Annotated in this window: 61 protein-coding genes and 1 riboswitch (1 of these 62 running past the window's edge); of the genes, 25 read left to right on the forward strand and 36 right to left on the reverse strand. The window is 39.6% G+C overall.

The window, feature by feature from the left end; genetic code table 11:
- From Q0X72_RS04540 to Q0X72_RS04550, 3 genes are all read left to right on the forward strand, one after another.
- Positions 1–1,060: NADH-quinone oxidoreductase subunit N (locus tag Q0X72_RS04540; RefSeq protein WP_297762454.1), on the forward strand; the 1,060-nt coding region annotated here is incomplete at its 5' end.
- Positions 1,061–1,066: 6 nt separating this feature from the next.
- Entirely contained in the window at positions 1,067–1,405 is a 339-nt protein-coding gene (locus Q0X72_RS04545; protein ID WP_297762456.1) for a hypothetical protein, read from the forward strand.
- A 108-nt stretch (positions 1,406–1,513) separates the two neighbouring features.
- On the forward strand, positions 1,514–2,161 hold the full coding sequence (locus Q0X72_RS04550) for a hypothetical protein (RefSeq protein WP_297762458.1): 648 nt from the start codon (positions 1,514–1,516) through the stop codon (positions 2,159–2,161).
- Positions 2,162–2,165: 4 nt separating this feature from the next.
- Here Q0X72_RS04550 and Q0X72_RS04555 read toward each other — a convergent pair whose 3' ends face one another.
- Positions 2,166–4,343 carry an acylase gene (locus Q0X72_RS04555; protein ID WP_297762460.1) on the reverse strand — a complete coding sequence of 726 codons (2,178 nt, stop codon included), beginning with the start codon at positions 4,341–4,343 and terminating at the stop codon, positions 2,166–2,168.
- Positions 4,344–4,345: 2 nt separating this feature from the next.
- Positions 4,346–4,555, reverse strand: coding sequence for an alkylphosphonate utilization protein (locus Q0X72_RS04560; RefSeq protein WP_297762462.1), 210 nt, complete (start codon positions 4,553–4,555; stop codon positions 4,346–4,348).
- Positions 4,556–4,701: 146 nt separating this feature from the next.
- Between Q0X72_RS04560 and Q0X72_RS04565 the strand changes: the two genes are divergently transcribed.
- Entirely contained in the window at positions 4,702–6,438 is a 1,737-nt protein-coding gene (locus tag Q0X72_RS04565; RefSeq protein ID WP_297762464.1) for an ABC transporter ATP-binding protein, read from the forward strand.
- A 68-nt stretch (positions 6,439–6,506) separates the two neighbouring features.
- On the opposite strand, the gene Q0X72_RS04570 is transcribed toward Q0X72_RS04565, so the two are convergent.
- From Q0X72_RS04570 to Q0X72_RS04600, 7 genes are all read right to left on the reverse strand, one after another.
- On the reverse strand, positions 6,507–6,746 hold the full coding sequence (locus Q0X72_RS04570; protein WP_297762465.1) for a NifU family protein: 240 nt from the start codon (positions 6,744–6,746) through the stop codon (positions 6,507–6,509).
- Complete coding sequence (locus tag Q0X72_RS04575; RefSeq protein ID WP_297762466.1) at positions 6,746–7,888, reverse strand: Mrp/NBP35 family ATP-binding protein; 1,143 nt, start codon at positions 7,886–7,888, stop codon at positions 6,746–6,748. The genes Q0X72_RS04570 and Q0X72_RS04575 overlap by 1 nt, the downstream gene beginning before the upstream one ends.
- 146 nt (positions 7,889–8,034) lie before the next feature.
- The gene (locus Q0X72_RS04580) at positions 8,035–8,379 is read right to left on the reverse strand and encodes an MGMT family protein (RefSeq protein WP_297762467.1); all 345 of its coding nucleotides are present in this window, start codon (positions 8,377–8,379) and stop codon (positions 8,035–8,037) included.
- Complete coding sequence (locus Q0X72_RS04585; RefSeq protein WP_297762468.1) at positions 8,372–9,010, reverse strand: LysE family transporter; 639 nt, start codon at positions 9,008–9,010, stop codon at positions 8,372–8,374. The genes Q0X72_RS04580 and Q0X72_RS04585 overlap by 8 nt, the downstream gene beginning before the upstream one ends.
- The gene (trmB, locus tag Q0X72_RS04590) at positions 9,007–9,684 is read right to left on the reverse strand and encodes a tRNA (guanosine(46)-N7)-methyltransferase TrmB (RefSeq protein ID WP_297762469.1); all 678 of its coding nucleotides are present in this window, start codon (positions 9,682–9,684) and stop codon (positions 9,007–9,009) included. Before trmB ends, Q0X72_RS04585 begins: the two co-directional genes overlap by 4 nt.
- A gap of 57 nt (positions 9,685–9,741) precedes the next feature.
- Positions 9,742–10,800 carry an ATP-binding protein gene (locus tag Q0X72_RS04595; protein WP_297762470.1) on the reverse strand — a complete coding sequence of 353 codons (1,059 nt, stop codon included), beginning with the start codon at positions 10,798–10,800 and terminating at the stop codon, positions 9,742–9,744.
- Positions 10,800–11,486 carry a response regulator transcription factor gene (locus tag Q0X72_RS04600; protein ID WP_297762471.1) on the reverse strand — a complete coding sequence of 229 codons (687 nt, stop codon included), beginning with the start codon at positions 11,484–11,486 and terminating at the stop codon, positions 10,800–10,802. The genes Q0X72_RS04595 and Q0X72_RS04600 overlap by 1 nt, the downstream gene beginning before the upstream one ends.
- 298 nt (positions 11,487–11,784) lie before the next feature.
- On the opposite strand from Q0X72_RS04600, the gene Q0X72_RS04605 reads away from it, so the two are divergent.
- From Q0X72_RS04605 to Q0X72_RS04615, 3 genes are all read left to right on the forward strand, one after another.
- Entirely contained in the window at positions 11,785–12,096 is a 312-nt protein-coding gene (locus Q0X72_RS04605) for a T9SS type A sorting domain-containing protein (protein WP_297762472.1), read from the forward strand.
- A gap of 191 nt (positions 12,097–12,287) precedes the next feature.
- A complete protein-coding gene (locus Q0X72_RS04610) occupies positions 12,288–12,611 on the forward strand; it encodes a T9SS type A sorting domain-containing protein (protein ID WP_297762473.1) in 324 nt (107 codons plus the stop codon).
- Positions 12,612–12,695: 84 nt separating this feature from the next.
- Positions 12,696–13,673 (forward strand): acyl transferase, encoded by a 978-nt coding sequence (locus Q0X72_RS04615; RefSeq protein WP_297762474.1) that lies wholly within the window; start codon positions 12,696–12,698, stop codon positions 13,671–13,673.
- 15 nt (positions 13,674–13,688) lie between these two features.
- Here Q0X72_RS04615 and tyrS read toward each other — a convergent pair whose 3' ends face one another.
- Entirely contained in the window at positions 13,689–14,984 is a 1,296-nt protein-coding gene (gene tyrS / locus Q0X72_RS04620; RefSeq protein ID WP_297762475.1) for a tyrosine--tRNA ligase, read from the reverse strand.
- Between the two features lie 101 nt (positions 14,985–15,085).
- Here tyrS and Q0X72_RS04625 point away from each other — a divergent pair, with 101 nt between their 5' ends.
- Entirely contained in the window at positions 15,086–16,102 is a 1,017-nt protein-coding gene (locus Q0X72_RS04625) for an NAD-dependent epimerase/dehydratase family protein (RefSeq protein ID WP_297762476.1), read from the forward strand.
- Positions 16,103–16,109: 7 nt separating this feature from the next.
- On the opposite strand, the gene Q0X72_RS04630 is transcribed toward Q0X72_RS04625, so the two are convergent.
- Genes Q0X72_RS04630 through Q0X72_RS04640 form a run of 3 tightly spaced genes read right to left on the reverse strand, consistent with a single transcriptional unit; the run spans position 16,110 to position 18,419 of the window.
- Positions 16,110–16,355: a DUF4296 domain-containing protein gene (locus Q0X72_RS04630; RefSeq protein ID WP_297762477.1), complete on the reverse strand. Its 246-nt coding sequence runs from the start codon at positions 16,353–16,355 to the stop codon at positions 16,110–16,112.
- A complete protein-coding gene (locus Q0X72_RS04635) occupies positions 16,352–17,689 on the reverse strand; it encodes a dihydroorotase (RefSeq protein WP_297762478.1) in 1,338 nt (445 codons plus the stop codon). Before Q0X72_RS04635 ends, Q0X72_RS04630 begins: the two co-directional genes overlap by 4 nt.
- A gap of 1 nt (position 17,690) precedes the next feature.
- Positions 17,691–18,419, reverse strand: coding sequence for a polyprenol monophosphomannose synthase (locus Q0X72_RS04640; protein ID WP_297762479.1), 729 nt, complete (start codon positions 18,417–18,419; stop codon positions 17,691–17,693).
- 131 nt (positions 18,420–18,550) lie between these two features.
- Between Q0X72_RS04640 and Q0X72_RS04645 the strand changes: the two genes are divergently transcribed.
- The 3 genes from Q0X72_RS04645 to Q0X72_RS04655 are packed head-to-tail and all read left to right on the forward strand — an operon-like array spanning position 18,551 to position 21,623.
- Entirely contained in the window at positions 18,551–20,215 is a 1,665-nt protein-coding gene (locus Q0X72_RS04645) for a glycosyltransferase family 39 protein (RefSeq protein ID WP_297762480.1), read from the forward strand.
- A complete protein-coding gene (locus Q0X72_RS04650; protein WP_297762481.1) occupies positions 20,215–20,871 on the forward strand; it encodes a DUF4271 domain-containing protein in 657 nt (218 codons plus the stop codon). Before Q0X72_RS04645 ends, Q0X72_RS04650 begins: the two co-directional genes overlap by 1 nt.
- A 5-nt stretch (positions 20,872–20,876) precedes the next feature.
- The gene (locus Q0X72_RS04655) at positions 20,877–21,623 is read left to right on the forward strand and encodes a uroporphyrinogen-III synthase (protein WP_297762482.1); all 747 of its coding nucleotides are present in this window, start codon (positions 20,877–20,879) and stop codon (positions 21,621–21,623) included.
- A 50-nt stretch (positions 21,624–21,673) separates the two neighbouring features.
- Here the strand turns inward: Q0X72_RS04655 and pckA are convergent, their stop codons facing one another.
- Positions 21,674–23,290 carry a phosphoenolpyruvate carboxykinase (ATP) gene (gene pckA, locus Q0X72_RS04660; RefSeq protein ID WP_297762483.1) on the reverse strand — a complete coding sequence of 539 codons (1,617 nt, stop codon included), beginning with the start codon at positions 23,288–23,290 and terminating at the stop codon, positions 21,674–21,676.
- A gap of 67 nt (positions 23,291–23,357) precedes the next feature.
- Positions 23,358–23,744: a DUF423 domain-containing protein gene (locus Q0X72_RS04665; RefSeq protein WP_297762484.1), complete on the reverse strand. Its 387-nt coding sequence runs from the start codon at positions 23,742–23,744 to the stop codon at positions 23,358–23,360.
- A gap of 79 nt (positions 23,745–23,823) precedes the next feature.
- Here Q0X72_RS04665 and Q0X72_RS04670 point away from each other — a divergent pair, with 79 nt between their 5' ends.
- Together Q0X72_RS04670 and Q0X72_RS04675 are read left to right on the forward strand one after the other, a co-directional pair.
- Positions 23,824–25,197, forward strand: a complete 1,374-nt coding sequence (locus Q0X72_RS04670) for a saccharopine dehydrogenase family protein (protein WP_297762485.1) — start codon at positions 23,824–23,826, stop codon at positions 25,195–25,197.
- Positions 25,198–25,244: 47 nt separating this feature from the next.
- Entirely contained in the window at positions 25,245–25,715 is a 471-nt protein-coding gene (locus tag Q0X72_RS04675; protein ID WP_297762486.1) for an Lrp/AsnC ligand binding domain-containing protein, read from the forward strand.
- A 54-nt stretch (positions 25,716–25,769) separates the two neighbouring features.
- Here Q0X72_RS04675 and Q0X72_RS04680 read toward each other — a convergent pair whose 3' ends face one another.
- From Q0X72_RS04680 to leuS, 3 genes are all read right to left on the reverse strand, one after another.
- Complete coding sequence (locus Q0X72_RS04680; protein WP_297762487.1) at positions 25,770–26,465, reverse strand: zinc metallopeptidase; 696 nt, start codon at positions 26,463–26,465, stop codon at positions 25,770–25,772.
- Between the two features lie 95 nt (positions 26,466–26,560).
- A complete protein-coding gene (gene ald / locus Q0X72_RS04685; RefSeq protein ID WP_297762488.1) occupies positions 26,561–27,661 on the reverse strand; it encodes an alanine dehydrogenase in 1,101 nt (366 codons plus the stop codon).
- 199 nt (positions 27,662–27,860) lie between these two features.
- Positions 27,861–30,695 carry a leucine--tRNA ligase gene (gene leuS, locus Q0X72_RS04690; protein WP_297762489.1) on the reverse strand — a complete coding sequence of 945 codons (2,835 nt, stop codon included), beginning with the start codon at positions 30,693–30,695 and terminating at the stop codon, positions 27,861–27,863.
- 116 nt (positions 30,696–30,811) lie between these two features.
- Between leuS and Q0X72_RS04695 the strand changes: the two genes are divergently transcribed.
- The 6 genes from Q0X72_RS04695 (at position 30,812) to Q0X72_RS04720 (ending at position 36,297) form a co-directional block, all read left to right on the forward strand.
- Entirely contained in the window at positions 30,812–32,722 is a 1,911-nt protein-coding gene (locus tag Q0X72_RS04695; protein WP_297762490.1) for a T9SS type B sorting domain-containing protein, read from the forward strand.
- Between the two features lie 99 nt (positions 32,723–32,821).
- Complete coding sequence (locus tag Q0X72_RS04700) at positions 32,822–33,700, forward strand: permease-like cell division protein FtsX (RefSeq protein ID WP_297762491.1); 879 nt, start codon at positions 32,822–32,824, stop codon at positions 33,698–33,700.
- Positions 33,701–33,710: 10 nt separating this feature from the next.
- Positions 33,711–33,974, forward strand: coding sequence for a DUF3098 domain-containing protein (locus Q0X72_RS04705; protein WP_297762492.1), 264 nt, complete (start codon positions 33,711–33,713; stop codon positions 33,972–33,974).
- Positions 33,975–34,769, forward strand: a complete 795-nt coding sequence (locus Q0X72_RS04710) for an undecaprenyl-diphosphate phosphatase (RefSeq protein WP_297762493.1) — start codon at positions 33,975–33,977, stop codon at positions 34,767–34,769. It begins immediately after the preceding gene.
- Positions 34,770–34,778: 9 nt separating this feature from the next.
- On the forward strand, positions 34,779–35,492 hold the full coding sequence (truB, locus tag Q0X72_RS04715; RefSeq protein ID WP_297762494.1) for a tRNA pseudouridine(55) synthase TruB: 714 nt from the start codon (positions 34,779–34,781) through the stop codon (positions 35,490–35,492).
- A gap of 43 nt (positions 35,493–35,535) precedes the next feature.
- Positions 35,536–36,297: a hypothetical protein gene (locus Q0X72_RS04720; RefSeq protein ID WP_297762495.1), complete on the forward strand. Its 762-nt coding sequence runs from the start codon at positions 35,536–35,538 to the stop codon at positions 36,295–36,297.
- Here the strand turns inward: Q0X72_RS04720 and Q0X72_RS04725 are convergent.
- The 5 genes from Q0X72_RS04725 to Q0X72_RS04745 form a co-directional block, all read right to left on the reverse strand.
- Positions 36,280–36,906, reverse strand: coding sequence for a thioredoxin family protein (locus tag Q0X72_RS04725; protein WP_297762496.1), 627 nt, complete (start codon positions 36,904–36,906; stop codon positions 36,280–36,282). The genes Q0X72_RS04720 and Q0X72_RS04725 overlap by 18 nt on opposite strands.
- Before the next feature lie 107 nt (positions 36,907–37,013).
- Positions 37,014–38,417, reverse strand: a complete 1,404-nt coding sequence (locus Q0X72_RS04730; protein WP_297762497.1) for a TolC family protein — start codon at positions 38,415–38,417, stop codon at positions 37,014–37,016.
- A gap of 2 nt (positions 38,418–38,419) precedes the next feature.
- The gene (locus tag Q0X72_RS04735; RefSeq protein WP_297762498.1) at positions 38,420–39,772 is read right to left on the reverse strand and encodes an HlyD family secretion protein; all 1,353 of its coding nucleotides are present in this window, start codon (positions 39,770–39,772) and stop codon (positions 38,420–38,422) included.
- 5 nt (positions 39,773–39,777) lie between these two features.
- The gene (locus Q0X72_RS04740) at positions 39,778–41,445 is read right to left on the reverse strand and encodes a peptidase domain-containing ABC transporter (RefSeq protein WP_297762499.1); all 1,668 of its coding nucleotides are present in this window, start codon (positions 41,443–41,445) and stop codon (positions 39,778–39,780) included.
- The gene (locus Q0X72_RS04745; RefSeq protein ID WP_297762500.1) at positions 41,438–42,124 is read right to left on the reverse strand and encodes a TetR/AcrR family transcriptional regulator; all 687 of its coding nucleotides are present in this window, start codon (positions 42,122–42,124) and stop codon (positions 41,438–41,440) included. Before Q0X72_RS04745 ends, Q0X72_RS04740 begins: the two co-directional genes overlap by 8 nt.
- Positions 42,125–42,453: 329 nt before the next feature.
- On the opposite strand from Q0X72_RS04745, the gene Q0X72_RS04750 reads away from it, so the two are divergent.
- The 3 genes from Q0X72_RS04750 to Q0X72_RS04760 all read left to right on the forward strand — a co-directional run bounded on the left by Q0X72_RS04750 (position 42,454) and on the right by Q0X72_RS04760 (position 43,923).
- Positions 42,454–42,624, forward strand: a complete 171-nt coding sequence (locus tag Q0X72_RS04750) for a hypothetical protein (RefSeq protein WP_297762501.1) — start codon at positions 42,454–42,456, stop codon at positions 42,622–42,624.
- 161 nt (positions 42,625–42,785) lie between these two features.
- Entirely contained in the window at positions 42,786–43,349 is a 564-nt protein-coding gene (locus Q0X72_RS04755; protein WP_297762502.1) for a DNA-3-methyladenine glycosylase I, read from the forward strand.
- The gene (locus Q0X72_RS04760; protein ID WP_297762503.1) at positions 43,339–43,923 is read left to right on the forward strand and encodes a hypothetical protein; all 585 of its coding nucleotides are present in this window, start codon (positions 43,339–43,341) and stop codon (positions 43,921–43,923) included. Before Q0X72_RS04755 ends, Q0X72_RS04760 begins: the two co-directional genes overlap by 11 nt.
- A gap of 17 nt (positions 43,924–43,940) precedes the next feature.
- Here Q0X72_RS04760 and aat read toward each other — a convergent pair whose 3' ends face one another.
- The 3 genes from aat to Q0X72_RS04775 are packed head-to-tail and all read right to left on the reverse strand — an operon-like array spanning position 43,941 to position 45,904.
- Positions 43,941–44,606 carry a leucyl/phenylalanyl-tRNA--protein transferase gene (gene aat, locus Q0X72_RS04765; RefSeq protein ID WP_297762504.1) on the reverse strand — a complete coding sequence of 222 codons (666 nt, stop codon included), beginning with the start codon at positions 44,604–44,606 and terminating at the stop codon, positions 43,941–43,943.
- 54 nt (positions 44,607–44,660) lie between these two features.
- The gene (locus Q0X72_RS04770; RefSeq protein ID WP_297762505.1) at positions 44,661–45,035 is read right to left on the reverse strand and encodes a DUF3127 domain-containing protein; all 375 of its coding nucleotides are present in this window, start codon (positions 45,033–45,035) and stop codon (positions 44,661–44,663) included.
- Positions 45,036–45,037: 2 nt separating this feature from the next.
- Positions 45,038–45,904 (reverse strand): flavin reductase family protein, encoded by an 867-nt coding sequence (locus Q0X72_RS04775; protein ID WP_297762543.1) that lies wholly within the window; start codon positions 45,902–45,904, stop codon positions 45,038–45,040.
- A gap of 116 nt (positions 45,905–46,020) precedes the next feature.
- On the opposite strand from Q0X72_RS04775, the gene Q0X72_RS04780 reads away from it, so the two are divergent.
- Together Q0X72_RS04780 and Q0X72_RS04785 are read left to right on the forward strand one after the other, a co-directional pair.
- The gene (locus Q0X72_RS04780; protein ID WP_297762506.1) at positions 46,021–47,169 is read left to right on the forward strand and encodes a HAMP domain-containing sensor histidine kinase; all 1,149 of its coding nucleotides are present in this window, start codon (positions 46,021–46,023) and stop codon (positions 47,167–47,169) included.
- A 2-nt stretch (positions 47,170–47,171) separates the two neighbouring features.
- Positions 47,172–47,534 (forward strand): hypothetical protein, encoded by a 363-nt coding sequence (locus Q0X72_RS04785; protein WP_297762507.1) that lies wholly within the window; start codon positions 47,172–47,174, stop codon positions 47,532–47,534.
- Here the strand turns inward: Q0X72_RS04785 and Q0X72_RS04790 are convergent.
- From Q0X72_RS04790 to Q0X72_RS04820, 8 genes are all read right to left on the reverse strand, one after another.
- Positions 47,518–47,907, reverse strand: a complete 390-nt coding sequence (locus Q0X72_RS04790) for an HIT family protein (RefSeq protein ID WP_297762508.1) — start codon at positions 47,905–47,907, stop codon at positions 47,518–47,520. The genes Q0X72_RS04785 and Q0X72_RS04790 overlap by 17 nt on opposite strands.
- Positions 47,908–47,976: 69 nt before the next feature.
- A complete protein-coding gene (gene greA / locus Q0X72_RS04795; RefSeq protein WP_297762509.1) occupies positions 47,977–48,453 on the reverse strand; it encodes a transcription elongation factor GreA in 477 nt (158 codons plus the stop codon).
- 503 nt (positions 48,454–48,956) lie between these two features.
- The gene (locus tag Q0X72_RS13910) at positions 48,957–49,754 is read right to left on the reverse strand and encodes a TonB-dependent receptor (protein ID WP_367180416.1); all 798 of its coding nucleotides are present in this window, start codon (positions 49,752–49,754) and stop codon (positions 48,957–48,959) included.
- On the reverse strand, positions 49,751–50,983 hold the full coding sequence (locus Q0X72_RS13915; protein ID WP_367180417.1) for a TonB-dependent receptor plug domain-containing protein: 1,233 nt from the start codon (positions 50,981–50,983) through the stop codon (positions 49,751–49,753). Before Q0X72_RS13915 ends, Q0X72_RS13910 begins: the two co-directional genes overlap by 4 nt.
- A 117-nt stretch (positions 50,984–51,100) precedes the next feature.
- A riboswitch (TPP riboswitch) is annotated at positions 51,101–51,220 on the reverse strand.
- 66 nt (positions 51,221–51,286) lie between these two features.
- Positions 51,287–52,825 (reverse strand): DUF4301 family protein, encoded by a 1,539-nt coding sequence (locus tag Q0X72_RS04805; protein WP_297762510.1) that lies wholly within the window; start codon positions 52,823–52,825, stop codon positions 51,287–51,289.
- Positions 52,818–53,384, reverse strand: coding sequence for an ATP-binding protein (locus Q0X72_RS04810; protein WP_297762511.1), 567 nt, complete (start codon positions 53,382–53,384; stop codon positions 52,818–52,820). Before Q0X72_RS04810 ends, Q0X72_RS04805 begins: the two co-directional genes overlap by 8 nt.
- Entirely contained in the window at positions 53,339–53,977 is a 639-nt protein-coding gene (pnuC, locus tag Q0X72_RS04815; protein WP_297762512.1) for a nicotinamide riboside transporter PnuC, read from the reverse strand. The genes Q0X72_RS04810 and pnuC overlap by 46 nt, the downstream gene beginning before the upstream one ends.
- 5 nt (positions 53,978–53,982) lie before the next feature.
- Positions 53,983–54,636, reverse strand: a complete 654-nt coding sequence (locus tag Q0X72_RS04820; protein ID WP_297762513.1) for a 4'-phosphopantetheinyl transferase superfamily protein — start codon at positions 54,634–54,636, stop codon at positions 53,983–53,985.
- Between the two features lie 84 nt (positions 54,637–54,720).
- Between Q0X72_RS04820 and ahcY the strand changes: the two genes are divergently transcribed.
- Complete coding sequence (gene ahcY / locus Q0X72_RS04825; protein WP_297762514.1) at positions 54,721–56,037, forward strand: adenosylhomocysteinase; 1,317 nt, start codon at positions 54,721–54,723, stop codon at positions 56,035–56,037.
- 75 nt (positions 56,038–56,112) lie between these two features.
- On the opposite strand, the gene rpmA is transcribed toward ahcY, so the two are convergent.
- Positions 56,113–56,373, reverse strand: a complete 261-nt coding sequence (gene rpmA / locus Q0X72_RS04830) for a 50S ribosomal protein L27 (protein ID WP_297762515.1) — start codon at positions 56,371–56,373, stop codon at positions 56,113–56,115.
- Positions 56,374–56,405: 32 nt separating this feature from the next.
- A protein-coding gene (gene rplU, locus Q0X72_RS04835; protein WP_297762516.1) for a 50S ribosomal protein L21 crosses the window boundary here: on the reverse strand, positions 56,406–56,903 show its 3' portion. The gene runs 99 nt beyond the window's last position; the window shows 498 of its 597 coding nt (coding positions 100–597); the start codon falls outside the window, past its right edge — the gene reads right to left on this strand; it ends in the stop codon at positions 56,406–56,408.

Genomic DNA, 56,903 nt, shown 5'->3' on the forward strand with positions numbered 1-56,903 from the left:
ATCCGGTGATTTTTTAATGTTCTATTTAGGATTGGAATTGTCCACACTTCCTCTGGCTTCCCTGGCAGCTTTTGAAATATTTAAAATGAAATCGAGTGAAGCGGGGATAAAGCTCATTTTGTCATCGGCCCTGGCTTCCGGAATATCTTTGTTTGGTATTACACTATTATACGCCACAACAGGTTCAATCTATTTTGCTGATATTATTGGCTCAATTACCGGGAGTGATCTAACTATTTTGGGTATGGTCCTCTTTTTTGCCGGTTTGGGATTCAAAATTTCCCTGGTTCCATTTCATTTATGGACAGCTGATGTTTATGAAGGTGCCCCTATTCCAATTGCCTCATACTTATCGGTTATTTCCAAAGGGGCTGCGGTATTTATTCTGATGATCTTGCTGTTTACAGTTTTAAAACCGCTAATGCAGTATTGGGAAGACATGATATATGTGCTGGCTGTTCTTACTATGTTTATCGGTAATTTATTCGCATTACGACAACAGAATATGAAGCGTTTTCTGGCATTTTCTTCCATTGCCCAGGCCGGATTTATCCTTTTGGGATTAATTACAGGAGATCAATTAGGAACTGCTACTGTTGTCTATTTTGTATTAATCTATATTTTCTCAAATCTCGCTGCCTTTGGGGTTGTTCAGTCTATTTCATTACAGACAGGGAAAGAAAATATGAAAGATTATGAAGGACTCTACCGCACAAACCCGAAATTGAGTCTGGTGATGATGTTAGGACTCTTTTCCCTGGCAGGAATTCCACCCGTAGCAGGTTTTTTTGGTAAATTCTTCCTGTTCACGGCAGCTGCCAGCAAAGGATACTATCTGCTGGTATTTCTTGCTGTAGTGAACGTAACCATTTCCCTTTATTATTATCTGTTGGTAATACGCGCTATGTTCTTACGAACCAGTGAACATGCCATTCCTTTTTTTAAAAATAAGATCTATATGCGATTAGGACTAATAATCACCGTTGTTGGCATATTGTTGCTTGGGATCTATAGTCCTGTTTACGATTATATTTATTCATTAAGTGCTACGTTTAATTAAAAAGATATGGGCTTAGGAGGTAAACATATGTTTGGTAGTATTGAGGAAACCAGGGTGACCTTCGTAGAAAAAGGGGTAGATAAAGACCGCAGGGATTTCTTAAAAAAATTATTGGAGCACAACGGCTTTGAGGTGCTAACAGCGGAAGACAAAAAAAAGAGCGAAGAAGATCCACAACTCTATACAGTTGCCGTTACTGATATGGTTTTTAATCCTACTATTTGGATCTACCAACGCAAACTAAAAACCTTTGATGGTCATAAAGTAACTCCTGCGTATTGGAACCAGGAAACCATTGATACCAGACCTCAATATTGGGAAAGAAGATCCAAAAACAATCCTTGAAATTTTCAATAAATTAGCACAAGTCATAGAGGGCATTTATCGAATTTAACAACGATTTATATCCTCATGGCAGGGTATTTGCTACCTTTAACACGTAAAAGTGTTGCTATGAAAGCCTTTTCTACACTGTTTTTTATTTTGGGTTTTGTTGCGATTGGAATGTCACAAACGGATATTCCTAAAACACAGCCTTTGAAAATAGGGCCAAAACCAACACTGGATATTAAAGCCAGTCCTCAGCAAGGCAACGCACTTAGAATGCCTTCTGTGATAGATATGAGTAAGACTCCCAATCTAAAGGATTCACTCATGGCCAGAAATATCCAAATGCTCCCCGATAAAGAATTAAGACAAGCAGGATACGATCTGAAGATCGATCCAAAAGTTGGAGAGCGCGAAAAAGGGAATAGCAAAGAGCATTATGGAGATATGTATTTGGGGGATATTAAAACTACCTCCAAATTTGTTGGTATCGTCTGCCGCGATCATGAATATGTAGACGGAGACAGGGTAAAGATCTATGCCAATGAACAAGTGATAGATCCTAACATTCTACTAACGGGGAGTTTTAAAGGAGTCAACCTTACCCTTGAAAAAGGATTTAATCGCTTAGATTTTGAGGCCCTAAACCAAGGAACCTCGGGGCCAAATACGGCACAGGTAGACGTCTATGATGATATGGGTAAGCTTATTTACTCTAATAAATGGTTGCTTTCTACCGGTTCTAAAGCCTCCCTGATCATTGTAAAAGAATAGTCCCTTACCGTTTACCAGGCCGATAGGTCTCTTGTGCCCGTTTCATAACATCCTCCTTGTAGAAAGCCACATCTTTAAATTTTATATCGGCATAGGGTTGCGCCTGATCATCAAAATGCGGTGAAGAAGGATCCGCACTTTGTCCCCCTGCTAATATACTTTTTGCTTTCACTTTCTCCCCAAACTCAACTACGGCTACAAAGCTGTTACCTCGGGTACCATAGATCTTTTTGGTATTGTTGGTATAGCGTGCACCATATGCTGCCAGCGCTCCCCAGCGCCCGGAGGCAAAGCCAATAGGAATACTGGGTTTAGTATCATCAAAAGCCTGGCGAATATCACCATTAAGACGTTGATACCTGTTTACCTCACCCCATGGTATTACCCAGCTCCCAAAATCATTTTCGAGTTGCTTTAGGGTCATTTCAAATATTGTAATTCGTTCTTTGTGAGGGGAGTCAGACCCAAAATATGTCATGGCTTCCATATCGTTCATAGCATAAGGGCGAGCACCATCCCTGCCATAATTAGTACCGTAAAACTGCGCTAGGGTCATACCTATGGATTCCTTTGAGGTCTTGTAGTCCCATGCTCTAAGAAGTTCGATGGCCTTGGCCATTTCAGGGTCTTTAGGTTGAAATTTGTCATAGGCTTCCACTAGTCCGGGTATAAGCGCCGAAAATGCCGGCAAATAAGGATCATATGCCAGTTTAATAAGGCTATCTAAGGTATAGCCACTTCTGTTTCGCAATAATTCTATCGCATGAACCCCTCTGAAATTTTCCCGGTCAATAGACATATAGTTTGGATAATTCTCCTTTTTTGGGCTATGCTCAAGAGCCGAAGTAAACGGGGTCGAATTGCAATTTTGTAGCCACCCGTTCTGCGGATTCAAGACCAAAATATTTTCATCTACTGTATGTAATCCTTTCCAATCTGTTCTGGGATCTTTGCCTTCAACCGGTTGCGAATAATCATAGATCGTATCGCGCACCGGAATAAAATTACCATGGAAATAGGCAATATTCCCTTCTGCATCCGCATATACCGTATTGTTAGAAGAATTCGTACGGATATCCATCATCTCCCTGAACCCATCATACCCTTGTTGTTTTGAACGAATATAAGATTGCTCCAGTGCCTTTACCGGTTCCCACATCATGGCAGAGGCTACTACCCGATCTCCTTCCATATGTGTAATAGGTCCGTGGTGGGTCCTGTACGTTGGAAAGGTCTTTTCTTTCAACGCATCTCCCTCCTTATATTTTAGGGTCACTTCTGAGATTGTCACCGGCCGCAGTTCTTCTCCATATTGATAGAGCAGATCTCCCTCCTGGTCCACCACGGTTTCTACAAATTCATCCATGACATCGGTATAGGTTGAAGTGTGCATCCAGCCTGTTTTTTCATTAAACCCCTGATATATAAAAAACTGACCCCATGTTACTGCTCCATACGCATTTAGACCTTCTTCACTGACCGCATGAACCTCGCCCCTAAAATAGAATGAGGTATGGGGATTAATTAAAAGCATAGCATTGCCAGACTGTGTAAGCTTTCCTGAGATCGCAATACCATTGGATCCCTGAGGTTCCAGTTCAGCTTCTTTCTTTTCAAATTCAGCTTCCATAGCCTTGGGGAATGCAATTCCTTTTTCGTACATCGCCTGTATTTTTTGAGTACTTATGCGCTCTATATCGCCCCCAATAGACCCTTCACTAAAGTACATCGGCATCCATGGTTCAAATTTTGTCAGAAGTTTGGGTGTAACCTCCGGATGGGTATGTAAATAGTAATTTATCCCGGCGGCAAATGCATCGCATAGTTCTTTTAACCATTCCGGGCTTTTTTCATAGTTAGCAATGGCTTCTTCCTTTGTCATAAACAAATGTGCCCGCAGATCGCTATAAAGTTTTTCCTTCCCTTCTACCTCAGCCAGCCTTCCTGTAGCCCAGATATAGTTTTGCTCTACCCTGTTAAAATCGTCTTCACATTGAGCATATAACAATCCGAAAACGGCATCGGCATCGGTTTTTCCATATATATGGGGTACGCCAAAATCATCTCTTACAATGGTAGTGTTATCTGCATATGTCTCCCAACGTTCAAGATCGGAAGGCGTGTCTACAGCACTACAAGATGCAAGAAATAAAAAAACAAAAAGGAGTTGTATCTGTTTCATATCTAGGCTTTCTTTAAAAACTGTGTTTTTAATACAATAGTACTTTTCCCGATCCTGCATTCCACGGAATTAGAATCTGAGGTAAGTCTAATATTCTTTATCAGGTTCCCTCGCTTTAAGGTCTTCGACATTCCTTTTATCTTAAGATCCTTTGTGACATGTACATTGTCCCCATCTTCGAGAAGATTCCCATTACTATCCAGAGTTTCCATAGTGTAAATTTGTTGCAGCGTGAATTTACCAGACTTATTGTTGAAATACTAATTTAGAATAATATATCACAAGGGATTTGCTATATAAATTATGCTGATTTTATACGTAACTTGGGGGCCTTCTGGTAATAATCATCATTTCATTTATGGCCGATAAAAAAGTAAGCATTCTCAAAGCATTTAAGACCATTATTTGGCCCCGGCGAAATCTGGTTTTCATAGGTCTCATTTTAATAGTAATAAGCAAGGCTGCCAGTTTTGTGGCGCCAATGTCCCTTAAATATTTAATGGATGATATTATCCCCAATAAGGACCTCCCATTTTTAAAGCTCCTTATAGGAATTGTAATCATTGCTATTTTTGTGCAAGCAGTTACCTCTTTTCTATTGACAAAAATATTGAGCGTACAGGCACAGTACATGATCTCTGAGTTACGCGCCCAGGTACAACACAAGATCCTGACGCTCCCTATCCGATTCTTCGACAATACAAAGTCGGGTGAGTTAGTATCCAGGATCATGACAGATGTTGAGGGAGTAAGAAACCTCATTGGTACTGGTTTGGTGCAATTGGTAGGCGGATCCATCACGGCAATTGCGGCCTTGGTTCTCTTACTAAATATTAGTGTTTCTATGACCGTATTTGCACTAATACCTCTCGCCATATTTGCTGTAGTGGCCCTAAAAGCCTTCAAGATCATTCGTCCAATTTTTCGAAACCGTGGAAAAATCAATGCTGAAGTTACAGGTCGGCTTACAGAAACCCTGGGAGGGATACGGGTAATAAAAGGATTTAATGCGGAGGTACAGGAACACGATGTGTTTAAAGATGGTGTACATCGATTATACCAGAATGTAAAAAAAAGTTTAACTGCAACCGCCGTCATGACCAGCTCTTCCACCTTTCTTTTAGGGGTGGCTACCACAGGGATCATGGGCATTGGAGGTTATAAGATTATGAACGACCAGCTTACCCTGGGTGAGTTTTTAGAATTCACTTTCCTGCTCGGACTCATGGTAGCACCTATTGTACAAATGAGTAATATTGGCAGCCAGTTAAGTGAAGCATTAGCCGGGCTGGACAGGACTGAGGAGTTGATGAACATGACCGAAGAAGAAAATCTGGAAGATCGCACTATTACCATTGAAAAGATTAAAGGAGATATTGAATTCAAGGATGTTTATTTCGCCTATGAAGAGGAAAAAGAAGTGTTGCATTCCATTAGTTTTAAAGTTCCTTCTGGATCTGTTGTTGCACTAGTTGGCAGTTCCGGCTCAGGAAAAAGTACTATTGCCGGTTTGGCGGCCAGTTTTTTGAATCCGGATTCCGGAGTCATCACAGTAGACGGGAAGGATCTTTCAAAAATATCCCTAAATAGCTATAGAAAACATCTAGGCGTTGTGCTGCAGGACGATTTTCTTTTTGAGGGCACTATACGGGAAAATATACTATTCCCAAGGCCAGACGCGTCTGAAGAGAAATTATTGGAAGCCGTTAAAGCGGCATATGTCAATGAATTTACGGATCGTTTTGAAGAGGGTTTAGATACCCTGATTGGTGAAAGAGGAATTAAACTATCAGGAGGACAAAGACAACGTATTGCCATTGCCAGAGCTATTTTAGCAGATCCCAGGGTACTTATTCTGGACGAAGCTACCTCTAACCTCGATACCGAAAGCGAAGGACTCATTCAACAGAGTTTAGCGGCATTGACAAAGGGCAGAACCACCTTTGTTATTGCGCACAGATTAAGTACTATTCGCCGTGCAGATCAAATACTGGTCATTGAGGACGGTCGTATTGTGGAGCAAGGAAAACACGATGATCTAATCGCAAAAGAGGGGCGTTACTACAACCTGTTTACATACCAGGCCAGGATCTAGAACGCGGGAGTTAATTTGAAGGAGATTCTTATGGAAGTGATAGTATTCAATGTCTTAGACAGCATATATTAATCAACATTGATGACTTGTTCAATTTGAGGCACGTGCTTCTTAATGGTCATTTCCACACCACTTTTCAAGGTCATCTGATTAACACTACAGCCTACGCAGTTACCTTCTAAGCGTACTTTAACTGAATTGTTGTTTTCAATGGAAACCAGTGAAATGTCTCCACCGTCACTTTGTAAAAAGGGACGAATTTCATCCAGTGCTTTTTCAACATTTTTTCTAAGTTCCTCTGAAGTCATTACACTTTCTTATTAACTGCTGCACATCCAGCCATGGTAGTAATCTTTATAGCTTCGGTGGGAGGTAAACTCGTATTTCTCCGAACAATTTCCTGTACCACATTTTTCGTCATATCCTGAAAAGCCGTTTCCAAAGAAGTAGAAGTTTGCATTGCCGCAGGCCTACCTGCGTCACCCGCCTCCCGTATACTTTGAACCAGGGGTATTTCACCTAAAAAAGGTACGCCAATATCCTCTGCAAGACGTTGAGCACCTTCTTTTCCAAAAATATAATATTTGTTATCTGGTAATTCCTCTGGTGTAAAATAGGCCATATTTTCAACGATACCCAATACAGGTACATTGATCGCTTCTTGTTGGAACATGGCTACTCCTTTGCGTGCATCTGCTAGTGCAATTTCCTGAGGTGTACTAACTATTACAGCTCCCGTTATCGGTAATGATTGCATGATACTGAGATGTATATCTCCGGTTCCCGGAGGAAGATCTATGAGCATAAAATCTAATTCTCCCCAGTGGGCATCAAAGATCATCTGGTTCAAGGCCTTTGCCGCCATGGGTCCCCTCCAAACTACCGCTTGGTTAGGTTGTGTGAAAAATCCTATGGATAAAATTTTGAGTCCGTAACTCTCAATAGGTTTCATTTTCGATTTACCATCTACCTCAACAGCTAATGGTTTTTCCATAGCTACATCGAACATAATAGGAATTGAAGGCCCATAGATATCGGCATCCAGGATCCCCACTTTAAAACCCATTTTTGATAATGTCACTGCCAGGTTGGCCGTAATGGTAGATTTTCCTACCCCACCTTTGCCGGAAGCAACAGCAATGATATTTTGTATACCGGGAATAGGTTTCCCTTTTATCTCATTTACTTGGGGTTGAGTAGCAGCTTCTACCTTTAAATTTACCGTAATCTTTGCCTTCTCATAGACCTTCCTGTGGATGGTTTGAAGAATAGAAACCTCCGTTTTTTTGCGAGCCTGTAAACTCGGATTCTTGATGACAATATCTACCACTACTTCATCACCAAAGACCTGTATATTTTTAACCGCTCCGCTTTCTACCATATTCTGGCCTTCTCCCGGTACAGAGATGGTTTGCAGTGCTTCTAAAATGTCGTTTTTATTTAATTTCATCAGGATATACCCTTGAGTTAATGTAAAATGATTCTAAACAACAAAGATAGGACTTCATGCTGAGAATTGGAAAGATATGAATGGAAATGACTTATAGGATCATACCCCTTATTTATGGGTAATTAGAACTCTTATAGTACGTCATTCTACAATGGTTCTCCTAGTTCTTTCAGGGGATCCCAGAAGTGTTTTTTAAAATCGAGGATCTGATCATTCCTTACCAATATTCCTTCATTTTCCAGCAATTGCTGCATGAGTAGAGTGCCTTGAAAATGATGTTTCCCTGTAAGCAAGCCATTTCTGTTAACAACACGGTGTGCAGGAACTGTTTCACGGTCCCCAACATTATTCATGGCCCAACCTACCACCCGGGCACTCCTTGCAGAACCAAGATACCTGGCAATTGCTCCATAGGAGGTAACCCGTCCATATGGCACGTGTTTCACTATCTCATACACTCTTTCAAAAAAATGTTCTTTTTCATTATCCATGGTCCCTGTAAAATAAACGTATAATAGTGATGATCAATAAAATAACCATAAGAACACTAATAACATAATTGGAGTTCTTAGAGAAATTTTTAGTCTTCAATTCTAATTTATTAAAGTAGAAGGTATACAAATAGAGGACCGTAAAAGTACCGCTGCCAGCTGCCAGAATAAAGGTAGCAATATCCCAAGCTTGGAATTTGATCCAGCCAGAGGCATTCCACATTACGTTAAGCCCACTGTAATAAGGAATAGTCAATAAATTAAGTGCTGCCAATAACATCCCTTTAAAGAAGCTATTCTTCTTGCTCATTTTTACAATTCGGATCTTATTCGGCTTTATTTTTTTAGCCATTACAAAAAAATAAACAGCTAAGAAGGCAAAGATACCGAGTGCTATTTTCATTAAAAGATCTATGATCTCCGGGTTATTAAAAAGAAATTTTGAAATGAGAACTGCCAGATAGGCCTGCGTCATGATCATTGTAGAAACCCCAAGGCTAAAAATAATGCCATTATTCTTGCCTTTTTCTACGCTTGTTTTAGCTGCATTCATATTTAGAAGACCCGGCGGAACCGTTGCCATAAAGGCTGCCGAAAAAGTCACAAAAAATAGAATGAGCAGATGGGTCATACGGATGCGATCCTGAATTTCAAATAAGTGATTGGTTTTCCTTTCTCAAGATACTGATTTTCATAAAAGGTCTGTATTTCCATGACTTCCTTTGGGCTTCCTTCATTTCTGTAGATATCGTGATTGGCGTAAAGAATGTCTAATCCTAAGCCTTGTAGAAGCCCTAAAGTATAGCCATGCATAAATTCACTATCTGTTTTTAGATGAACTATTCCGTTTTTTTGCAGAACGCTCTTATACTTTTCCAAAAATTCAATATTGGTTAGTCTATGCTTGGTTCGTTTAAATTTAATCTGGGGATCAGGGAAGGTGATCCATATTTCAGACACCTCATTAGCTGCAAAAAGTTGGTCGATCAATGATATCTGTGATCTTAAAAAAGCTACATTCTTCTGGGAATTCTCCAAAGCCGTCTTGGCCCCTCTCCATAAACGGGCACCTTTTATGTCTATTCCTATAAAATTCTTATCCGAATATAATTTTGCCAATCCAACGGTGTATTCCCCTTTTCCACAGCCAAGTTCAAGCACTATGGGATTTGTATTTCCAAAAAATGTTGCCCACTTGCCTTTGAGTGAAAAAGTACCGGAAAGCACTTCATCCCTTTGAGGCTGAATTACATTCTCAAAAGTCTCGTTCTCCTTAAAGCGTTTTAATTTGTTTTTACTCCCCACTTAAATTCAGGAATTGATTCGTAACAAAGCTAAGGAATTAGTCAGATGAGGGGTAAATTAGGCCGACTGTTTCTTCGATTTTTCCAGAGTAAATGAAAATTCAGAACCCACCTCCACCACACTTTCCACATAGATCTTTTCACCATGGGCTTCAATAATGTGTTTTACGATTGATAGACCTAGTCCCGATCCTCCTTCTTTTCTACTTCCGCTCTTATCGATCCTGTAAAAACGTTCAAAGATCCGTGGTATATGCGACTCTGGTATTCCTTCACCATTATCAGTTACTCTAACTATGACCTTATTTTTAATAAGGTTTTCGACACTAACTTCTGTTGTTCCACCCGTATGACCATATTTTATTGAGTTAACGACCAAATTCGTAATGACCTGCTGAATCTTATCGCGATCGGCCCATACATAAACTGGGGTTTTATAATCCATATCGAAGGTGAGGCTAATATTTCTTTTACTAGCTTTCATCTCCAATAGTTCAAAAACATTTTGAATGAGTTCTATGACGTCAAAACTGCTTTCTTCCAAACTAAGATCGCCTACCTCTAATTTGGTGATGAGATCAAGATCTTTTACGATGTAAATGAGGCGCTCTACCCCTTTATTAGCCCGTTGCAGATACTTTTTTCTAACTTTTTTGTCTTCCAATGCCCCATCAAGTAAGGTTAAAATATACCCCTGGACAGTAAATAGTGGTGTCTTGAGTTCATGGGAGACATTCCCCAAAAAATCCTTCCTGTATTCTTCTCTGATCTTCAGTGTATCGATCTCAATTCTTTTGTCTTTTGCAAACTTCTCAATTTCGGAGGTGAGCGTAGCCATGTCTGTAGTAATTGGCCCGGATGCAAAAGAGGTAGACTCTAAAAGAGAAACATCGTCGTATATTTTTTTGATCCTTTTATAAATAAATTTTTCTACCCTGATTTGTATAATGAAAAAAGAAATGCCAAAGATTAAGAGTGCAAATAGAACCATGAATGGCAAATAGTTCCAAAGATCTGCAAGGTAGGTCACTCCCAGAATAAATACGGTGAGGGCAACCGATATATACAAGGAAGATCTGAAAGCAAACTTGTAAGATTTCCTTAGTTTAATGGCCATTACAATACAAACTTATATCCCACCCCCTTTACGGTTTTGAAATGGTGATCGCCGATCTTCTCTCTTAATTTTCGAATATGAACGTCAATTGTGCGCCCTCCAACAATCACTTCCTGCCCCCAAACCTTATCGAGAATAACCTCCCTCTTAAATACCTTATCTGGTTTTGAGGTTAAAAGTGATAATAATTCAAATTCTTTACGGGGTAGGATAATTTCCTTCCCCTTATTTACAACTTTGTATTCTTCCCTATTAATTACAATGTTCCCAACTTTCTTGATGTCTGCTTGCGGCTCTTCGGACTTTTTAAGTCGTCTCAATAATGCTTTCACCTTACTCATAAGAACTTTAGGTTTTACGGGTTTGGTGATATAATCATCTGCTCCTGCATCGAAACCGGCTACCTGAGAATAGTCCTCGCCCCTGGCAGTGAGAAATGTAATGATCGTATCTTCAAGTCCTACCGTATTTCGAATTTTTTCACAGGCTTCTATGCCATCCATCTCGGGCATCATAACATCTAAAATGATAAGGTGGGGCTTTTTTTTCTTCGCTTTCTCTACGCCTTCTAAACCGTTCTTTGCTGTTGAAACCTGATAGCCTTCCGAAATTAGATTGTATTTCAAAATTTCCAAAATATCTGGTTCATCATCAACAAGGAGAATTCGAATGTCTTGCTTCTTCATCGGTTTCATGTTTGGTGATCCTTCCAAAAGTATAAATAAATAGTACACTCCTTGAATACATCTATTTTAATTAACGAACATAACATTTTTATAACATTGGGCACAGTTGCCTATGGTAAGTTTGGAGGTGTTTTTTATACCAGATTTCAGAAAAAATACTCAAAAAAAAGAATGATTGATGCTCTAAATGTTAATAAAGATGCATTTCATCGATTTTCTTAACCAGAATAGACCTTCTGAGGACTTTGAATTATTAAAACAATTATATTTGTTTACAGATCTCTGTAACCCCTTCTGTATGAAGCACTTCTACCTACTGGCTTTTTTATTAATTTTCTCTACCGGACTTGCACAGGATAAGCAGGTAAACCCGGGAGATATTGCTGGTTTTACCTTATATCCTAACCCTGTTGTTAGCGGTAAAGTATATATCGAAACCCAGGCCAATGCCCCAAAAAAAGTACTGATCTTCGATGTTTTAGGCACTTTGGTCATTGAAACAACCATACTGGGTAAAGAACTCAATTTGACGGATCTTGATGCCGGGGTATATGTGCTGCGTGTTTTTGAAAAAAACAAGGTCGCCACACGTAAATTGATCGTAAAATAGTTTTATTCTCCGAAAGTTAGCATCTCAGTACTTCCATTTTTGCGAATTGTCTTTATCGATGAAAAGATTCATTTTATCGACGAATTACCATCTTAAAATTTTTCACCTACATTTTTATTTATTTCACAACAAATTCTATGCATTCCTAAGTCCTTGAACTATTTTTAAGTGTTGATCCCAAATCAATATTGATGAAAATACTCTACTTAACCTCTTTTTTGCTCATTTCTGTATGGGGTTATGGGCAGGATAATGCAACCTTGGTTTCTGCCTCATCACAAGAGATCCCTAATTTTAAATTGTACCCTAATCCCGTATACGGTGATGCGGTGTATATTTCTTCAGATTACAATGACACCAAACTTGTCACCGTCTATGACGTTTTGGGTGAAGTAGTGCTAACAGATAGAATCTCAACAAACACACTTAACATTTCACAATTGGTTCCAGGTGTTTATGTCCTTCAGGTTACAGAAAGACAAAAATCCATGACCCGGAAATTGGTTGTAAAATAAAGTACAAATTCTTCTTCTTTCATTTTGAACAGCCTTCCTTAAAGGGTTCTAATTTTGCCTATTTTTGCAGGAGTACCGTTCCCCATGGACACAACAAGTTTTTTAGGCATCAAAAACAGTCAAGAATTTTCTTCCAACGCACTTGAGGTATTCAATTTTCAGTATCGGAATAATGAGGTCTACCATGAATTCTGTGACTTCCTTGGCATTGTTGCTTCCAAAGTAAAGTGCATTGAAGACATTCCTTTTTTACCCATTGAATTTTTTCGTACAAAAGAGGTACTAAGCACTAGCAAAAAACCCTCCTTAGTTTTTAGCAGTAGTGGCACTACCGGTAGTAACCTCAGTAAGCATTATGTGGCCGAAATATCTCTGTACCAACAAAGTTTTCGAACGGGGTTTAAACTATTTTACGGCGATGTAAGGGAGTATTGTATTTTAGCTTTGCTTCCATCTTATTTAGAAAGGGAAGGATCGTCCCTGGTTTATATGGTAAATGATCTTATCCAACTAAGTGATCATCCTGAGAGCGGTTTTTATTTAGAGGACCAGGATGTCCTGGCACAAAAATTAATGCGTTTGGATTCCCAGGGAGTTAAGGTCTTACTCATTGGTGTTTCCTTTGCCTTGCTCGATATGGCAGAGGCCAATTCCTTTCAATTAATGAATACTATCATTATGGAGACAGGGGGCATGAAAGGCAGGAGGAAGGAATTGATACGCGAAGAACTTCACGATAAGATAAAATTGGGATTCGGGATCAATACTGTTCATTCTGAATATGGTATGACAGAATTACTGTCGCAAGCCTATTCTAAAGGCAATGGTATCTTTTATACCCCGCCATGGATGAAGGTTTTAGTTAGAGACACAGAGGATCCACTAAGTTGGCATCCCGAAGGCAGATCTGGGGGCATCAATATCATTGATTTGGCCAACTTATACTCCTGCTCTTTCCTGGCTACCCAAGATCTGGGTAAAATTAGAGAAGATGGTGGGTTTGAAATTCTAGGTCGTTTTGACCATGCAGACGTCCGCGGTTGTAATTTGATGGTTCTCTAAATCTATAATTATAGCCTACTCAATTACTAAAACGAAGTAATTCTTCTTACCTCGTTGAAGAAGCACATAACGATCTTTAATAAGGTCCGATTCTTTTATCATAAAGTCCTCAGCTACCTTTTCTTTGTTTACTGAGATCGAATTTTGTTTTAGCTCTCTTCTTGCCTCCCCGTTGGAACTTAAAAAACTTGTTTTTGCCGAAAGGGCAGCTATCATGTCTAGTCCATTTTCCAAATCATCTCTGGAAACCGTAGCTTGAGGTACCCCATCAAACACTTCCAGGAATGTATGTTCATTTAATTTTTTAAGATGTTCTGAAGTAGAATTGCCAAATAATATGGTCGTGGCTATTTGGGCATTATCCAGATCATCTTGAGAGTGAACCATCACTGTGATCTCCTCTGCCAGACGTTTCTGCAAAGTCCTTAGATGGGGTGCTTTTGTGTGTTCTTCAACCAGTCTTTCAATTTCTTTCTCTGATAAAAAGGTAAATATCTTGATATATTTTTCAGCATCCGCATCAGAAGTATTTAACCAGTACTGATAAAATTTATACGGAGAAGTTCTATGAGCATCCAGCCAGACATTTCCATCTTCGGTTTTGCCAAATTTAGTGCCGTCTGCCTTCGTAATAAGCGGACAGGTTAGGGCAAATCCCTTCCCACCTTCAATGCGCCGTATCAATTCTGTCCCCGTAGTAATATTACCCCACTGGTCACTGCCACCCATTTGCAGGGTACAATTGTAATGTTGATATAGATAAAGGAAATCATACCCCTGTACGAGTTGATAGGTAAACTCTGTAAAAGACATTCCTTCCTTAGCTTCTGCATCCAGTCTTTTTCTGACCGAATCCTTGGCCATCATATAATTAACGGTAAGGTGTTTGCCCACATCACGGACAAAATCAAGAAAAGAAATATCTTTCATCCAGTCGTAATTATTCACTAATACCGCAGCATTATCGGAGGTAGAACCGAAATCCAGGAAACGAGACAGTTGCTCTTTGATCGCTTCTTGATTTAATCGTAAGGTAGTTTCATCCAGTAAATTCCGTTCTGTTGATTTTCCTGAAGGATCTCCGATCATCCCTGTGGCTCCTCCAATAAGTGCATAGGGTTTATGCCCTGCTAATTGAAAATGCCGGAGCATCATTACTCCAACCAGATGTCCTATATGTAGGGAATCGGCTGTAGGATCTATCCCTACATAGGCAGTTTGCATCCCGGTTAATAGGTGTTCTTCCGTGCCGGGCATGGCATCGTGCAACATACCTCTCCATTTCAATTCTGCAACAAAATTTGAATCCATCTAGTGTAATTTTCTTCCAACCTTGCAAAGATAGAAGAAATCCTATTTAGCCAAAGGTTGGCCGGGTAAATATATCCATTGGATTTGAGTACTTTAGAACCATGATTTTAGTAACAGGAGGTACCGGATTATTAGGATCTCATCTCTTATGGCGATTAGTACAAAAAGAAGTGCCTGTGAAGGCCATTTACAGGTCGGAAGGAACACTGAAAGAGGTGAAGACCATTTTTTCATATTATACAGATAAGGCTTCGAATTATTTTGATAAAATAACTTGGATCAAAGCGGATATTACAGATGTGCCGTCTCTTGAAGAAGCTTTTGTTGGGGTAACCCATGTATATCACACAGCAGCATTACTCTCGTTTAATCCAGCGGCTTGGGAATCCTTAAAAAAAATTAATGTAGAGGGAACTGCCAATATTGTAAACCTCTGTATTGCCCATAATATTGAAAAATTATGCTATGCGAGCTCCATTGCTGCCATAGGAAAATCCCTTGATGAAACTACGGTTACTGAAAAGAATGAATGGTTAGACTCTGAGAAAAGTGTCTATGCACTTTCAAAGCACCGTGCAGAAATGGAAGTTTGGAGAGGTTCTCAGGAGGGATTGAAGGTGGTGATCGTTAATCCCGGTATTATTCTTGGCCCTGGTAATTGGGATCATGGAAGTCTCCGACTATTCAAGAATGCCGCCAAGGGTATGCGTTCATATTTCCCTGGTGGAACCGCTTTTGTATCCGCAAACGATGTTGCTTCTATAATGACACAGTTGATGCATTTGGACATCTATAATGAAAGATATATTGCGATAGCAAAAAATATGAGCTATCAGGAATTGTTTACAATGATTGCTTCATCCTTTGAGGTTCGGATACCTACAAAAAAGATTCCTTTTTGGCTTTTAGAAACAGGGTGGAGAATAGATTGGCTAATTCATCTTTTCCTCAGAACAAGACGAAAACTCATTAAAATTACTGTAAAATCGCTGCGCAAAAGGCAACTTTACAGTTCTCAGAAATTAGAAAAAACCTTGGGTTTTAATTTTGAGACTATGGACAAGTGCATAGATTTTTCCTGTAACATTTTTAAAAAGAGATATCCCGATTTCTTTTAAGTACTTCTTAGTCGCTTTTTACAAATTGTAAACTATCAACACCATATTGCTCAAAGAGAAAATAGGTGGGCGAATCAAAATGCTCTTCAAGTAGAGCAGAATTAGTGCTTTTGGCAGCATTTAATATTGCAAGGTCATATAGCAATTGTGTCATTTTTTCTCGGGGAATGAGATCATCAGGTTTTTCAATGATCCTTTCCACACAAGAAGTAAACATTACAATTCCTAAGATGAGAGAAAGAAGTTTTTTCATGGTCTATTAAATGTTAATCGTTTGGCATTAAGGTCTGTTGAAAATTTTCCATTGTTGAAAGCCAAATGACCATTCACAAATGTGTGGGTGATCTTTGATTTAAAACTTGTCCCTTCAAAAGGAGACCAGCCACACTTGTATAATATATTGCTCTTGTTTACTTCCCAAAGTTCATTTGGATTAACCACCACAAGATCCGCAAAATACCCTTCTCTTAAATATCCACGATCTTTTATCTGAAAAAGAATAGAAGGATTATGGCACATTTTGGTCACCATGGCTTCCATACTGATCTTCCCTTCCAGCGCTTTCTCCATCATTGCGGGCAATGCATGCTGCACTAAAGGACCTCCCGACGGAGCTTTTAAATATTTTTGATCTTTTTCTTCAAGTGTATGAGGAGCATGGTCTGTAGCCAATATATCAATACGGTTGTCTAAAAGCCCCTGCCAAAGCTGTTCCCTGTCACTAGCCTTCTTTATAGCCGGATTCCATTTGATATGCGTTCCATATTGCTTGTAATCTTCCTCTGAGAACCATAAATGATGAAGACAGACCTCGGCTGTTATCTTTTTATCTTCTAACGGGATATCATTTTGGAATAAGGAAAGTTCTTTTCCGGTAGACACATGAAATACATGAAGTCGGGCCCCGGTTTTTCGCGCAAGCGCCACAGCCTTGGAAGAAGACAGGTAACAAGCCTCCTCACTGCGGATCAAGGGATGGCATTTTATCGGAATATCCTCGCCGAACTTTTCTTTATACGAACTTAGGTTTTGTTTAATGGTAGTCTCATCCTCACAATGAGTAGAAATAACCATCTCAGTATTATTAAATATCTGTTCTAACACCACCTCATCATCAACAAGCATATTCCCGGTTGAGGATCCTAAAAAGAGTTTCACTCCAGAGCAGGCATTCTTATCTAATTTTTTTAATTCCTCCAGATTATCATTTGTTCCGCCAAAGAGAAAAGAGTAGTTAGCAAAGGAGGACCGGGCCCCCATTGCAAATTTCTCTTCTAATTTCTTTATCGTCGTAGTTTGAGGAATGGTATTCGGTTGTTCCATAAAAGTAGTGATCCCACCGGCAATTGCCGCCCTGCTTTCAGTGGCTATTGTTCCCTTATGGGTTAATCCCGGTTCCCTGAAATGAACCTGATCATCTATAATGCCAGGCAATAGATAATGTCCCTTGATGTCTATGACGGTAGCAGTATCTGAAGTAATGGTTTTTGCTATTTTAGCAATCCTTTCACCTTCTATAAGAAGGTCTCCTTCCCATTGTTTTCCCTCATTAATAAGAATTGCATTCTTTAAGAGCGTTTTTCTCATTCTAAAACCCATTTATCTTGAACAAACTACGAATTCTCATACTAATCACGCCAAAGATCGCTTCCCAGATAATAGAAGAACTCATCTTGGACTTCCCTTTTTCACGATCTGTAAATATGATAGACACCTCTTCTATTTTAAATTTCATTAAATGGGCCCTGTACTTCATTTCTATCTGAAAGGCATATCCAATAAACTTAACAGCGTCTAAATCCAAGGCCTCCAAAACATGCCTCTTATAACAAACAAAACCAGCAGTGGGGTCATGAACACGCATTCCCGTAATTATCTTAACATAAAACGAAGCCCCATAAGAAAGTAATACTCTGTACAAAGGCCAATTCACCACATTTACCCCTTTTTTGTACCGAGAACCCACAGTAACATCTGCCCCGTTCACACACGCCCTGTATAAACGTGTTAGATCCGATGGTCTGTGAGAGAAGTCGGCATCCATTTCAAAAATATAGAGATATTCCCTTTTCAAAGCCCATTTAAATCCGTGAATATAAGCAGTTCCTAAACCGGCTTTTTCGGTCCTAACTTCCAAAAATAATTTTCCTTCGTATTTGTTCTGTATAGCCCGGACTGCCTCAGCAGTGCCGTCTGGTGAATTGTCATCTACCACTAAAACATGGAATTCCTTTGGAAGGTTGAAAACAGCAACTATAATGTCTTCAATATTCTCAAGTTCATTGTAGGAGGGGATAATAACTAAACTGTCTGTCATCGAAAGGTGGCAATTATGGCAAAAATAGTGCTTTAATGCGACTGAACCGAAATCATACTTTAATTTTCTTCCTCGAATAAACTTAGGGTTACGTGCTATTATTTGTAATTTTGACACGAATTCGATCTAGAATGAAACAAAAGTTTCCTGCAGCATTCCTTTATTTTCTGGCCGCCGTTTTAATATTGAATATTCTTCAGGCGGCAATTACAGAATTGATCTTTGACGAGGCGTACTATTGGTATTACGCCAAGGATCTGGCCTGGGGATACTTTGATCATCCTCCTATGGTGGCCTTTTTGATCTCCCTGGGGAGCACCTTATTTAATGGAGAATTAGGGGTCAGATTATTAAGTTGTTTATTAGGTGTGGGCACTATGATAATATTGTGGTTGCTCATAGATAACCCAAAAAAGAAGGAATACATTCCGCATTTCTTTGTGTTGATCCTATCAATGACCCTGATTCAGGCCTATGGATTCCTAATGTTGCCAGATACCCCACTGTTGTTTTTTACCGCTTTGTTCTTTTTGGTCTATAAGAAATTTATTAATGCTCCGGGAATGCTTATTTCTTTGTTCTTGGGAATTGTGATGGCCGCTTTGATGTACAGTAAATACCATGCCTTTTTGGTGATCTTTTTTGTCCTTCTCTCCAATTTAAAACTCTTAAAAAACCACTTTGCCTGGGTTGCCGTCCTTGTCTCACTACTTTGTTATACCCCGCATTTCCTCTGGCTTTATGAGAACGATTTTGTATCCATTAAATATCATCTATTTGAAAGGCCAAACAGACCCTATGAATTCTTTGATTTTACACTGGGCTATTTTTTGAACTTACTAGCCATTTTTGGGCTAACCTTTCCTTGGATATACAAAGCATTGATCAAATCTAAAGGGAAGGATCAATTTAATCGGGCCTTGTTATTTGTCAGTTATGGAATCTTATTATTTTTCTTGCTTTCAAGTCTGCAGCGCAGGGTACAAACACAATGGATCATTCTAATTTGCATTCCCATGGCCGTAAATGCCTACGAATATATGTTGGAATACCCAGGGGCCAGAAAATGGATAGTACGCCTGGGATTGGCAAATATTGCCATTTTACTTTTTCTTAGAATTGGATTGGTATACGAGCCACTGTTCCCCGTGGTTTATGAGACGCATGGAAATAAAGCCTGGGTTGGAAAGATCACTTCACAAATAGGGAATATTCCTGTTGTTTTTAAAAATTCCTACAGGATGGCGCCTATGTTTTCTTATTATTCCGGCAATTCTTCTTTTTCATTAAATGATGTAAATTATCGAGAAAATCAATATTCTATAGATGAATCTGAAGAAGTGGTACGCGGTCAGAAAGTACTTTTTGTTTCTGGAAAAATGAAGGAAGGTGGTATTTCTTTTACTATGCCAGACAGTACTTTACTTTATGGGATCTATGTAAATCCTTTTGAATCTTTCAGAAAGTTGAAAACCCGGTTAAACTTAACCCTGAATGCCAAAACAGATCGCAATTCTTCTTTTATGGTTTACAATCCATATTCATTCGCAGTTCCAATCAGTAAACTTAAGTTTGGCTTGGTTATAATGGATAGTTATAAACGGGTCTTGGAAATAGTTCCGGTAAAAGCGCTTCCCAAAGGGGAAATCATAGACCTGCTTGCACCTATGGCTGAGCATGAATTTGAATTTACATTGCCAAATTTCTCCTATGAAAAGGCTAGCTATTTGAAAATAGTGATTTCAGAAAATGGACTATCCTGGGGTTTGAACGGCGAAAAATTAAAGTTAGACTAATGGAGCCGGTACTAAGAGAAATTGGAAAAGTAGACTGGATCACACTGATCATTTTTTCGAGTGTAATATTTCTCGTGCTTGCCAAAAGTCTGTTTTATGGCCGTTTTCTAAATTTTATGATTCTTCCTTTTAATAACAAGTACATTTTTCTCTATAACAAGAAGGACCGTTTGATGAATTGGTTTCATATTTTTTTTACTGCTTTTCAATTACTTAATTTATCCTTGTTCCTGTACCTGGCGATCTCCATTTATAAGCCCAATGAAGTAGTGCCGTCACCCTTATTATTTACACTTATCCTTGGCCTTGTTTTTTTATTTCTTTTTATCAAGATCCTAATTCAATTAGGCAATAGTACCATCTTTAATAATCAATATGTAATTACCGAGATCCTCTTTAAAAAGATCTCCTATTTGAATTATAGCAGTCTTGTTATGTTTCTAGCCAATGTGCTATTGACATACGTTTTTATGGGATCTAAGACAGTTGTAATTTTATGTAGTGGTCTTATTTTACTTATTCTTATTCTTGGTTGGGTCACAATAATTAAAACGCATCTTAAGTTCCTTACGAGCCACTTTTTCTATTTTATTTTGTACCTTTGCGCTCTTGAAATTGCCCCGATTATTATTATTGTGAACGCTCTAAAAGTTTGATATCTATGAAAATCAAAACGATTTTGGTTTCCCAGCCAGAACCTAAGATGGAAAACTCTCCATACTTGCGGCTTATTGAAAAACAGCACGTACGAGTAGATTTCAGGCCTTTTATCCACGTGGAAGGAGTAAACGCAAAATCGGTAAGGCAACAAAAAATAGATCTCAATGACTTTACTGCTATTATATTAACGAGTAGAAACTCGGTCGACCATTTTTTCCGTATTGCTGAGGAGATGAGATTTAAGGTGCCTGATTCGATGAAATACTTTTGTCAGTCAGAAGCAGTTGCTTATTATCTTCAGAAATACGTGATATACAGGAAGCGTAAAATCTATGTGGGGAAACGCAATTTTACAGATCTGCAAACCTTGTTCAAAAAATATAAGGAAGAAAAATTCTTACTGCCATCCTCCGATGTATTAAAAAGCGTTGTCCCGGATATCCTCAATGAGATGAACCTAAATTGGACAAGAGGTATTTTCTATAAGACCGTTATAAGTGATCTTTCGGATCTGCGTAATGTGTATTATGACGTCCTGGTATTTTTCAGTCCTTCCGGTATCGAGTCGCTTTTAAAGAATTTCCCCGATTTTGAACAAAATGAGACAAGAATTGCGGTTTTTGGTAATTCTACTATTGCAGCGGCTACAGATGCTGGCTTAAGAATAGACATTCAGGCGCCTACGCCAGAAACTCCTTCTATGACCATGGCCTTACAGAAATATATTACAAGTGTCAACAAGAAATAATTCTTGATCAGATCATATAAAAAAAGCCTCCCAACGGAGGCTTTATTCTTTTAAAAAGCATATCGTTGTGGCCCACCCCTACGAATCTCCTCATTTGCATATGACTCAAATTTTATGAAATTCTCGCGGAAGGCATTAGAAAGTTTAAAGGCAGTTTTATAATAAGCCTCGTCATTGTTCCATGTTGCTCTGGGACTTAAAACGCTGGTAGGAACTCCGGGGCACGATCTTGGTTGAGCTACTCCAAAAACCGAATGGATATGATACGTATCATAGGAATACAATCCTAAATCCCCGTTTAAAGCAGCATGAATCATAGCCCGGGTGTATTTTAATTTCATTCTTGTTCCCACACCGTAAGGCCCACCGGTCCATCCGGTATTCACTAGCCATACATTTACTCCGGATTCTTTCATTTTTCTACTGAGCATTTCTGCATATTTTGTAGGATGTAATGGCATAAATGGTGCACCAAAACAAGCTGAAAAAGATGGTATTGGTTCAACAACCCCTGCTTCTGTTCCTGCCACTTTTGCCGTATATCCCGAAATAAAATGATATGCTGCCTGACTTGGTGTTAATTTACTGATAGGAGGAAGTACCCCAAATGCGTCTGCCGTTAAAAAGAAAATATTCTTAGGGTTTTTTCCAATAGATGGTTGCTGGATATTATCTATATGATAGATGGGATAACTAACACGAGTATTTTGAGTGATAGATGTGTCTTCAAAGTCTACGTTCCCTTCGTCATCCATGATCACATTTTCCAGGATCGCCCCTTTTTTAATGGCATTATAGATCTCAGGCTCATTCTCCTGGGATAAATTGATAACCTTGGCATAGCATCCACCTTCAAAATTAAAAATGGTGTCCTCTTTCGTCCAGCCATGTTCATCATCGCCTATTAGTCTGCGATGTGGATCTGTTGACAATGTGGTCTTACCAGTGCCAGATAATCCAAAAAATATGGCGGTGTCTCCTTTTGGACCCACATTGGCTGAACAGTGCATAGGGAGGATATTGTGGTAGACGGGGAGTAGAAAGTTTAAGGCAGAGAAGATGCCTTTTTTTATCTCTCCTGTATATCCTGTACCACCTATAAGAGCAATTTTCCTGGTGAAGTTTAAAATAGCAAAATTGTGCTGTCTGGTCCCGGAAGTAGCTGCATCAGCCAAATATCCAGGCGCATTTAGAACGATCCAATCTACAGAAAATGATTCCAATTCCTTATCAGTAGGTCTAATGAACATGTTCGATGCAAACATACTAGACCATGGATATTCTGTAATAACTCTGATTCCCAGCTGATATTCCTTGTCTGCACAGGCAAAACAATCTCGTACATAGACTTCTTTGTCTGAAAGATAGGATGCTACTTTTTCGTAAAGCACATCGAATTGATCCGGATCGAAAGGCTTATTAATTGGCCCCCACCATACCTTATCCTCGGTAATTTCATCTTTCACAATAAATCGATCCTGAGGTGCCCTACCTGTGAACTCCCCTGTATTAACAGCCAGAGCACCAGATGAGGCTTCAGTACCCATCCCTCGTTCAATGGTCATATCATGCAGCATATCCGGGGCTAATTGATAATGAATATGTTTGCTTTCAATACCATATGCATGTAACGAAATCGATTTCGTAGATGGGTTAGAATAAGTCATAGATGAGATATTTTCTTGTACAAAACTAGATAAAAATAGAGCAGTGCCCTATAAAATAGGACAATGTTTAGCCTAAATACTTAAAAACACGATGTCCAATTAACACCCAACCGCTTATAAGGAATCCGCCCCCCAAAGGAGTAATAAAAGCGAGGGATTTGAAATTAATAGAAGTTAGCTCATTGGTGGCCAATAAATAAATGGAGAATGAAAAAAACACAACCCCAATAGTGAAACAGTAATAGATCCATTTTTTTTGCGTAGCTGTCCATTGTACCGTAGAACCTAACCACAAAAGTACTAATGCGTGATACATTTGATAAGTGACCCCTGTTTGGAAACTATCAAGGGAAGACTCACTTAGCATGCTCTTCAATCCATGAGCCCCAAATGCCCCTAAAATCACAGAAAGCACTCCAAAGAAAACAGCTGTAAGTAAAATTGTTCTGTTCATAACTTAATGGCCTTGTTTTTTTATAAATGTAACAAATTGATACCTTAGTATTTCTTGAATTCAAAAGTAACTCATAAGAATGACGCGTAAAATTTTGATCTTAGGAGCTGGGAAATCTACCTCCTATATGTTAGATTATTTTCTGGAGAAATCCTTGAGTGAAAACCTGCAGATAACCATTGCCGATCTTAATACCGATGCTATTCCGGCTCATATTAAAGAACATAGTGCCTGTACTCTTTTAACCCTTGATATCTCAAATTCTGAGAAAAGACAAGATACTGTCTCACAGGCAGATATTGTTGTATCCATGTTACCTGCACGATTCCATGCTACTATTGCTTCGGACTGCCTGTTGCTTAAAAAAAATCTCGTCACAGCATCCTATGTAAATGATGAAATGAGATCAATGAATGAGAGAGTCAAAAAGGCCGGACTAATCTTTATGAATGAAATAGGTCTAGATCCGGGGATAGATCATATGAGTGCCATGCAGGTCATTGATCGTATTCGAGATAAAGGAGGAAAAATGCTCTTATTCGAATCCTTCACCGGAGGTTTGGTTGCTCCTGAAAGTGATTCTAACCTGTGGAACTACAAATTTACCTGGAACCCGAGAAATGTTGTGATAGCCGGGCAGGGGGGTACTGCCAAATTCATTCAGGAAGGAACCTATAAATATATTCCGTATCACAAGCTCTTTCGTCGTACAGAATTCATGGAAATAGAAGGCTACGGAAAATTTGAAGCCTACGCCAACCGCGACTCCCTGAATTACAGGGAAGCTTATGGTTTAGAAGATGCCCTTACCCTTTATAGAGGTACTATGCGCAGGGTTGGCTTTTCGAATGCATGGAACATGTTTGTACAACTTGGCATGACAGATGACAGCTATATTGTCGAAAATTCGGAAAGATTGTCCTATAGAGACTTTACGAATCTATTCCTGCCCTATTCTCCCACAGATTCTGTGGAACTAAAATTACGGCATTATCTCAAAATAGATCAGGATGACAGTAAGTGGAGTAAGCTGCTAGAATTAGATCTTTTTAATCCCAAAAAGATAATTTCGCTTAAAAAGGCAACACCCGCACAAATGTTACAAAAGATACTTGAAGATCAGTGGACCTTAGCAGAAGATGATAAGGATATGATCGTTATGTATCACAAATTTGGCTATGAAATTAATGGGAAAAAAGAACAAATAGATTCAAATATGGTAGTGTTGGGAGAAAATAGAACCCACACAGCGATGGCCAAGACCGTTGGACTTCCCGTTGCAATGGCAACCCTTTTGATCCTAAATAAAAAGATCACTACTCCCGGGGTGCAGATCCCGATCAAAAAGGAAATTTATGAGCCAGTATTAAAAGAACTAATCACTTATGATGTAGTATTCAATGAATATAAAGTGCCCTATCTTGGGTATAATCCAGATTCTGTTGCTGGTTAGAATATGTAAGGAGAAATAGTATCTTTAGTAAATTTCAAAACATAAATATGTCTTCTTCTAACGATAAAGTAAAAATAGATGGTATTGACAAAAAGATACTGCGGTATTTGATGGAAGATGCCAGGAGACCTATTCTGGAAATTTCACGAAATATTGGTATCTCTGGTGCCGCTATTCACCAACGGTTGCGGAAACTAGAGAAATCTGGTTTAATCGCCGGGTCTAAATTTGTAATAAATCCAAAAATTCTGGGCTATACGACCATGGCATATATTGGAATTTTTCTCGATAAGGCAATGAGTAATCCTAAAGCTGTAAAAGCACTGGAGAAGATCCCCGAAGTTCTGGAATGTCATTACACCACCGGGAATTGGTCTATCCTAATCAAGGTGCTATGCAGAGACAATGAACATCTAATGCATCTCCTTAATAAAAATATTCAGCAAATTGAAGGAGTGTCAAGAACAGAGACCTTTATTTCGCTCAATCAGCAAATAGACCGTCAAATTACTATCTAATAAAAAAAGCCAGTTCGTTAGGATCCAAACTGGCTTCACTCAATATTATTCAAACTAATCTCTTCCTCCTAATACTTGTAACCCCCAATAAACGAGAGTTGCCAAAGATCCTATGGCCGCTACTAAATAAGTGCGTGCGGCCCAATTAAGGGCATCTTCAGATCCTTTAAACTCTTCCTGGGTTACCATGTTCTTTTGTTTTAACCAAGCCAATGCTCTGTTACTGGCGTCGTATTCCACCGGAAGTGTAATAAAACTAAATAAGGTAGCTAAACCCATCAAAATTAGTCCAGTAACCGCTACCCAAAATCCAAGTCCGGCTCCTGCTGCTGCACCTAAAATAATACCCCCGAAAACAATCCAGGTAGACATACCAGAAGTAACACTTACTACCGGGACCAGTTTGGAGCGTAAGGTCAACCATTCATAGGCATGTGCATGTTGCACCGCATGGCCACATTCATGAGCGGCCACCGCCGCCGAAGCTGCATTTCTCTGATTATATACACTCTCACTCAAATTTACTGTCTTGTTTACAGGATTATAGTGATCTGTTAACATCCCTGACGTAGAGACCACTTTTACATCTCTTATGCCATGGTCTGCCAACATCTTTTCTGCAATTTCTGCTCCACTCATTCCATTTCTAAGATGCACCTTGGAATAATGTTTGAACTTGCTTTTCAATTTACTACTTACCAGCCAACTTACCAATGCAATGGCTCCAAGCAAAATATAATAGATCATCATATAATTCTCATTTAACAATTAAAATTACAAAATACATAGCAAAAACCCCGCCAAGGAAGGCGGGGTGAAAAATACTGACAAAATGTAAGTAAATCTTACGCTAGTACCTCATCCCATTGAAATGTTTCAACGATTTCCTGATAGGCTACTTCACCTTCTATAATGTTCAATCCTTTGTGCAGTGAAAGATCTTCTTCGCATGCCTTATACCAGCCTTTGTTGGCCAGTGAAAGAACATATGGCAGTGTTACATTGGTCAATGCCATGGTAGAGGTATATGGCACAGCACCGGGCATATTGGCTACTGAATAATGAACCACGTCATCAATAATATAGACCGGATCTTCATGAGTAGTTGGTTTCGTGGTTTCCACACACCCTCCCTGATCTACAGCCACATCTACGATAACAGTTCCCGGCCTCATAGATTTCAGCATATCCCTGGTAATAAGATTAGGAGCTTTTGCGCCTTTCAAAAGTACCCCTCCTATGATCAGATCATGGGTTTTTATGTGCTTTCTAATATTAAATTCATTTGAAAACTCTGTAACGACATGACTTGGCATTACATCATTGATGTAACGTAATCGTTTCATGTTAATATCCAAAATAGTTACGTGTGCCCCCAAACCTGCTGCCATTTTAGCAGCCTGAGTTCCTACGATACCGGCACCCAGGACCAACACTTTCCCCGGAGCAACACCTGGTACGCCTCCCAATAGAACTCCTCTTCCTTTTGCAGGTTTTTCCAGATACTTAGCTCCTTGTTGAATAGCCATTCTTCCTGCCACTTCAGACATTGGTGTTAGTAATGGTAATGAACCATCCTCATCTTCCACAGTTTCATACGCAATGCAAATGGCCCCGCTTGCAATCATGGCCCGTGTCAATTTTTCACTAGAGGCAAAATGAAAATAAGTAAATATGACCTGCCCTTTTTGAATTAAGTTGTATTCCTCCTCTATGGGCTCCTTCACTTTAACGATCATATCGCCAAGTGCGTAGACTTCAGCAATAGAGTTCAGTATGTCTGCACCAGCCTCTATATAATCCCTGTCATAAAAGCCACTACCCTCCCCTGCAGTAGTTTGTACGTACACCGTATGATTGTTTTTTACTAATTCAAAAACGCCCGCAGGTGTCATGCCTACGCGACTCTCATTATTCTTAATTTCTTTTGGTACCCCGATGATCATATGTATATGTTTATTTCGTTCACCTCAAATTTGTAATTATTATTCGAAGTTTGAAAATAATATCGACAAAATGCAGGGGTTAAATTATAAAATACAATAGTTTAATAAGATTACACCCCTTATTTTTAGGGGGTATTGTCTAAAATATTAATATTTCTAAGCTTTTTAGGCTAAAATTGGGGGGGTCAAATAATTTGTGTCATCCTACTATATTGACAATCTTACCGGGGACCACAATGATCTTCTTTGGAGTCCGACCTGCTAATTGCGCCTTTGTCTTTTCGTGGTTAAGCACTTGCACTTCTATTTCATCTTTGGAAAGGTCTAACGGCAATGTGAGTGTAAATCGCATCTTACCATTAAAAGATATTGGATACTCCTTGTTATTCTCCACAAGGTATTTTTCCTCGAACTTAGGGTAGGCTGCAACACTTACAGAGGTAGTATGTCCTGCCTTTTCCCACAATTCTTCTGCCAGATGAGGGGCGTAAGGAGCTATAAGTATGGTTAAGGACTCCAATATGCTTCTACTGTAACATTTTTGAGCAGATAGTTCATTGACACAGATCATAAAGGTTGCTACTGAGGTGTTAAACGAAAAGTTTTCAATATCCTCGTTTACTTTCTTAATGGTTTTATGAAGGGTCTTTAGTGACTCTGCTTTAGGTTCTTCATCGGACAGAAGAAAAAGTCCATCTTTCTCTGAATGGTACAAACGCCACATCTTTTTTAGGAAAGAATACACCCCGGTGATCCCTGCGGTATTCCATGGCTTAGATTGCTCTAAGGGCCCCAGAAACATTTCGTATAACCGCAAGGCATCTGCGCCATATTCTTCACAGATTGCATCGGGATTTACAACATTGTATTTAGACTTCGACATTTTTTCTACTTCCCGTCCTACATAAAAAGAACCATCTTCAAGAACAAAATCTGCCTCTTTGAATTCGGGACGCCAGGCTTTAAAGGCTTCTATGTCTAGCTCATCCGAGGAGTTCACCAAAGATACATCGGCATGGATAGGATCTACGCGTTTGTCTTTTGTCAATCCCTTTGAAAGCAACTTATTGGTTCCCTCTTCTCTATACACAAATGCACTGGTACCCAGGATCATTCCCTGATTAATGAGTTTCCTGGCATATTCTTCCTTGGTTACCCAGCCCATATCGAACATAAACTTTTGCCAGAACCTGGAATACAATAGGTGACCAGTTGCGTGCTCAATTCCACCTATATATAGATCAACATCTTGCCAATAGCCAATGGCCTCCTTTGAAAAAATAGCCTCGGTATTCCCCGGATCCATATATCTGTTGAAGTATTGAGAACTCCCGGCCCAACCCGGCATAGTATTTAACTCTAATGGGAAAACTTCTTTATGATCTATGCGGTCATTGGAGACTACTTTCTCTGTCTTACTGCACCAGGCCCAATGGACGGCATTCCCCAAGGGGGGCTCACCTGTTTCGGTTGGTAAATATTTCTCCACCTCAGGCAAGGTTAAAGGCAGCTTGTCTTCAGGGATCATCTTTGGCACATCGTTTACATAGTATACGGGAAATGGCTCTCCCCAGTATCGTTGCCTGCTAAACACGGCATCTCGCAGTCTGTAGTTTACTTTTCCTTTTCCAATCCCTTTCTTTTCCAACTCCTCTATTACTCTTTTTGAAGCTTCCTTGTAGGGAAGCCCGTTTAAAAAATCGGAATTAGCAATAATAGTCTGCTCCTTATCCGCAAATGCTTCTTCAGAAATATCTATCCCTTCAAAAATGTTTGGAATGGGAATATTAAAGTGCTTAGCAAAATCATAATCGCGTTGATCCCCGCATGGAACTGACATTACCGCCCCTGAACCATATCCGGCCAGGACATAGTCTCCTATCCATATTGGAATTTTTTTCTGCGTAAAAGGATGAAGCGCATAGGCCCCGGTAAATACACCACTTACAGTTTTTACATCGGCCATACGGTCGCGTTCTGAGCGCTTAGAAGTCTTAAGCACATAGCTATTTACAGCTTTTTTCTGTTCTTGGGTGGTGATCTTATCTACCAGTTCATGCTCCGGTGCAAGAGTCATAAAACTCACTCCAAACAAAGTGTCGGGTCTGGTTGTAAATACCTCTATCGGATAGGAGGAATTGTTCTCTGAAGAAGGTGCCGTAAAAAAAGTAAGAGATGCCCCTACAGAGCGGCCAATCCAATTGGTTTGAGCATCTTTCAATGGTTGTGGCCAGTCAATAGTGTTCAACCCATCTAATAATCGTTGTGCGTAAGCCGTGATCCGCATACTCCATTGCGTCATTTTCTTTCGAACAACAGGATGACCACCACGCTCTGATACTCCATTTATGATCTCATCATTCGCCAATACAGTTCCCAGAGCGGGACACCAATTAACCTCTGTATCTGCCAGATAGGTAAGTCGATATTTTAAAAGTAGCTTTTGTTGTTCACTTTGGCCTAATGCATTCCATTCTTCAGCAGATATTATTGGTGTTTCCTCATCACAAACCGCATTGATCCCTGCGTTTCCATCAGATTGTAACCTTTCTTCCAGATCTGATATTGATTCTGCTTTGTTAGTGTCTATGTTATACCAGGAGTTGAATAATTGAATAAAGATCCATTGGGTCCATTTGTAATAAGCCGGATCTGAAGTGCGCACTTCCCGACTCCAGTCGAATGAAAATCCCAATTTATCTAATTGCTCTCTATACCTTTTAATATTAGTTTCGGTCGTAAGGGCAGGATGCTGACCAGTTTGAATAGCATATTGTTCAGCAGGCAATCCAAACGAATCATATCCCATAGGATGGAGCACATTAAAGCCTTTATGCCTTTTGTAGCGCGCATATATATCGCTAGCGATATAGCCAAGCGGGTGGCCCACATGCAATCCTGCCCCTGACGGATACGGAAACATATCCAGGACATAGAACTTTTCCTTATCCGATTGATTGGTTGCCTTAAAAGTCTGGTTCTTGGCCCAATAATGCTGCCATTTATCCTCGATTCTCCTAAAATCGTAGCTCATCTTTATGTCTTTCTCATTCTATAGCGGCAAAAATAGGCGTAATCCCTGAAACGGGAAAGCCAATACTTCGAACAATAGTGCGTTTAAATAAAAGGCAGTGCTAAAACAGCGCTACAATGAATCTTAAAATTATATATTTAGCCCTCGAAATGAGAATTTTTAAAGCTATTGTTATAATTATCGCCTGTAATTTTACCCAACCACTTTTTGCTCAATTGGGTTTTTGTGCTGGTAATTCCGGGAGTCCAATATTTTCCGAAGATTTTGGAACGGGCACTGCAAATGGCCCGGCATTGCCGGCAGGCACCACCACCTATACCTATGTAAATGGCGCCCCGAATGATGGTAGTTATACCATTACGAGCAGCACGGCAGGTTATTTCGATTGGTTTAATATACAAGATCATACCCCGGATGACATAAGCGGTAAAGCGTTTATCGTAAATGCAAGTTTTACCCCAGGAGAGTTTTATAGAAGAACTATTACCGGTCTATGTGAGAACACCTCCTACGAATTCTCATCCTGGCTTTTGAACCTACATCCCAGATCTGGTGCCGGATGCCCGGGAAATGGTATTCCTGTTAATGTAAAATTTCAAATTTTAGATAGTACAGGAACAAACATACTAGCGGAAGGTGATACAGGAGATATAGAGGACAAGACCACTGCGGAATGGGGACAGTATGCCTTGTTGTTTACAACGGTGCCTGGCCAGACGTCTGTAATCTTGAAAATGATCAATAACGGCAGCGGCGGATGTGGAAATGACCTGGCTATAGACGATATTGTATTTAGGTCCTGTGGAGATCTGATAACACTTTCTGATACTACAAACGAGACATCCATTTATGCCTGTGAAGATGACGGCCCGGTAAGCACTACAATTAATGCCACTCCAGATTTCAGCATTTTTACTACTCATTTCTATCAATGGCAGGAAAGTACAGATGCCATAAATTGGACCGATATTCCCGGGGAAACAACAGACACTTACACCACACCACTTGTCAATACTGATAGCTACTATAGGGTAAAGGTTTCGGAAGACCTCATAAATATTTCCAACGACCTCTGCAATGTTATTTCCGAAGTTTTTGAAATCATATTAGTGCCAACACCCAATCCCCCAAATAACATTGGGGATGTACGTATTTGTGAAAATATAGAAAATGGGATCCTTACTGTCAGGGTACCGCCCGGAATAATTGTAAACTGGTATGATGCTCCCACAGGAGGTACATTGCTGGAGTCTAATAATTCATCGTATACTACAGACACAGCCGGTACTTATTATGCAGAGGCGGTCCCAACTCTAGCTATTTGTCCTTCCGATACAAGAACTCCGGTTACACTAGAATTTTATCCTTTGCCGGTAGTAACTGATGAGGAATTGTTTTTTTGTGAAAATACCAACATTACGTTGGAAGCGAAGGTCACAGGTGTAAATTATGAATGGAATACAGGAGAAACCACCGCAAACATCACTGTTTCTCAACCAGGAACCTATACAGTGGAGGTTACAGATCCCAGGGGATGTTCAAATATCAAAACCATTCTTCTAAATCAGATCGATCTGCCGGTCATTGATGAGGTTATTTCAACTGATCTTGATATCTCGATCTCAACACTTAATGAAGGTGAGTTTGAGTTTTCATTAGACGGAGTTAATTTTCAGGACGACCCGATATTTTTTGATATTCCCGGTGGTGTTTATACGATTTCTTTAAGAAATAATTCGAGTTGCGGAATTGTTACCCAAGAATACTTTCATCTGGTGGTCCCTAAATTTTTTACGCCCAACGGGGATAATATCAATGATGTTTTCAAAATTGATGGCATTGATTCCACTCCTGATTACGAAATCAACTTATATGATCGGTATGGTAAACTGCTAAAAAGCTCTTACAATGCGCCTTTACAATGGGATGGAAGGTACAATAACCGAGAGCTTCCTTCCGGTGATTATTGGTATTCAATAAGGATAGAAGACAAAGTAATCAAAGGACACGTTTCCTTAAAAAGATAAGTTGGAGTTCCGCACTCTAACACTAACATAAAATAATAGTAATCTCCTCAACATAAGGTTCATCATACTTTAGTATTTTTACGCTATTAAAAGCCTACCATGAGTACATCTTTTGAACGCTATCAAAAAAGGAAATTGATTTCTTCTTATTTCTCTGTGGTGCTAAGTATTGGACTGGTTCTTTTTCTTCTTGGTGTATTGGGACTCTTAGTCCTTAATACAAAAAAACTGGCAGATCATTTTAAGGAACAAATTACGTTATCGGTCTTTTTAAAAGACAATGCCAAACAAGTGGAGATAGATCAGCTTCAAAAAAGTCTGGTGTTGGCGCCCTATACAAAAACAGCCACCTATGTTTCCAAAGAGGAGGCCGCGGAACAGCACAGTGATGAAATAGGAGAGAATTTTATAGATTTTTTGGGATATAATCCTCTTAAGAATTCAATAGACGTTCAGTTAAAAGCTGAATTTGTTTCTACAGATCAGATCGCCTCTATTGCCGAAGAAATTTCAACAAAGGGCTATGTTGAGGAAGTGAGCTATGACAAACCTTTAATTGCGCTACTCACAGACAATGTTAAAAAGATCTCTTTTTGGATACTGATAGTATGTGCCATTTTTACATTTATCGCAGTACTATTAATTAACAGTTCTATTCGTCTTTCTATATACTCCAAACGATTTATTATTAAAACCATGCAAATGGTAGGGGCAACCAAGACTTTTATTAGAAGGCCTTTTCTCTGGACCAACATTAAATTGGGAATGTTAGGGGCCTTATTGGCATTACTGGTTCTGGGAGGGCTTTTGTACTATATGGATTTAAATTTTCCGGAACTCAATCTTTTTGCCGATCTGTGGTTCCTTGGGGGGTTGTTCTTAGGGGTTTTCATCCTGGGTGTATTGATCTCCCTGTTGAGTACCTTTTTTGCGACCCAACGATTCTTAAATCTAAGAACAGACGATTTATATTATTAACTTTGCAGCCATGGGTAAGAAGCAAAAGAATCAACAGGAAAGCAATAGAAAGGAGTTTATCTTTCAAAAAAAGAATTATCTGTTTATGTTCATAGGCATTGCCTGCATGGCCCTGGGCTTTATTTTGATGAGTGGGGGAGGAAGTGATGATCCCACTGTTTTTAATCCCGACATCTACAGTTTTAGAAGGATACGTCTGGCGCCTACCCTGGTACTACTCGGTTTAGGGTTGGAAGTATATGCTATCCTGTTAAACCCTCATAAGAAAAAATAATTGGAAATCATTGACGCCATCATTCTTGGCATTGTTCAGGGGTTAACGGAATTTCTTCCTGTTTCATCCAGCGGACATTTAGAATTGGGAAAGGCCATTCTAGGAGATGCTTCCATTCCGGAAGACAGTCTTCTGTTTACGGTGGTTCTGCACTTTGCTACTGCTCTCAGCACTTTAGTGGTCTTCAGAGCCGATGTATTGGAGATATTAAAAGGATTATTCAGTTTTAAATGGAATGAAGAGACCCAGTTTTCTCTTAAAATCATTCTTTCAATGTTCCCTGCTGCTTTAGTGGGCTTGTTTTTTGAAGAAAGACTAGAAGGGCTTTTTGGTGAGAATGTTCTGCTTGTTGGTTATATGCTTATGATAACGGCACTGCTATTATATCTGGCAGACAGAGCTAAAGAAACCGAGAAAAAAGTTACTTTTTTGAATGCTTTTATTATTGGAGTTTCACAGGCCATTGCAATTTTACCCGGGATCTCCCGAAGTGGAGCTACCATCTCAACATCGGTGCTCCTTGGAATAGACAAATCAAAAGCAGCCCGATTTTCATTCCTTATGGTCGTACCCCTAATTCTTGGTAAAATGGCAAAAGATCTTTATGGGGGGCAAATAGATTTTCAAAGTGCCCAAATAGCAAGTTTAGGAGCCGGATTTATAGCGGCATTTATAGCCGGACTCTTTGCCTGTACCTGGATGATCCAATTGGTAAGACAAAGCAAATTGCAGTATTTTGCTATTTATTGCTTCCTGGTAGGCCTTATTGCCATCGGTTTTGGCCTTTGGAATTAACATTTTTATATGCAAGCCTCGGTTGAATCCATATCTAAAGATGAGTTCCTGGAAGGGCAAGTATTGCTCATTGACAAACCCTTGGGCTGGACATCCTTCCAAGCGGTAAATTCCGTAAAATGGACGATCAGGAAAAAGTTTCAGCTTAAAAAAATTAAAATTGGGCATGCGGGCACTCTAGATCCGCTAGCTACGGGTTTATTGGTGGTGTGTACAGGAAAGTTCACGAAGAAGATCGCAGAGTTACAAGGGCAATTAAAAGAGTATACCGGTACCATGACACTTGGTGCAACCACTCCATCCTATGACCTAGAGACGGAAGTGCAAGAATTTGCTAACACGGATGGTCTAAATAAACAGGAAATCCTCCAAACAACCGCCCAGTTTACAGGTATAATTCAACAAAAACCACCACTATTCTCCGCCTTAAAAAAAGATGGAAAAAGATTGTACGAATATGCCCGGGAAGGGAAGGAAGTTGAAATACCATCCCGTTCTGTCGAAATTTTGGTTTTTGAGATTACGGGCGTTAAAATGCCGAATGTACACTTCCGAGTTGTATGCAGCAAAGGCACTTATATGCGATCACTGGCCCACGATTTTGGAAAGGCATTGGGAGTTGGGGCACATCTTTCGGCCTTAAGAAGAACCAAAATAGGGGACTATTACGTAGATAATGCAGTAGATCCTACTATTTTCAGAGAACTCTTATTAAAAGAGTAAGCTGTACTTTTTGTATTTTTAGTAACCTGCTTAGAACTTTTTTATGAAAAAAGTATCAGATCTTTTCCATGGGTTAATGAATTTGAATAGAAATCAGCTTTCTTTTATCATTACCTTTTTTTCCCTTTCCCTGATGATCTTGCTGCTTTACAATCTACATCTGGGAGCAGAGCAAGAGGATGAATATGTAATAGAAATGAGTCTGGCCGATGAAGATTTGCAGGCACTTTTGGAAGAAGAAGAGAAAAGGGCCGAAGAATTGGCCAATGCAGATCCTATAAAAAGTAGCCAGGCCGTCAATGAAACTGCTAAACCTAGTATCGGTAGCCCTGAGCCTTTAAAAACGCTGGAAGAGCTTATGGAAGAGCATAATATTAATCCGGAAGACAATTCCATGGAAGACATTATAAATGCCGATCCCGAATTTGCAGCTGCTTTAAAGGAAATGGCCAAAATAAGGGAAGAGCGCAAACAGGAGTTAGGTGAAAAAGAAGCTGAGAAAAAAGAATTCACAGATTACCTGGCAAACAAACGCACTCGTATTACCTATTCTTTGATAGATAGAAGGAATTTTGAACTTCCTCCTCCCATCTATACCTGTCTGGAAGGCGGAACAGTAGTGATCAACATTAAGGTAGATAAGTTTGGCTATGTTACGGATGCCGAATTTAATTCCACCAGCTCTAACACTTCTAACGGGTGTCTGGTTGAAAATGCCATAGAATATGCGCTTAAAGCCAGATTTAACTCCTCCACAAAGATCTCGCAAATAGGGACAATCACCTATCTATTTCAGAGCAAGTAGCTTTTGAAAGTCGTTTAGGATATTTTGTCCTTTATCCTTATTGAACCATTGTTGTAGTTCTTCCTTAAATTCCGGAGATAAGGCTCCATGTTTTTGTCTGTACTCATTAGCCATTATGGTAGCTTTTGTAGGTAGCGGACCCCAGGTTCCCAAAACTTCTGAAGTCTCTTGATCTATCACGATCAATTTAGGGATCGCCATTTTCTCATTGGTAAGAAATGCATCCATCAATTTTGGATGTTCATTGCGAAGTACGATCTTAAGATCTATTCGATCGTTGTAGGAGGCAATCTTATTCATCACAGGAAGTGAAGGAGCGGAATCACCGCACCAACTTTCAGTGATGACCAACCAGTATACTTTTTGTTGATAGTCTGTTAGCTGCTTTACGACCTCTTCCAATATTTTCAATGTTTTATCCCAGCGGCGCATTCTTTTATCGTTCAGCACAGTATAGTGCTTATTGTCTTCGGTTTGTTCCGGTCCGGTGGTGCCATTATTAGCAGCTAGTTTTGAGACCAATTCCCGAAATTGAGCATAAGACATGGATTTGGAAATGGCCTTATGGATGATATCTTTTGTAGTATGTTCAGTAAGCGTATTGTTCATTATAGTGGTATTAGTACTTTGGAATAATTATTCGATTCAATTGTTGACCTGTACTTGGTAGGGTAAAGCATTCTTTCCTTACAATTCTAATGCAAGAATACAGGTATTTACAAATTCTCCGGATTGATCGCCAGACTCTTAAAAAGCTTTGCTTTGGCCCCAAAGAACTTGTTTTGAAGCTCGTTTTGTTTAAGCCTGGCATCTATAAGTTTGTTTTCCCTGCTATTGATCAGGAACAATGAACTCTCGCCAAAACTAAATTTACGTTCTTCACCGTTAAGCAATATTCCATAATTATTTACAATATCAAAAACTAGTTCATTTTGCTCTTCATAGGAATCGAGTTCATTGTAGATAGCAAGGATCTTATTAGTAATAGATACGGTAGCACTAGAATATTCATATTCTGCATCGCGCAATTTATATTTTGCCAATTTTAACTCCCCCCGCTCCTTCCGCAAGAAGAGAGGAAGACTAATATTAACGCCTCCCTTATAATTTTCTGTCTCCAACGAATTGATCAATTCCGGCGTCTCTGTCAAAAAATTATATTCCAGATCAATCTTTGGCAACAATTGGTTTGTCTTTAGCCTTCTATCTATGATCAACTGATCTATTTTAAGGCCCAACGATTGTATTTTTGGATGATTTTCAATGGTAAAGCTATCTAGAGACCGTCCAAGTATCTCCAGGGCAGTATCAATTTCATCTTGCAGAGAAGTGTCAGGTATTACATTATCCTCTAGTTCTAATGGCACATTATTAGACATCCAAAGGAAATTAGAAAGCTCTAAACTCTTGTTCTGTAGTTGCACTTCAGCCTGGGTTAAACTTAAGGCCCTGTTCTGATAGGCAATTTTTGCTTCCACAGTATCTATTGCAGCAATGTCGCCAGAAAGTGCCCTTGCCTTCACGCCATTAAAGCGGATCTCTGCATTGTTCAAAAATTGCCTGTATATCTCCCTGGAATTATAGGCTCTTAACCAGTCAAAATACGCCACTGATGCATTAAAAAGGATTTCATTGACCAGAAGGTCCCTGTCTACAACAGATTGCTCTCTGAAGAACTTAGCCTTTCGCAGTGTCGCCATCCTATCATTTGCCAGAAACCCCCTCCCTAGTGAGAAAGAAACACCTGCGCTATAGAGTCCGTCTTCCGGTAAGGTTTCATCCGGGTTTAGAAATTGGCCATCTGTTTGTTCAAAATTTCCCTTTAATTCAATTCCGTACCAGGTGGGGATCTTAAAAGTAGCATTCAGCCTATCGTAATATTCTGTCCCTTTAAATTTCTTACGGTCATAGTCAACTTCCACTTTGGGATCAAAACCACCTCTTGCCTTCATAAGGTTGGCCTCTCCAATGGCCAGGACCAATTCGGCTTGTTTCGCAATTGGATGGTATTTCTTAACATATCCCAGGTATTCCCGGAAATTCAGTTTGAGGGTGTCATTCCCCTGACCTGAAAGCGACAGGGATACTAATAAACACAACAATGGAAGATACTTCTTCATACTTACTTTTTCTCATTTTGTGCCATCCCATCTTCGGGCTGATAATAATTTGGCGGAAAACCATTTAATTGTCTCCAGAGCTCATACCAGATAGGAACATCATCAAGTAGCGCGAGTGTATTTGCTCCGGAGCCTACGCGAATGTCCTTAGGCCAAGGATTATCATCCGGATCCTGAGCGAGTAATACCCTGTACTTCCCATTATTACTTATAAATGTTTCAATAGCGATGATCTTACCGCCATAGGTTCCATAGGATACATTGGGCCACCCACTAAAAACAATGGCAGGCCATCCATCAAATTGTATCCTCACTTTTTCTCCTATACTTACCAAAGGCAGGTCTATGGGAGCCACATAGGTTTCCACAGCCATGGCATATTCTGAAGGCATGATCCCTACCAATTTATCTCCTTCCTTAAAGGTCTCACCAATTCCTGCCTGCAAGGCTTTATTGATATAACCACTCTGAGGTGCCCGGATATAGTACATCTGGCTGCGGATCTCGTAATTGGTGTATTCGTTTTCGAGCTTGGTCACCTGGGCCTCCGAATCGAACTGATTAGACTGGGCAGTGAACATATCGCTCTGGGCTTTAGAGATCTTATCCGTGTATTCTGCCTGCACCCGATTTATCTCCATTGAAGCATTAAGAATCTCGTTCTTAGATGCCAGTAGTTTATTTTCCTGAGAAATTAGTTTTGCCTGTGTTTCCTGAAGTTTCAGCCTTTTTTCTTCCACATCTGTCACGGCTTTTAGTCCTTCTTCTTCTAATTTCTCAACCCTCTCGAACTGTCTTTGCGCGATAGTTAGGTTAGTTTTGGCAGCCTCCAAGTCAATACTATCGCTTTGTACTTTTAAATTGGCTTGTAGCAACTTGTTCCTGGCCTGTTCTAATTTTAATAAACGTTCCCTGTTAAGGGCAATAACCTGAGAGTTAAGTGCCTTTACCTTTCCTTGATAAGAAGTTACGGCCATGGACTTCGATTTAATTTGATCGCCGGTTCTCTCGATTAGATTTGGATCGAAATATTCATTTTTTACTTCAGATATAAAAAGGATGGTATCCCCTTTTGTCACAAAATCGCCTTCCTGAACATACCACTTTTCAATTCTACCGGGGATAGGTGATTGTATTGTTTGAGGACGGTGCTCGGGATTCCGCGTTGTGAGGTATCCTTTTCCTGAGATTGTTTGGGTCCAGGGCAGAAAAAGCACTATGAGTCCAAAAAAGGAAAATGCTAGCAGAAAGCGATTAAAATGCTTGTAATGCCTTTTATGAAATACCCTTTGAGAAGATTTATATCGCAAAAGATCTACCTGCCTATTTAATTTATTAGGTGAAATATTCAACATAACTTCTAACTTTCTTTAATGATTTCGCCATTTTTCATGGTAATGATCCTTGTACAGTTTTTTACCCACTGAGGATTCTGACTTACGACAACGAGTGCCCATGGATTTTTTCTGTCTACTAGGAAATCCATGATCTTCCGGGATTCATCGGGATTAAAATGATCTAGAGGGTCTTTCAGGATCAATAAACGTGGCTTTCGCACAATACTTCTGGCCAGTACAATCTTTTTTGAGATCACGTAAGGTATTTGTTGCCCCTCAGGATAAAGCATAGTCCTCAGGCCTTTTGGTTGCTCTTTAACAAACTCAGTGAGCCCTGCCTTTTCTAGTGCCCAATAGACATCGTCCTCACTTACTGAAACATCCCCAAAGGTGATATTTTCGAGTATGCTGCCTTCAAATGGTGATTCTTCGGTTAAGGACTGACCTACATGAGAGCGGTAGTAATTAAGAGAAATAGAGGTCAAGGACACATTATTAACATAAATGGCTCCTGCATCGGGCTCCAGAATACCTGCCATTAGTCTTAATAGGGTAGATTTGCCCGAACTACTATCACCGTTTATTAAAATGGTACACTCAGGAGTGATCATAAGTGACAACTTTTTTATGACGTATTTATTGGTTTTGGGAACTTTGTATTCAATATCCTTCAATTCTACATTGAACGGGGCATTATCGCTAAAAGGGTGCTCCCCATCCTGAGATTCCAATTCTTTATCTACAACCTGACCGAGTTTTTCGAGCGAAGTAAGCAGGTCATAGAAAGTTTCCAGTCCCAGGATAAGTTTTTCAACACTATTGATTACCAGAAGAATGATAATCTCTGCTGCTACGAACTGGCCTATATTCATCTCCTGATTCAAAACGAGGATTCCACCAATAAGTAAAAGGCCAACTGTAACCAGTACTTTAAAGCCGATCATCTGAATAAACTGGATTACCAGAATACGGAAATGACCTTCACGGGCTTGTAGGTACTTCTCCACCAGAATATCATTTTTATCCATGGCAAGACTGGTCTTCCCGGATAGCTTAAAACTGATGATAGATCTGGCAACTTCCTGTAACCAGTGTGCCACCCTATATTTATTTTCAGACTCTTCCAGGCTGGTGTCCAAACCTTTTTGTGCGGTAAATTTGAACACAAAATAAATTAATAGCAGTAACAGGAAACCATAGATAATAAAGAAGGGGTGGTAAAATGATAGCAACATAAGACCAAAGATGATCTGCAGTAATGCAGCCGGAAAATCTATCAGGATCTTTGCCAACCCCTTTTGAACGGTAAGGGTGTCGAAGAAACGGTTAGCCAGCTCCGGGGGATATACATTACGAAGCTCGCTCATCTTAATTTTTGGAAAGCGATAAGCAAATTCAAAAGATGAACGCGTAAAGATCTTTTGCTGTATATTCTCAATGATCCTGATTTGCATAAGCTGTAAAATCCCAACAAATGCAACCCCAAGAGTTACCAGTATAACAAGGACAATCCATGAGGTGCTAATCTGCGCTCCCTGAATTAAGTTAATGATAGCCTGGATACCCAAAGGAAGAGAGAGGTTAACCAGACCGGCAAAGATGGCATAGTAAAATACCTGCATTACATCTCTTTTATCTAACTGGAGCATTCCCAGTAATCTTTGCCAGGCAGTAAGTACAGTTTTAGCCATTCGTGTTCTTGTTTAAAGAATTAAATACCAAATGAGAGAAGTATTCCGTTGGGGTAACCTCTTTGTTACAATTGGTCAGAGAAGGGAAATGTTGTGTCAGGAAATACTGGTGAAGGGTTCCATCCAATGCAGTACTCGCAAGGCTTGAAGGAAAGGGGTACTCCTGATCAACCTCTATGATCATTTCACTGATCCGTAAGACCATACGCTTATATATTTCAAAATATCCTTCTTTATTTTCGGTGTCTACTTCTTTTGTAAGATAAGATTTTGAGTATTCATTTATAATGATATTATTTAACAAGACCTCATTAATATGAGAAAAGGAGGTATCCAGAACTACTGGCTTGCTTATGATCTCAATTGCTATTCTGAGTTTCTCTGAAGGATCGGCAATACTGTTTGTTGCAAAGACCAACTGATATTCTAACCAACCCCAGTACCAGGAGGTCAAATAAAGTAACAACTTATGTTTGTTCTCAAAATATCGGTATATAGAACTCTCATTGGAACTTATCCTATCTCCTAATTTTTTAAATGTAAATGCCTCAAATCCTATTTCATGGATCAAGAGAATACTGTGTTCCACTATTCTTTTACCCAAAGCAGAAGATTCAGGATCCTTCAAATATGTCTTTTTGTTTACTTCAATCTTGATTGTTTGCAGCAAATGTTTCATAGTAACTTAAATTAAAGGTGCAAATATAATAGTATTACTATCACATACTAGTAGTTTAACTGTTATTTAACAATAGTATTGCTTTTTAATATATTATTTATCTTTTATATTTGTAGTGATCAATTAATAAAACAAAACTTATGGTATTAAAAAGATTGTTTATCGGATGTTTTTTCTGCCTATGCTCTTTTGCGTACGCTCAGGAGAAAAAATAGGTTCCAATAAAAGAAGGGACCATCTTAACTATTGCCCAACCAGCTTCGGCCGAATACCAACACATTCATTTCCCGAGGAAAAACTTTATCATTAAACGAGGTGGTATCGCAGACATGAAATCTGTTTATGGAAAGCAAGTAGAAGTTGTTGCTTTTGCCTATACTGATGAAGGTGACACTAAGGTTACTATTAAACGTACAGATGGAAAGAAGTTTTTTAGAAATTTCCGTACAGTTGATGCACATTTAGAGGATGCATTGTCTTCTGGTGAATTGAAAAAGTAAGAGTTTATTCTCTGCACCGGCCATTTCATTAATTAGAACTAATTCTTGGATGTGGCCGGTGTTTTTTTCCGTAACCCATTCGTATTTCAACTACTATGCAATTTGTTCATGTTTATGCAAATTGATATAATCCACTATCTTTAAGAAAAAGACAGTATAGCATGGAAAAACATCGTTGCGGGTGGTGTCTAAGCAGTGAGCTGTACAAGTCCTATCACGATCATGAATGGGGCGTGCCGGTCAAAGACGATGCTACAATCTTCGAATTCCTGATTTTGGAGACCTTTCAGGCCGGACTTAGTTGGATCACTATCCTAAATAAACGGCAAAATTTCAGAAAAGCATTCGATAATTTCGACTATAAAAAAATAGCTGCCTATAATCAGCAAAAAATAGATTCTCTGTTGCAGGATGCCGGAATTATTCGAAATAAGCTCAAGATCAAAGCAACAATCAGTAACGCTCATGCGTTTATGGAAGTACAAGCTCAGTTTGGAAGCTTTAGCAACTATATTTGGGAATTTGTGGATCATACCCCCATAAAGAATTCCTTTAATAATTATAAAGAAATGCCCGCAACCACTGAAATATCTGATCGCCTAAGCAAGGATCTGAAGTCCAGAGGTTTTAAATTTGTTGGCAGTACAGTGGTTTACGCCCATATGCAGGCAACAGGGATGGTAAATGATCACGAAATCACTTGTTTCCGATACCATGAAGTATAAACAAATTCTCTTTATTTTAATATGTTCCTGTTGTATTCAGGGTGTAGCTCAAGCCAAGTATGAAAGAGAACATCGAATTAAAAAAAGTCAGTTCCCTGAAGAGGCTCATGCCTTGCTCGCCAATGAGATCACTAAAGTAAAAAGGTTGCGCTTCTACAAAGAAACAGATAGTGCCAAAACCAGATTTGAGGCCAAATTTAAAAAAGACAGGCTGCATTATAGCATGGAATTTGATTCTGATGGAATACTTGAAGATGTTGAGATCCTTATCAAAGAAATAGATATCCCCAATGACACCTTTACTTCTATAGAAAGCTACTTAAATCAGTCGTATTCAAAATATCATATTCGAAAAATACAACAACTGTACCCGGTGAAGAATAGGGAAGAGGTTAAAAAGACCCTGAAAGAGGCCTTTCAAAACTTGCTTCTCCCTTCTGTTAACTATAAGCTATTGGTCTCTTGTAAAACTGAGGATGGCAAGATGGATTTCGAATTTCTCTTCGATTCGGCCGGAACTTTTAAGAAAAAGAGAGCATTACTCCCCCCTAACTATGACCACGTTCTTTATTAGTGGTCTTTAGTATGAAATTATTTGTCCACTTCTTTTAATAGTTCCAGATAGTGATCACGAGAGATCAATTCAGCACCTAAGCTTTCCAAGTGATCAGTGTGCAATTGACAATCGATCAGAGCGTAGTTCAATTTTTCCAACTCCCTCGCAAGATGGATCAGGGCATATTTAGAGGCATCTTTCGCTTTACTGAACATGCTTTCTCCACAAAACACATGACCCAGGTCTAATCCATACAAACCTCCAACCAACGTTTCTCCTTCCCAAACTTCATATGAATGTGCATACCCTTTTTTATGAAGCAGAATATAAGCTTCCGTCATCCTATCAGTGATCCAGGTACCTTTTTGGCCAGGTCTGTACGCCTTGGCACAATGTTGAATTACTTCTTTGAATGCCTTGTCTTTAGTAACCTTAAACTTGCCCTTATTTAAGGTATTGCGCATACTCTTAGAGATCTTTATCTTCTCAGGGAACAACACCATTCGTGGATCGGGACTCCACCATAGGATTAAAGAATCTTCATTAAACCATGGAAAAATTGCATTCTTATAGGCCAATAGCAATCGCTCTGGCGAAAGATCACCTCCAACGGCCAAAAGTCCTTCAGAGTTGGCCATGTCTACTGCCGGAAAAAGTAGCCGGTCATCTAGAAATGATATGGGCCTGTTCTTATTCTTCACGGTACTAATTTATCCTCCCTAATACTTGGGAAACTCTTTAAAGGTAGTTATCCTCTAGAAAGGCAGGTCATCGTGGTCTTCTTCATTTAATTCATTGGCAGGCTCAAAGGCGTCCATTGGCGGTACCGGAGGCATTTCTTGAGAGGCACCTGAATCTTGTTTTTCAATGCGCCACCCCTGTATAGAATTGAAATATTTGGTTTCCCCCTGAGGATTTACCCATTCCCTACCGCGAATGTTAATACTCACTTTCACTGTATCGCCTTCTTTAAAAGTGTCTAAAAGATCGGTTTTGTCTTGCACAAACTCAATCATTATAGTTTGTGGATACTGTTCTTCAGTGGTTACAACTAATTCGCGCTTTCTGAAACCTTTAGATCCATAGGTTTTGGTTTCATCAATCATTTTAACTTTTCCCTGTATTTCCATATTTATTGTTTTATCATGAGCACCTTCCAGGCAGAAGACACATCATTATTCATTAAAAATTCCTTTGCTTTCTTGTGCAGATCTTTCTTTCCTGCCATACTCTTTAACTCCGGATGTTGATCCAAAAAAGCATGTATTTCCTCTTTCCCCGGTAAAGCTTCCACATTTCCCAACATCCCCAGGTCATTCCCGGACAGTACCGTACTTGTTCTGATTGGTTCCGGCAAACTATCCACACCTATGCCTCGCGTTCTAACAGGCTTAGGCACTTCAAACATACCAACATTAGCTCGGCTGTACCAATTGCCTCCCATTCGGGCAACCTGATCTATTTTAGACTGGTCAATGCCTCCTTGAGGATCGAGGATGCTTTTTTTAATATGGAGCTTTACCACTTCTGAAAAAACCAAGTTTCCGGCACCTCCCTCTTCCCCAAGGGGTTCTACTTTGGTTACCTTACATTCAAATTGCACGGGTGATTCACCTACACGAAAAGGACGTACAATATCTGAAGGCACCATGGAAAGGCCAGCTTTTATAAATTCGTTCTCTCCTTCGCCATATTCAGTGCTTGCCAGGGACATTTGTTGTACCATATCATAATTGACGACATTGATCACAACTTCTTTGGTGGCCAATATGTTTTCAAGAGTATGTTTGGTCGTATTATCACGTACCCTTCTGGCAGGCGAAAAAATCAAGACCGGAGGATTCGCACTAAATACATTGAAAAAGCTAAATGGAGATAAATTAGGTCGTCCGTTACTGTCTACGGTACTCGCAAAAGCAATAGGGCGTGGGCCTACGGCTCCTAACAGATACCCATGTAATTGGGAGGTAGAGAGTTCTGCGGGATGTACGGCAATCATATTCGACATAGATGACAAAGGTACATAAATTGTATCCAATTTATTATACAGACCAAGGCGTCAAATGCAACAAATGAACTCATTTTAAGTTATCTTTAAAACACGTTTTCCAAAGGATGAACTTTAATCCCAAAAACAAAATCTCCAATATATTCTTGCTGATAGCATCTTTTGTTATCGTAAGTCTCATTCTCTGGAATACCAACAGCTTTTTTAAAAAATTCAAGGAGGAAGAACGGTATAAAATGGAGATCTGGGCCACCGCTCAGTCAGAATTACTTCAGTCCTCTGAAGACCGCGATCTTGGTAACCTGCATGTTAAGATATTTCAGAACAACACCTCTACCCCTATGATCCTTGTGAATAAGGACGGTTCTGTGAAGACCAATAACATGGCCGATAAAATTGAATCAGATTCAGCCCTAATTCAAAAGAAAATTATAAAATTCAGGAGTGAGAATACGCCTATTTCTATTGACTATGAAGGAGAGTCCCTTGCTACTTTATATTACGGTAATTCTGAAGTGCTTAATAAGCTTAAATATTATCCCATAGCCCTGCTACTCATTATTCTTTTATTTGGGACCGTAATCTTCTTTTTCTTTAAGACCAACAAAGCCTCAGAGCAGAACAAATTATGGGCAGGTATGGCAAAGGAAACCGCACATCAGATCAGCACTCCTCTAACATCACTACTGGGTTGGAATGAGCTTTTAAAAAATGAGGATATCAATAATGCAATCACTACAGAAATTGAAAAGGATATTGATAGATTACAAACCATTACTGAGCGTTTCTCCAATATAGGTTCGCTTCCTAAGTTAGAAAGAAAGGACATTGTGGAAGAAACGAGGAAGGCCTTTGACTATTTGCAATTACGAAGTTCTCGCCTTATTCAATATTCTTTTAACACGCATATAGATGCCCTGCCAATTATGCTAAACAGTGCCTTATATAACTGGACCATTGAAAACCTGGTTAAGAATGGTATTGATGCCATGAAAGGGAAAGGATCAATATCTATAGAAATTATGCCCGATGGTAAGTATGTTAACATCCTTATCTCAGATACCGGACAAGGGATCCCAAAAAGCCGTTTTAATACGATTTTTGAACCCGGAGTCACTTCCAAAAAGAGAGGGTGGGGATTGGGTTTATCTTTGGTGAAACGAATTGTAGAAGAATACCATCAAGGTAAGATCAAGGTCCTCAATTCTAGTAAAGAAGGGACTATAATGCAAATTTCATTACTAATAAACCCATAAGTATGGCCAGGGAACAACAGATCGTCATTAAAGAATCAATTCTTAATAATAACTGTCCTGAATGCTTTAATCAGGAATTGAAACTTACGTTTTTTCAGAAACACCTCATCAGTAGGTTCTACCATAAGACCACAAATGAAGTAAGCCAGGAAATTCGTTGTAATAAGTGTGGATCATTGATCTATCCGGTACAATGGACAAAAGATATTGAACGCAGTTTTGATTATTTCCAGAAGATGATCAGTCCGGAACCAAGATCTTTGCGATTTTCGAGATTGACCTATGGACTTTTGGTCTTTTTACTTGTTTTGATAGGAGCTCTCTCCTATCTCTATTATGCAGGGTATCTTACAGCTTGGCTCTGATACTTTCTGCTATTGCCTTAAATTCTGTTTCGGTGAAGGATTCCTTATGTTGAAAAGTAGCATTGGCCATACTTTGCAGGGGAATAAGATGCACATGAACATGAGGTACCTCTAGACCAATAACTGTCATACCTACTCGTTTACAAGGCACAGCTGACTCCAATGCCCTTCCAATTTTTCTTGCAAAACGCATTAGACCCATATAGGTCTCTTCATCCAGATCCATGATCTTATTTACTTCTTTTTTCGGAACGCATAGCGTATGTCCCTTGGCATTTGGATTAATATCTAGAAAAGCAAAAAATTGATCATTTTCAGCAATCTTGTAACTGGGAATCTCCCCATTGATGATTTTTGTAAAAATACTGGACATGGGCTTACTATCTTATAATAAAAAATCCTATCAGCTTATGATAGGATTAAATATAAAGAATATAACTGCTTAGTTTCGTGTAATTTCCAATATTTCAAACTTTAAGGTACCATTAGGGACGCTTATTTCAGCGGTATCTCCTACTTTCTTACCTAAAAGTCCTTTCCCTATAGGTGAAGTGACAGATATTTTACCGGTCTTGAGGTCAGCTTCACTCTCGGCAACAAGGGTATATTTCATTTCCATCCCATTTTGCTTGTTCTTAAGTTTAACGGTAGAAAGGACCAGAACTTTAGAGGTGTCTAGCTGAGATTCATCAATGAGTCGGGCATTGGCCAATGTTTCCTCCAATTTGGCGATCTTCAATTCCAGATGGCCCTGGGCTTCCTTAGCGGCATCGTATTCTGCATTTTCGGAAAGGTCCCCTTTATCTCGCGCATCAGCAATGGCCTGCGAAGATAATGGGCGCTCTATATCCCTTAAATGATTTAGCTCTTCTTTTAATTTTTTTAATCCTTCAGGGGTGTAATACGATATATTGCTCATAACATCCTCATTTAATAAATAGAAAATCCCCTACAGCTACCATGCATTTAGCATGTATTTTAGAGAGGATTTAACGCAAATATACAGAATTTTTGATCAATTTTGCAGCAGCAACACATCCATGAATCCCTTATGAGACATTCCTACTTTCTACTTTTATTGCTGTTATTACAAGCTTGTAGTAATGATCAGGGGCAGCGTAATCCTTATCTGCAAGAAATTGGTTTCCGTTTTGAGATCAACCTCAATTTGCCGCTCTACAGTCCACTTACCAATCCTGGCAGTGCCGTTTATATTGGTTCTCAAGGAGTAGGGATCCGTGGAGTATTTGTTATGAATACCGGGTTTGCATACCGTGTATTTGAAGCCAGTTGTCCTAATCATTCACCAAGCGCTTGTTCAACAACTGAATTAAATGGCCAAACGGCCGTTTGTGGCTGCGAAGGATATGAATACAGCTTGTTTACCGGGCAACAATTATCACCTCCCGATGATGGAGAACGTTATTTCAATATGCTGGAGTACAGACCTGGGCTGCTAAAATCATCATCAAAGGTGAAAAAATACCCATTAGACACATACTTAGCATCAAAAACATTATTCACCAAACCGGAGATGACGATGCTCTTAATCACGCTTTTGGGTTGTAGTGTATATGAGATATTAAAATCGGTCTGTGAGTATGCATCCAATACTGAAGATGTAGCGTCAATATTGCCCATATACTGTTCTCCAACATATTTGGTTAGCAAGGCTAGTGAAAAAGTTTCACTGGGTTCATAGGCTATCCTATTGCCTATAACGAAGCCAGGAGAATACGCAATATTGGTATTCCCTAATTCCTCCAAAATTCCATCTCGCTGAAAAACAAAATCAATATTCTTGTTGGCACTGATCGCCAAATTTGGTTGCCATACAAGATCGCTTCCCAATTTTATTGCTGCATCTACTTCCAATCCAAGACGGTAGCTATCCCCTACGTTAGCTCGCAAAGGAGCTCCCACATCATTCAATTCTCCGGTGAGTACTAATTGATCTTTATACCGCATGTAGAAAATATTGGTGTTGATCTGTACATCGGGAGTAATATATCGCCATCCTAATTCGAGGTCATTTAGCCGTTCTGGTTTTGGATTTCCATTTTCATAATCATTCCTGTTTGGTTCACGATTTCCTACAGCCCACGAAAAGTAAAAGTTATGATTACTGTTCAGATCATAGATTAATCCGGCCTTCGGATTGAAAAAATCAAAGCTGTCATCTACCAGTCCCGTTTCATTACCATTGGCCCGATAATTCACCGTTCTATATTGCAAATCGCCGTAAAGACTCCATCCTTCATTCCATTTGAAAGTTCCCTTACCTCACCAAAATGATCACCCTCATACAGGTTGTAACCGCCACCTAAGATGAATTTTACCTTTTCAAAGGAACGGTCTAATGAAAAAACAGTTCCATAAAAGTCATTGACTAACCATCTTCTGCGCACCAGGTCTGTAGATGTGATCTCCTCGCCATTAACCGTAACAGGCTCAAAGCCGTAGGTGTCAAAATCATCATTTTGCCTGTATTGTTCAAAATAACCCCTCCCTCTGGTATAGTGCAGGGCCAGACTAGAATTCCAGCCGCTTCCCAATCTTTGGTTCCAATGAAGTTGGGCATGATCTTGCTTGTAGTTGTCCACTTCATTCTCATAGAATTGGATCTCCCCATTCTCATCTGTATATAAACCAGCCGGATTAAATCTCCTGTTGGTTGCCAATGTGGCCGCATCTATCCCGAAATAAGCCTGGTAGGTAACTTCATGTCCGCCAAATAGCAATGCCTTGATCAGGGTATTCTTATCTCTAAATGCCGCTTGTAAAAAATAGGAGTCGAGCGCAGCAGAAGCCCTGTCTATGTATCCATCTGATATGATCCTGGACAATCTGCCAGATACCTCAATGGCATCATTTAGGAGTCCTGTGGAGAATTTGATATTGTTTCGCATGGTGTTGAAACTCCCATAGGAAGAGCCAAATTCGGCATACGCCTTTTTAGCGACGGCATCCGTCAACAAATTCAAACTAGCTCCAAAGGCACCGGCTCCATTGGTAGAGGTGCCAACTCCTCTTTGTAATTGCAGATCTTCCGTGGAAGAAGCAAAATCTGGAAGATTTACCCAAAAAGTGCCATGCGATTCTGAATCATTGTACGGAATTCCGTTGATGGTGACGTTCACCCTGGTGGCATCACTTCCCCTTACCCGAATTCCGGTATAACCTACCCCGGCACCGGCATCGGAAGTGGTCACTACAGATGGGAGGAAATTTAGGAGAATAGGTATATCCTGTCCCAGATTCCTGGAACTTAATTCTTTCTTGGTAAGATTGGAAAATGTCACCGGAGATTCCTTGGTAACCCTTATAGATGAGACTAGAACCTCATCAAGTATGATCTTCGTGCCCTGAACCGAATCTTTGGGCTGTTCCTGACCACGAAAAATTGTTATGCAACCTGCCAGTAATAAAAATAATAATCCTCGTTTCATTCAATATTGGTTGTGAATAAAAGGGATAATTATTCAGGTTTCAAAAATTGATGGTAACCCATTTGGAAAGAAACGAAACTGGGTTTGAATCTTTCTCAAATTTGCACTAAACCAATTGTTCTGGAAAAGTACAAGTCCCTTGGCGGCATAACCCGCCCAGGTTCATTGGGTGTACTCTCAGCCTACCTAGAATCTGATCAAAGATCAAACACCAAAAAGGCACCCCTTTGAGATGATGCAAAGATACATGCTAGAAACGGAATATCTATAAATATTTAAAACCGCCTGGTGCAACTATCTTACTTATGCCTGGTGCGCAGGTTTTAGCAGGTCATTGACGGTCTTTACAGGGTTAAAGGTAGCAGAAGGAACTTCTACAAAAATAGTGTTCCAGTAAGCCATGGCTCCGTTCCACAGGCCTGGTAGTTCCAAGGCCTTCAGATCCTTTCCTTCTTTGGTTTTTTGTGTGATGAACCCTTGTTTTTCATCTATGTAATTCAATAGGTGATATTTCTGTCGCTTATGGTCCTTTACCCCACAAACAATATCCACGGGATTAAAATGAGTAGCTTCCTTGAATATTTTGTTCTGGTGATCATTGTTAAGATCTACCTGGGCAGATTCTACGATCTGTAAACTCACATTTCCATTCCTGTCTTTTACCCAATAAGGGCCTCCCCCCGGTTCCCCTTCATTCTTAACCATGCCACATACGCGAAGTGGTCTTTGTAGTTTGTCTTTTAAAATCTCGATCTGTTGCCCCAGGGTGAAACCATTATAATTATCAGAAAAACGAACATTGAGATCCTCTTCCAGAAATGTCTTTATAGCTTCTAGACGTTCCCCGTCCAAGGAATTATCATCAATCATTTTTGTATACCGGAATACCTTTTCCTGAACCTCCAACAATACCCCTGCAAGCACCTTTTTAGAGGCAGCATTTTCGAGACTTTTGGCCTGTGTTACAACGTTATCTATGTTCTTAATAAAGATGATATCCGCATCTTGTTCATCCAGGTTTTCGATAAGCGCTCCATGGCCTCCGGGTCTGAACAACAAACTGCCATCTTCATTTCTAAATGGCTCATTTTCCAGAGTAACGGCGATCGTATCCGTGGATGATTTTTGGTAAGAATAGCCCACCTTAAAATACGTATTAGTGGCCTTAGTAGACTCTGAACCTATGTTTTCCCACTCTTTGTCAAAAAGTGTCTGGTGCTGATCGGAAATAGTAAAGTGCAAATTAGCTTTTCCTTGAACACTGGCATATTGGGCAGCTTCAAATAAATGTTCTTGAAAGGGTGTTGCTACATGATCCCTGTATTTGTGAAAGGGCAGTAAACCTTTAGGATAAAACCCATAGTTTAACCCTTCTTCACTCAATAATTCCTTTACAAACAGGTATTTGTGCTTGTCTAGAGAAAGATCCTTTTGTTGAATTCTCTTTAAGACCGTAGTATAGAATGGGAAGCTAGTTACACTTTTAAAAAAGTGGAGTATTTCGCCATTTCCAGCACTGGCCGCGTATTCAGCTACAGTGTGTTCTTTGGGGTCATAAGAATCCAGAAATTCAAAAAGTGATTTGAACATCCTTGAAGCGGCTCCGGAAGCGGGGACGAATTTTAATAGTGAAAGTTCTTTGATTGAATTATTAAACCGTTCTACAAAGGCGCTTTCCTGTTTGGGCGACAATTTTAGGATCCCATTTTTGACCACGGCAGGAGCTTGGAGATGAACAAAGGGGATCCCTTCCATAAAGGTCCTTATTTGATCTTCCACCTTCTTCTTGGTAATGCCTTTTCCGGTAAGTTGTTTCACATCCTTTTCGGAGAACTCAATCATGTTTTAATAATTTATCTATCGTATGTATGGCCGTTGCGAGCCTCGCTTTATTGTCGCCTTTTAAGGTAATAAAATTCCGTTGATGCTTTTCCAGTGTATTCTTAAAATACAGAAACATATTGTCGCGCTCATCCGGTTTATCTCTAAGATCATCTTTTACCCAAGGCGTATCTATATAGGTTAGCAAGTAAAGGTCATAGCTATTTTGCAAGGCGTATTTCTCCAATATTGGATCCGAATATCCCAGATAATAGGCCTCAGAGTATACTTTTGTTTCCAAAAGATCAGTATCACAGATCAATAGGGAATCTACTTTGGTAGTGTATTCATTCTCCAAACGCATTTGTCCTTCTGCAATAGGTAACAGATCATCTGGTTCACATGTCTTTTGCTCTTTGTTCCATTTATCCTGCAAATACTCCCTGGCATATTCTGGTACCCAGAGGGTGTTGTAATGAGCTGCCAGTTGTTTTGAAAGTGTAGTTTTTCCCGTTGATTCGGGCCCATACAGAACTACCTTGATGATGTCTGAAGGGTGCTGTCTAAATCTTTCTTCCATGCAAGATAGCCTTGTATTGCTAAAACGGTAAAGATAAGATATTGCAGGGAAAGCATGCCCCACCCCCTATAGGCATATAAGGGCACTGTAATAATGTCTGCCAGGATCCAGAGTGTCCAGTTCTCTAACTTTTTATTGGCCATATACCACATAGCGGTAAAGAATATACCAGAGGTTAAAATATCTACATAATTGGTATAGTTCAATTCGGTGCCGTATAGTCTATAAACCCCATAAGTGACCATCATGGTAAGAAGGAAAAAAACAACTCCAACTTGTTTTTCCCTAACATTGGTCCTTGAGATCCGCACTACTTTCCTATTTTGTTTCACTCTGGCCCAATTCCACCACCCATAAATGCTCATGATGGAATAGTAAAAATTCATCATCATATCCCCAAATAAGCCGTCTATGTAAAAAAGATAAACGGTGATCACCGTGGCAACCAAGCCCGTTGGATAGACCAAAATATTCTCCTTTTTTGCATATACCACACTGGCAATTCCAAAGAAAAATGCAATAGCTTCCAATACTATTAGAGAGAACTCCCTGTTCTTATATGGGTCGAGGAAAAATTCAAAGATGGGGCTCATACTCACTATGATCTGATTTGACTATTACCCGGTTCTAATGCATATGCGCAGGTAAACCCTTCTAGTTCCAGAAAATAGATCTTAAAATATGATACAGCACCATTTAAGGTAATGACACCAGAGGTTTCACCCGCTTCCATTGTAAAATCTTCAATGTTGATATTATTCAGAAAGCTCAGACCAAGAATAGAGCTGATCTTATAAAGCGATTCTTTGGCACCCCATACAACTGTAAGTTTCCTAATCAGGTTTAAAGGATCAGATAAAGAGCCATACTCTGCTATTGGAGTAAACTTGTGGGCTATTTTCAGGATCTTTTCGCGTTGTTTTTCAATATCGATCCCAACGGGCAGCTCTGTGCTCACTATGATCCCTGTAAAAGTGAATGAATGTGTAATTGAAATATAGGTCCCATCTTTCAAGTGTGGCTTACCAAGGCTGTCATAAAACAGGTCACTATCCTGATATCCTTCTAAGGCCAATAAATGTCTTATACTCAGAAATCCCCTTCGGTGTAATTCAGATTTCATTCCATCTATACGCTGCTGGCAAGGGGGTGTTAAAAAAATTCCCGTTGCCAGGTCTTTTTCGCTTTCAGTGATCTCCCAAATATGAACTCTGGTTGCGGTACTAACTGTTATTGTTTTGTAAAGAGGCATGGGAATTTTTAAGTTATTACTATCTTTGTGGCTGAAAAAAAAGCGGTTTTCCGCACGCTAACGAAAGTAAAAATAAAAAAAGAGATGAGCACTAAAACCATGCCCTATGTACCTTATAAAGTGAAAGACTTGTCACTTGCCGCCTGGGGAAGAAAGGAGATAGAACTTGCCGAAGCTGAAATGCCGGGTTTAATGTCGTTAAGAGAAGAGTACAAAAAAGAACAGCCCCTTAAAGGAGCCCGCATCGCAGGATGCCTTCATATGACCATTCAGACGGCTGTTTTGATTGAGACATTGGTGGCACTTGGTGCCGATGTAACCTGGAGTTCTTGTAATGTTTTTTCTACTCAAGACCATGCCGCAGCTGCTATTGCCGCTGCGGGAATACCTGTTTATGCATGGAAAGGGATGAATGAAGAGGAATTTAACTGGTGTATTGAACAAACCTTGTTTTTTGGTGAAGAACGAGCACCACTTAATCTGATCCTCGATGACGGAGGCGATCTGACCAATATGGTACTAGATCAATATCCGGAATTGGCTGCGGGCATTAAAGGATTGTCTGAGGAAACAACTACAGGAGTGCACAGATTGTATGAGCGCGTTAAGAATGGAACACTTACTATGCCGGCAATCAATGTGAACGATTCGGTTACCAAGTCGAAATTTGATAATAAATACGGGTGTAAGGAAAGTGCGGTAGATGCTATCAGAAGAGCTACAGATACTATGCTTGCCGGAAAAAAAGTTGTTGTTGCGGGCTACGGAGATGTCGGTAAAGGAACTGCCGCCTCTTTTAGAGGAGCAGGTGCAATAGTCACCATAACGGAAATAGATCCTATATGTGCCCTACAGGCTTGTATGGATGGATATGAAGTAAAGAAATTGGAAACAGTTATCGCCAATGCCGATATCGTTATTACTGCCACCGGCAATAAAGACATTATCAGAGAAAAGCATTTCCGTGCAATGAGAGATAAGGTCATTGTGTGCAATATTGGACATTTCGACAATGAAATAGATATGGCATGGTTAAATAGCACCTATGGAAATACCAAAGATGAGATCAAGCCTCAGGTAGATAAATATACTGTAGATGGAAAGGATATCGTTGTTTTAGCCGAGGGCCGACTAGTAAACCTCGGTTGTGCAACAGGTCATCCTAGTTTTGTGATGAGTAATTCTTTTACCAATCAGACGCTTGCGCAAATTGAGCTTTGGAAACACAGTAAGAAATATGAGAACGATGTATATATGTTACCTAAACATCTGGATGAAAAAGTTGCTCATCTACATTTGTCGCGTTTAGGTGCTGAACTCACTGAGTTAGATGAAGATCAGGCCAACTATATTGGGGTTCCAAAGAAAGGTCCTTTTAAACCAGATTATTACAGGTATTAGAAAGTAAATATTAGATTACAAAAAAAGCTCTTGAGAATTCAAGAGCTTTTTTTATTTGTTTTATGGTAAGTGTTCTTATGCCTGAAAAGGCTCAATAGAAACAAAGGATTTACCTCCGGCTTTTTTCTCGAACTTAACGAGACCGTCTATTCGTGCATGTAAGGTATGATCTTTACCAGCATACACATTCTCACCCGGGTTATGTTTAGTGCCTCTTTGTCTTACGATAATATTTCCGGCAGCGGCGGCCTGACCACCAAAGATCTTAACTCCTAATCGTTTCGATTCTGATTCTCTACCGTTCTTGGAACTACCTACACCTTTTTTATGTGCCATAATTCTAAATTTTTGTGAGCAATGCTCTTTTCTTATTTACTTAATGCTGCTATAAGATCTGCTTTCTTCATTGAAGAGATACCTTCAATACCCTTAGCTTTTGCCATTTCTTTTAGCTCTGCCACGGTATTTTTACTTAGATCTACAGTTTTCTTTGCTTTTTTCGGAGCTGCTGCCTTCTTAGGAGCTGCTTTCTTAACTGCTGCTTTTTTAGGAGCCTCAGCTTTTACCTTGGGAGCCGCTGCTTTAGCTTTAGGTGCTTCTTTTTTAGGAGCGACCTTTACAGCTTCTTTTTTTGGGGCTTCCTTTTTGGCACCTTTAGCAACAATACCTTCAATATGGATCTCCGTTAGATACTGACGATGTCCATTTTTCTTTTGGTACCCTTTTCGTCTTTTCTTTTTAAAGACGATTACTTTGTCACCTTTAAGGTGCTTAACGATCTTTGCCTCTACAGCAGCGCCGTCTATAGCCGGGGCGCCAATAGTGATATTCTTACCATCTTCTAAAAGAAGAACATTGTGAAAAGA

This window comes from uncultured Muriicola sp. (assembly GCF_947258935.1).
In the GTDB taxonomy this organism is placed as follows: domain Bacteria; phylum Bacteroidota; class Bacteroidia; order Flavobacteriales; family Flavobacteriaceae; genus Muriicola.

Bases quoted from the DNA above. Each gene is read 5' to 3' on its own strand.
- tyrS (WP_297762475.1), bottom strand. From the start codon at position 14,984: ATGGATTCAAATTTTGTTGCAGAATTGAAATGGAGAGGTATGTTGCAC.
- Q0X72_RS04775 (WP_297762543.1), bottom strand. From the start codon at position 45,904: ATGATTGCCGTACATCCCGCAGAACTCTCTACCTCCCAATTACATGGG.
- pnuC (WP_297762512.1), bottom strand. From the start codon at position 53,977: ATGAGCCCCATCTTTGAATTTTTCCTCGACCCATATAAGAACAGGGAG.
- Q0X72_RS04740 (WP_297762499.1), bottom strand. From the start codon at position 41,445: ATGGCTAAAACTGTACTTACTGCCTGGCAAAGATTACTGGGAATGCTC.
- Q0X72_RS04750 (WP_297762501.1), top strand. From the start codon at position 42,454: ATGAAATCTGTTTATGGAAAGCAAGTAGAAGTTGTTGCTTTTGCCTAT.
- Q0X72_RS04725 (WP_297762496.1), bottom strand. From the start codon at position 36,906: ATGAACAATACGCTTACTGAACATACTACAAAAGATATCATCCATAAG.
- Q0X72_RS04605 (WP_297762472.1), top strand. From the start codon at position 11,785: ATGAAGCACTTCTACCTACTGGCTTTTTTATTAATTTTCTCTACCGGA.
- Q0X72_RS04820 (WP_297762513.1), bottom strand. From the start codon at position 54,636: ATGCCTCTTTACAAAACAATAACAGTTAGTACCGCAACCAGAGTTCAT.
- Q0X72_RS04760 (WP_297762503.1), top strand. From the start codon at position 43,339: ATGAAGTATAAACAAATTCTCTTTATTTTAATATGTTCCTGTTGTATT.
- Q0X72_RS04655 (WP_297762482.1), top strand. From the start codon at position 20,877: ATGAAAATCAAAACGATTTTGGTTTCCCAGCCAGAACCTAAGATGGAA.
- Q0X72_RS04545 (WP_297762456.1), top strand. From the start codon at position 1,067: ATGGGCTTAGGAGGTAAACATATGTTTGGTAGTATTGAGGAAACCAGG.
- Q0X72_RS04625 (WP_297762476.1), top strand. From the start codon at position 15,086: ATGATTTTAGTAACAGGAGGTACCGGATTATTAGGATCTCATCTCTTA.
- Q0X72_RS04640 (WP_297762479.1), bottom strand. From the start codon at position 18,419: ATGACAGACAGTTTAGTTATTATCCCCTCCTACAATGAACTTGAGAAT.
- Q0X72_RS04705 (WP_297762492.1), top strand. From the start codon at position 33,711: ATGGGTAAGAAGCAAAAGAATCAACAGGAAAGCAATAGAAAGGAGTTT.
- Q0X72_RS04580 (WP_297762467.1), bottom strand. From the start codon at position 8,379: ATGGATAATGAAAAAGAACATTTTTTTGAAAGAGTGTATGAGATAGTG.
- Q0X72_RS04805 (WP_297762510.1), bottom strand. From the start codon at position 52,825: ATGATTGAGTTCTCCGAAAAGGATGTGAAACAACTTACCGGAAAAGGC.
- Q0X72_RS04770 (WP_297762505.1), bottom strand. From the start codon at position 45,035: ATGGAAATACAGGGAAAAGTTAAAATGATTGATGAAACCAAAACCTAT.
- Q0X72_RS04780 (WP_297762506.1), top strand. From the start codon at position 46,021: ATGAACTTTAATCCCAAAAACAAAATCTCCAATATATTCTTGCTGATA.
- Q0X72_RS04700 (WP_297762491.1), top strand. From the start codon at position 32,822: ATGAGTACATCTTTTGAACGCTATCAAAAAAGGAAATTGATTTCTTCT.
- Q0X72_RS04810 (WP_297762511.1), bottom strand. From the start codon at position 53,384: ATGGAAGAAAGATTTAGACAGCACCCTTCAGACATCATCAAGGTAGTT.
- leuS (WP_297762489.1), bottom strand. From the start codon at position 30,695: ATGAGCTACGATTTTAGGAGAATCGAGGATAAATGGCAGCATTATTGG.
- Q0X72_RS04645 (WP_297762480.1), top strand. From the start codon at position 18,551: ATGAAACAAAAGTTTCCTGCAGCATTCCTTTATTTTCTGGCCGCCGTT.
- Q0X72_RS04735 (WP_297762498.1), bottom strand. From the start codon at position 39,772: ATGTTGAATATTTCACCTAATAAATTAAATAGGCAGGTAGATCTTTTG.
- Q0X72_RS04550 (WP_297762458.1), top strand. From the start codon at position 1,514: ATGAAAGCCTTTTCTACACTGTTTTTTATTTTGGGTTTTGTTGCGATT.
- Q0X72_RS04565 (WP_297762464.1), top strand. From the start codon at position 4,702: ATGGCCGATAAAAAAGTAAGCATTCTCAAAGCATTTAAGACCATTATT.
- Q0X72_RS04730 (WP_297762497.1), bottom strand. From the start codon at position 38,417: ATGAAGAAGTATCTTCCATTGTTGTGTTTATTAGTATCCCTGTCGCTT.
- Q0X72_RS04720 (WP_297762495.1), top strand. From the start codon at position 35,536: ATGAAAAAAGTATCAGATCTTTTCCATGGGTTAATGAATTTGAATAGA.
- Q0X72_RS04635 (WP_297762478.1), bottom strand. From the start codon at position 17,689: ATGAGAAAAACGCTCTTAAAGAATGCAATTCTTATTAATGAGGGAAAA.
- Q0X72_RS13915 (WP_367180417.1), bottom strand. From the start codon at position 50,983: ATGAAACGAGGATTATTATTTTTATTACTGGCAGGTTGCATAACAATT.
- Q0X72_RS04790 (WP_297762508.1), bottom strand. From the start codon at position 47,907: ATGTCCAGTATTTTTACAAAAATCATCAATGGGGAGATTCCCAGTTAC.
- Q0X72_RS04675 (WP_297762486.1), top strand. From the start codon at position 25,245: ATGTCTTCTTCTAACGATAAAGTAAAAATAGATGGTATTGACAAAAAG.
- Q0X72_RS04745 (WP_297762500.1), bottom strand. From the start codon at position 42,124: ATGAAACATTTGCTGCAAACAATCAAGATTGAAGTAAACAAAAAGACA.
- rpmA (WP_297762515.1), bottom strand. From the start codon at position 56,373: ATGGCACATAAAAAAGGTGTAGGTAGTTCCAAGAACGGTAGAGAATCA.
- Q0X72_RS04615 (WP_297762474.1), top strand. From the start codon at position 12,696: ATGGACACAACAAGTTTTTTAGGCATCAAAAACAGTCAAGAATTTTCT.
- pckA (WP_297762483.1), bottom strand. From the start codon at position 23,290: ATGACTTATTCTAACCCATCTACGAAATCGATTTCGTTACATGCATAT.
- Q0X72_RS04650 (WP_297762481.1), top strand. From the start codon at position 20,215: ATGGAGCCGGTACTAAGAGAAATTGGAAAAGTAGACTGGATCACACTG.
- Q0X72_RS04560 (WP_297762462.1), bottom strand. From the start codon at position 4,555: ATGGAAACTCTGGATAGTAATGGGAATCTTCTCGAAGATGGGGACAAT.
- Q0X72_RS04585 (WP_297762468.1), bottom strand. From the start codon at position 9,010: ATGACCCATCTGCTCATTCTATTTTTTGTGACTTTTTCGGCAGCCTTT.
- Q0X72_RS04595 (WP_297762470.1), bottom strand. From the start codon at position 10,800: ATGGCCATTAAACTAAGGAAATCTTACAAGTTTGCTTTCAGATCTTCC.
- Q0X72_RS04555 (WP_297762460.1), bottom strand. From the start codon at position 4,343: ATGAAACAGATACAACTCCTTTTTGTTTTTTTATTTCTTGCATCTTGT.
- greA (WP_297762509.1), bottom strand. From the start codon at position 48,453: ATGAGCAATATATCGTATTACACCCCTGAAGGATTAAAAAAATTAAAA.
- ahcY (WP_297762514.1), top strand. From the start codon at position 54,721: ATGAGCACTAAAACCATGCCCTATGTACCTTATAAAGTGAAAGACTTG.
- Q0X72_RS04680 (WP_297762487.1), bottom strand. From the start codon at position 26,465: ATGATGATCTATTATATTTTGCTTGGAGCCATTGCATTGGTAAGTTGG.
- Q0X72_RS04600 (WP_297762471.1), bottom strand. From the start codon at position 11,486: ATGAAGAAGCAAGACATTCGAATTCTCCTTGTTGATGATGAACCAGAT.
- Q0X72_RS04575 (WP_297762466.1), bottom strand. From the start codon at position 7,888: ATGAAATTAAATAAAAACGACATTTTAGAAGCACTGCAAACCATCTCT.
- Q0X72_RS04665 (WP_297762484.1), bottom strand. From the start codon at position 23,744: ATGAACAGAACAATTTTACTTACAGCTGTTTTCTTTGGAGTGCTTTCT.
- Q0X72_RS04610 (WP_297762473.1), top strand. From the start codon at position 12,288: ATGAAAATACTCTACTTAACCTCTTTTTTGCTCATTTCTGTATGGGGT.
- Q0X72_RS04695 (WP_297762490.1), top strand. From the start codon at position 30,812: ATGAATCTTAAAATTATATATTTAGCCCTCGAAATGAGAATTTTTAAA.
- Q0X72_RS04755 (WP_297762502.1), top strand. From the start codon at position 42,786: ATGGAAAAACATCGTTGCGGGTGGTGTCTAAGCAGTGAGCTGTACAAG.
- Q0X72_RS04670 (WP_297762485.1), top strand. From the start codon at position 23,824: ATGACGCGTAAAATTTTGATCTTAGGAGCTGGGAAATCTACCTCCTAT.
- Q0X72_RS04630 (WP_297762477.1), bottom strand. From the start codon at position 16,355: ATGAAAAAACTTCTTTCTCTCATCTTAGGAATTGTAATGTTTACTTCT.
- ald (WP_297762488.1), bottom strand. From the start codon at position 27,661: ATGATCATCGGGGTACCAAAAGAAATTAAGAATAATGAGAGTCGCGTA.
- Q0X72_RS04785 (WP_297762507.1), top strand. From the start codon at position 47,172: ATGGCCAGGGAACAACAGATCGTCATTAAAGAATCAATTCTTAATAAT.
- truB (WP_297762494.1), top strand. From the start codon at position 34,779: ATGCAAGCCTCGGTTGAATCCATATCTAAAGATGAGTTCCTGGAAGGG.
- Q0X72_RS04570 (WP_297762465.1), bottom strand. From the start codon at position 6,746: ATGACTTCAGAGGAACTTAGAAAAAATGTTGAAAAAGCACTGGATGAA.